This is a genomic window from Alteromonas sp. RW2A1, from assembly GCF_001886475.1.
GTDB classification, from domain to species: domain Bacteria; phylum Pseudomonadota; class Gammaproteobacteria; order Enterobacterales; family Alteromonadaceae; genus Alteromonas; species Alteromonas hispanica.
In genome coordinates this window covers 325,858-383,528 of the sequence record NZ_CP018031.1, presented here as the reverse complement: position 1 = coordinate 383,528, position 57,671 = coordinate 325,858, and the positions used below count along the sequence as shown (strand labels likewise).

The 57,671-nt window shown below is 46.5% G+C and carries 48 protein-coding genes and 2 pseudogenes (2 of these 50 only partly in view); 16 read left to right on the top strand and 34 right to left on the bottom strand.

What is annotated here, in order from left to right; translation table 11 throughout:
• The 3 genes from BM528_RS01745 to BM528_RS01735 all read right to left on the bottom strand — a co-directional run.
• On the bottom strand, positions 1–1,210 hold the 5' portion of the coding sequence (locus tag BM528_RS01745; protein WP_071978403.1) for a trehalase family glycosidase. Its footprint begins 332 nt before the window's first position; the window shows 1,210 of its 1,542 coding nt (coding positions 1–1,210); it begins with the start codon at positions 1,208–1,210; the stop codon falls past the left edge of the window.
• A complete protein-coding gene (locus BM528_RS01740; RefSeq protein WP_232230547.1) occupies positions 1,210–2,454 on the bottom strand; it encodes an MFS transporter in 1,245 nt (414 codons plus the stop codon). Before BM528_RS01740 ends, BM528_RS01745 begins: the two co-directional genes overlap by 1 nt.
• A gap of 173 nt (positions 2,455–2,627) precedes the next feature.
• The gene (locus tag BM528_RS01735) at positions 2,628–3,653 is read right to left on the bottom strand and encodes a LacI family DNA-binding transcriptional regulator (RefSeq protein WP_083595351.1); all 1,026 of its coding nucleotides are present in this window, start codon (positions 3,651–3,653) and stop codon (positions 2,628–2,630) included.
• Between the two features lie 301 nt (positions 3,654–3,954).
• On the opposite strand from BM528_RS01735, the gene BM528_RS01730 reads away from it, so the two are divergent.
• The 5 genes and pseudogenes from BM528_RS01730 (at position 3,955) to BM528_RS01710 (ending at position 13,809) form a co-directional block, all read left to right on the top strand.
• Positions 3,955–6,225, top strand: a complete 2,271-nt coding sequence (locus BM528_RS01730; RefSeq protein WP_071978401.1) for a TonB-dependent receptor — start codon at positions 3,955–3,957, stop codon at positions 6,223–6,225.
• 389 nt (positions 6,226–6,614) lie between these two features.
• Complete coding sequence (gene sbcD, locus BM528_RS01725) at positions 6,615–7,982, top strand: exonuclease subunit SbcD (protein WP_071978400.1); 1,368 nt, start codon at positions 6,615–6,617, stop codon at positions 7,980–7,982.
• A complete protein-coding gene (locus BM528_RS01720) occupies positions 7,979–11,689 on the top strand; it encodes an AAA family ATPase (RefSeq protein WP_071978399.1) in 3,711 nt (1,236 codons plus the stop codon). The genes sbcD and BM528_RS01720 overlap by 4 nt, the downstream gene beginning before the upstream one ends.
• A gap of 187 nt (positions 11,690–11,876) precedes the next feature.
• A pseudogene (locus BM528_RS01715) lies at positions 11,877–12,350 on the top strand (alpha/beta fold hydrolase); the annotation flags it as partial.
• A 709-nt stretch (positions 12,351–13,059) separates the two neighbouring features.
• Positions 13,060–13,809, top strand: a pseudogene (locus BM528_RS01710) (IS5 family transposase).
• Positions 13,810–13,919: 110 nt separating this feature from the next.
• On the opposite strand, the gene hemA reads toward BM528_RS01710, so the two are convergent.
• From hemA to katG (BM528_RS01695), 3 genes are all read right to left on the bottom strand, one after another.
• Positions 13,920–15,155, bottom strand: coding sequence for a 5-aminolevulinate synthase (gene hemA, locus BM528_RS01705; RefSeq protein WP_071978397.1), 1,236 nt, complete (start codon positions 15,153–15,155; stop codon positions 13,920–13,922).
• 36 nt (positions 15,156–15,191) lie between these two features.
• Positions 15,192–16,799, bottom strand: a complete 1,608-nt coding sequence (locus tag BM528_RS01700; RefSeq protein ID WP_071981098.1) for an IS1634 family transposase — start codon at positions 16,797–16,799, stop codon at positions 15,192–15,194.
• 351 nt (positions 16,800–17,150) lie between these two features.
• Positions 17,151–19,409: a catalase/peroxidase HPI gene (gene katG / locus BM528_RS01695; RefSeq protein WP_071978396.1), complete on the bottom strand. Its 2,259-nt coding sequence runs from the start codon at positions 19,407–19,409 to the stop codon at positions 17,151–17,153.
• A gap of 351 nt (positions 19,410–19,760) precedes the next feature.
• On the opposite strand from katG (BM528_RS01695), the gene katG (BM528_RS01690) reads away from it, so the two are divergent.
• Positions 19,761–21,992, top strand: coding sequence for a catalase/peroxidase HPI (gene katG / locus BM528_RS01690; RefSeq protein WP_071978395.1), 2,232 nt, complete (start codon positions 19,761–19,763; stop codon positions 21,990–21,992).
• A gap of 613 nt (positions 21,993–22,605) precedes the next feature.
• Here the strand turns inward: katG (BM528_RS01690) and BM528_RS01685 are convergent.
• From BM528_RS01685 to BM528_RS01675, 3 genes are all read right to left on the bottom strand, one after another.
• On the bottom strand, positions 22,606–22,830 hold the full coding sequence (locus tag BM528_RS01685) for a hypothetical protein (protein ID WP_071978394.1): 225 nt from the start codon (positions 22,828–22,830) through the stop codon (positions 22,606–22,608).
• A gap of 67 nt (positions 22,831–22,897) precedes the next feature.
• Complete coding sequence (locus tag BM528_RS01680; RefSeq protein ID WP_071978393.1) at positions 22,898–23,221, bottom strand: hypothetical protein; 324 nt, start codon at positions 23,219–23,221, stop codon at positions 22,898–22,900.
• 138 nt (positions 23,222–23,359) lie between these two features.
• Positions 23,360–23,611 carry a DNA-binding protein gene (locus tag BM528_RS01675; protein ID WP_198033589.1) on the bottom strand — a complete coding sequence of 84 codons (252 nt, stop codon included), beginning with the start codon at positions 23,609–23,611 and terminating at the stop codon, positions 23,360–23,362.
• Between the two features lie 185 nt (positions 23,612–23,796).
• On the opposite strand from BM528_RS01675, the gene BM528_RS01670 reads away from it, so the two are divergent.
• Entirely contained in the window at positions 23,797–24,726 is a 930-nt protein-coding gene (locus BM528_RS01670) for a site-specific integrase (RefSeq protein ID WP_071978391.1), read from the top strand.
• 18 nt (positions 24,727–24,744) lie between these two features.
• Here BM528_RS01670 and BM528_RS01665 read toward each other — a convergent pair whose 3' ends face one another.
• Entirely contained in the window at positions 24,745–24,972 is a 228-nt protein-coding gene (locus BM528_RS01665; RefSeq protein ID WP_071978390.1) for a helix-turn-helix domain-containing protein, read from the bottom strand.
• Positions 24,973–25,077: 105 nt separating this feature from the next.
• Here BM528_RS01665 and BM528_RS01660 point away from each other — a divergent pair, with 105 nt between their 5' ends.
• The 5 genes from BM528_RS01660 (at position 25,078) to BM528_RS01645 (ending at position 31,260) form a co-directional block, all read left to right on the top strand.
• Positions 25,078–25,584 (top strand): hypothetical protein, encoded by a 507-nt coding sequence (locus BM528_RS01660; protein WP_071978389.1) that lies wholly within the window; start codon positions 25,078–25,080, stop codon positions 25,582–25,584.
• Positions 25,581–25,784, top strand: coding sequence for a DEAD/DEAH box helicase family protein (locus BM528_RS19015; protein WP_442855895.1), 204 nt, complete (start codon positions 25,581–25,583; stop codon positions 25,782–25,784). The genes BM528_RS01660 and BM528_RS19015 overlap by 4 nt, the downstream gene beginning before the upstream one ends.
• A 202-nt stretch (positions 25,785–25,986) precedes the next feature.
• A complete protein-coding gene (locus BM528_RS01655) occupies positions 25,987–26,991 on the top strand; it encodes a DEAD/DEAH box helicase (protein ID WP_156844021.1) in 1,005 nt (334 codons plus the stop codon).
• 302 nt (positions 26,992–27,293) lie between these two features.
• The gene (locus BM528_RS01650) at positions 27,294–28,151 is read left to right on the top strand and encodes a SprT-like domain-containing protein (protein ID WP_198033588.1); all 858 of its coding nucleotides are present in this window, start codon (positions 27,294–27,296) and stop codon (positions 28,149–28,151) included.
• A gap of 46 nt (positions 28,152–28,197) precedes the next feature.
• Positions 28,198–31,260 (top strand): Tn3 family transposase, encoded by a 3,063-nt coding sequence (locus BM528_RS01645; RefSeq protein ID WP_071978387.1) that lies wholly within the window; start codon positions 28,198–28,200, stop codon positions 31,258–31,260.
• A 41-nt stretch (positions 31,261–31,301) separates the two neighbouring features.
• Here the strand turns inward: BM528_RS01645 and BM528_RS01640 are convergent, their stop codons facing one another.
• The gene (locus BM528_RS01640) at positions 31,302–32,411 is read right to left on the bottom strand and encodes a hypothetical protein (RefSeq protein WP_156844020.1); all 1,110 of its coding nucleotides are present in this window, start codon (positions 32,409–32,411) and stop codon (positions 31,302–31,304) included.
• A 772-nt stretch (positions 32,412–33,183) separates the two neighbouring features.
• Between BM528_RS01640 and BM528_RS01635 the strand changes: the two genes are divergently transcribed.
• From BM528_RS01635 to BM528_RS01620, 4 genes are all read left to right on the top strand, one after another.
• A complete protein-coding gene (locus BM528_RS01635) occupies positions 33,184–33,753 on the top strand; it encodes a YkgJ family cysteine cluster protein (protein WP_071978385.1) in 570 nt (189 codons plus the stop codon).
• Positions 33,754–34,411: 658 nt separating this feature from the next.
• Positions 34,412–34,831 carry a hypothetical protein gene (locus BM528_RS01630; protein ID WP_020745498.1) on the top strand — a complete coding sequence of 140 codons (420 nt, stop codon included), beginning with the start codon at positions 34,412–34,414 and terminating at the stop codon, positions 34,829–34,831.
• Between the two features lie 313 nt (positions 34,832–35,144).
• Positions 35,145–35,726 carry a HupE/UreJ family protein gene (locus tag BM528_RS01625; protein WP_071978384.1) on the top strand — a complete coding sequence of 194 codons (582 nt, stop codon included), beginning with the start codon at positions 35,145–35,147 and terminating at the stop codon, positions 35,724–35,726.
• 256 nt (positions 35,727–35,982) lie between these two features.
• Positions 35,983–36,381 (top strand): hypothetical protein, encoded by a 399-nt coding sequence (locus BM528_RS01620; RefSeq protein ID WP_146129513.1) that lies wholly within the window; start codon positions 35,983–35,985, stop codon positions 36,379–36,381.
• An 18-nt stretch (positions 36,382–36,399) separates the two neighbouring features.
• Here the strand turns inward: BM528_RS01620 and hypE are convergent, their stop codons facing one another.
• The 23 genes from hypE to BM528_RS01505 all read right to left on the bottom strand — a co-directional run.
• Positions 36,400–37,446 carry a hydrogenase expression/formation protein HypE gene (hypE, locus tag BM528_RS01615; protein ID WP_020745495.1) on the bottom strand — a complete coding sequence of 349 codons (1,047 nt, stop codon included), beginning with the start codon at positions 37,444–37,446 and terminating at the stop codon, positions 36,400–36,402.
• A gap of 17 nt (positions 37,447–37,463) precedes the next feature.
• Positions 37,464–38,591: a hydrogenase formation protein HypD gene (hypD, locus tag BM528_RS01610; protein WP_020745494.1), complete on the bottom strand. Its 1,128-nt coding sequence runs from the start codon at positions 38,589–38,591 to the stop codon at positions 37,464–37,466.
• Positions 38,591–39,295: a D-sedoheptulose-7-phosphate isomerase gene (locus tag BM528_RS01605; RefSeq protein ID WP_020745493.1), complete on the bottom strand. Its 705-nt coding sequence runs from the start codon at positions 39,293–39,295 to the stop codon at positions 38,591–38,593. The genes hypD and BM528_RS01605 overlap by 1 nt, the downstream gene beginning before the upstream one ends.
• Before the next feature lie 5 nt (positions 39,296–39,300).
• Positions 39,301–39,636, bottom strand: coding sequence for a HypC/HybG/HupF family hydrogenase formation chaperone (locus tag BM528_RS01600; RefSeq protein ID WP_232230546.1), 336 nt, complete (start codon positions 39,634–39,636; stop codon positions 39,301–39,303).
• Positions 39,596–41,071 carry a sigma-54-dependent transcriptional regulator gene (locus BM528_RS01595; protein ID WP_020745491.1) on the bottom strand — a complete coding sequence of 492 codons (1,476 nt, stop codon included), beginning with the start codon at positions 41,069–41,071 and terminating at the stop codon, positions 39,596–39,598. The genes BM528_RS01600 and BM528_RS01595 overlap by 41 nt, the downstream gene beginning before the upstream one ends.
• Positions 41,071–42,093, bottom strand: coding sequence for a hydrogenase nickel incorporation protein HypB (hypB, locus tag BM528_RS01590; RefSeq protein WP_071978383.1), 1,023 nt, complete (start codon positions 42,091–42,093; stop codon positions 41,071–41,073). The genes BM528_RS01595 and hypB overlap by 1 nt, the downstream gene beginning before the upstream one ends.
• A 2-nt stretch (positions 42,094–42,095) precedes the next feature.
• Complete coding sequence (hypA, locus tag BM528_RS01585) at positions 42,096–42,437, bottom strand: hydrogenase maturation nickel metallochaperone HypA (protein ID WP_020745489.1); 342 nt, start codon at positions 42,435–42,437, stop codon at positions 42,096–42,098.
• On the bottom strand, positions 42,430–43,578 hold the full coding sequence (locus BM528_RS01580) for a nickel-dependent hydrogenase large subunit (protein WP_071978382.1): 1,149 nt from the start codon (positions 43,576–43,578) through the stop codon (positions 42,430–42,432). Before BM528_RS01580 ends, hypA begins: the two co-directional genes overlap by 8 nt.
• Positions 43,575–44,147 carry a [NiFe]-hydrogenase assembly chaperone HybE gene (gene hybE / locus BM528_RS01575; RefSeq protein ID WP_071978381.1) on the bottom strand — a complete coding sequence of 191 codons (573 nt, stop codon included), beginning with the start codon at positions 44,145–44,147 and terminating at the stop codon, positions 43,575–43,577. Before hybE ends, BM528_RS01580 begins: the two co-directional genes overlap by 4 nt.
• Before the next feature lie 2 nt (positions 44,148–44,149).
• Positions 44,150–44,371, bottom strand: a complete 222-nt coding sequence (locus tag BM528_RS01570) for a rubredoxin (protein WP_071978380.1) — start codon at positions 44,369–44,371, stop codon at positions 44,150–44,152.
• 9 nt (positions 44,372–44,380) lie between these two features.
• Positions 44,381–45,244 (bottom strand): hydrogenase expression/formation protein, encoded by an 864-nt coding sequence (locus BM528_RS01565; RefSeq protein ID WP_071978379.1) that lies wholly within the window; start codon positions 45,242–45,244, stop codon positions 44,381–44,383.
• A gap of 9 nt (positions 45,245–45,253) precedes the next feature.
• The gene (locus BM528_RS01560) at positions 45,254–45,685 is read right to left on the bottom strand and encodes a hydrogenase expression/formation protein HoxO (protein WP_020745484.1); all 432 of its coding nucleotides are present in this window, start codon (positions 45,683–45,685) and stop codon (positions 45,254–45,256) included.
• Positions 45,686–45,704: 19 nt separating this feature from the next.
• Positions 45,705–46,013: a HypC/HybG/HupF family hydrogenase formation chaperone gene (locus tag BM528_RS01555; protein ID WP_020745483.1), complete on the bottom strand. Its 309-nt coding sequence runs from the start codon at positions 46,011–46,013 to the stop codon at positions 45,705–45,707.
• Positions 46,013–46,639 carry a HyaD/HybD family hydrogenase maturation endopeptidase gene (locus tag BM528_RS01550; RefSeq protein ID WP_071981095.1) on the bottom strand — a complete coding sequence of 209 codons (627 nt, stop codon included), beginning with the start codon at positions 46,637–46,639 and terminating at the stop codon, positions 46,013–46,015. The genes BM528_RS01555 and BM528_RS01550 overlap by 1 nt, the downstream gene beginning before the upstream one ends.
• A gap of 198 nt (positions 46,640–46,837) precedes the next feature.
• The gene (locus tag BM528_RS19010) at positions 46,838–47,143 is read right to left on the bottom strand and encodes a HigA family addiction module antitoxin (RefSeq protein ID WP_020745481.1); all 306 of its coding nucleotides are present in this window, start codon (positions 47,141–47,143) and stop codon (positions 46,838–46,840) included.
• Positions 47,144–47,230: 87 nt separating this feature from the next.
• The gene (gene cybH, locus BM528_RS01540; protein ID WP_071978378.1) at positions 47,231–47,989 is read right to left on the bottom strand and encodes a Ni/Fe-hydrogenase, b-type cytochrome subunit; all 759 of its coding nucleotides are present in this window, start codon (positions 47,987–47,989) and stop codon (positions 47,231–47,233) included.
• A 35-nt stretch (positions 47,990–48,024) separates the two neighbouring features.
• Positions 48,025–49,833: a nickel-dependent hydrogenase large subunit gene (locus BM528_RS01535; RefSeq protein ID WP_020745479.1), complete on the bottom strand. Its 1,809-nt coding sequence runs from the start codon at positions 49,831–49,833 to the stop codon at positions 48,025–48,027.
• Positions 49,833–50,909, bottom strand: a complete 1,077-nt coding sequence (locus BM528_RS01530; RefSeq protein ID WP_020745478.1) for a hydrogenase small subunit — start codon at positions 50,907–50,909, stop codon at positions 49,833–49,835. Before BM528_RS01530 ends, BM528_RS01535 begins: the two co-directional genes overlap by 1 nt.
• 343 nt (positions 50,910–51,252) lie before the next feature.
• Positions 51,253–53,556, bottom strand: coding sequence for a carbamoyltransferase HypF (hypF, locus tag BM528_RS01525; protein WP_071978377.1), 2,304 nt, complete (start codon positions 53,554–53,556; stop codon positions 51,253–51,255).
• Positions 53,556–55,007, bottom strand: coding sequence for a nickel-dependent hydrogenase large subunit (locus BM528_RS01520; protein ID WP_020745474.1), 1,452 nt, complete (start codon positions 55,005–55,007; stop codon positions 53,556–53,558). Before BM528_RS01520 ends, hypF begins: the two co-directional genes overlap by 1 nt.
• A gap of 32 nt (positions 55,008–55,039) precedes the next feature.
• Positions 55,040–56,035 carry a HupU protein gene (locus BM528_RS01515; protein ID WP_071978376.1) on the bottom strand — a complete coding sequence of 332 codons (996 nt, stop codon included), beginning with the start codon at positions 56,033–56,035 and terminating at the stop codon, positions 55,040–55,042.
• Positions 56,028–57,356 carry a PAS domain-containing sensor histidine kinase gene (locus BM528_RS01510; protein WP_071978375.1) on the bottom strand — a complete coding sequence of 443 codons (1,329 nt, stop codon included), beginning with the start codon at positions 57,354–57,356 and terminating at the stop codon, positions 56,028–56,030. Before BM528_RS01510 ends, BM528_RS01515 begins: the two co-directional genes overlap by 8 nt.
• Positions 57,357–57,483: 127 nt before the next feature.
• Positions 57,484–57,671: the end of a GNAT family N-acetyltransferase gene (locus BM528_RS01505; protein WP_020745470.1), read on the bottom strand. Its footprint extends 451 nt past the window's final position; the window shows 188 of its 639 coding nt (coding positions 452–639); its start codon lies beyond the right edge, outside the window; the stop codon is at positions 57,484–57,486.

The following is a 57,671-nucleotide window of genomic DNA, read 5'->3' as shown; positions in this document are numbered from 1 at the left end:
TAAGCACGCTTTGAACTACGCTTGCTTGTTCAGTACTGGCAATACCCACATACAAAGGAACGCTCATCGCAGCTGACACTACACTCGTGTTTTTCATAGAGGGAAAGTGAAAGTCAAAATATCCCTGTTTGATATCACTATACAAATAGGTATTTATCGCATCTATACGCTGTTTCGCTGCATCACTGTAAAAGGCCTGCTCTTTGCCATCTGTAACCATTGCTAGGGTTTGCTCTAATGAAACCAAAAGGGCATTCAAATCGACGGGAAGGAGCTCTGTAGTGCGAATGCTTTCTAGTTGTTGTGAATTTTCAAGCCAACGAGAACTAAAATCCCAACCCGATTCACAGGCTGCACGAATATGCTGATAAAACGTCGCACTATCGGTAGTAATATGACTAGCAGTCTCTATATCCTCTCGAAAAGACTCAGGACGAGGCGTGGCTTCAGAATCGAAATAGCGATTCAATATTGCCCCGCAGGGCATACGAACTACACGGAGCACAGCGTGCGCACTTGCACTGCCTGTAACTGTTAGGGTTTTATCTGCTCCCTTCATCCAAAACGCATATTCTTTTTTCAAACCATCAATGACATATTGCTTTTGTTCAGAGGAGAGTTGCTTTTCAAGCAGCTGATAAAATAATGCCAAAATAGGAGGCTGACTTCTCGAATAATAATAAGCACGGTTGCCATTGGGTATACAGCCAACTTCATTGAGAATATCAACGAAGTTTTCAAGCATGTTTACCGCCATTTCTGTACGCCCAGCATCTACAAGACCTTGTGCTGTGAAGAAGCTATCCCAGTAATAAATTTCACGAAAACGGCCACCTGGCACAATATAAGGTCTCGACAGTGCTATTAAACTGTCTTTGTCTTGAACATCGGGAGTGCGCGTGAGTACATCCCACATGCTCGCGATATAACTTGTAATGTCATGACTGTGCAGCTGTAAATTAGCATTTTGACCGTCGGGTAGAATGAAGTGCGTATTGACAAATTCACGCAAGTTGACCTGAGTACTATTTTCTTTTGCCTCTAGCATCGCCTGTTTATATTGCTCCAAAACAAAGCTCAGGTCCGTTTTGACTATCGCATCGGCAAAGGTTTTACTATCGGGAAAAAGCGATGCCATTTGCACGTGTTTGAACAGATCGCTTGAAAAAAATGCCAAACTGTCGCGCCAATTGTGTAAAGACGAGGTCATTATGATTGTGCACCTTGTTGGTAAATTGAAGATGATGCTTTTTTGAAGAAAAAGAGCGTTGCCATAAGAGCGGCAATGGGGACTAGCGATAAATAAAATGCGTTTTGTCCGCCAATGGCATCGAAGACAAACCCAGTGATAATAGATCCTGTTGTTCCGCCTAATGCCGAAAATACCACGATTAAACCTGTCATGGGGGCATGCTGCGCTAGCGGCAGTGTGCTCAACATTACCGAGTTAATAACTGGGTAAATTGGAGCCATCATTAAGCCAATCATGGGGATAAGAAAAGCAGCCAAGGGGGCATCACTCCAACTTGCCACATCAGTTTGTATGTCGTTGGTTTCGGCCAATGGTAAGCTAATAAGCATTACAACAGCCATGCCTGCTAAGCATATATTTAAAAAAGGATACCAATTCATTTTTCTAAGAACTGCGCCTGCAGTTAATCGCCCAACTGCCAGCGCGATTGCGAATATACTCGTTATTTGAATGCTGACTTGTGTAGGAAGGCCTATTACCTCATTGTTGAAGGTGGGTAACCACGAACCAATGCCTTGCTCAATGAGCACATAGAGAAAAATTGAAAAAATAAATACGAGTACCAGCGGCTTATAGGCAAGCTTGAGCATACTTGTGAATTCACTAGCGAGTGTTGATTCGTTTGCCAACTGCACTGGCGCAATAGGAGCGAACATTACAATCAGGAAAGTGAATGCCACCATTGTGGCGAGAAGGTAGTAGACATTCAGCCAAGCAAGTGAAGCGTCGTTATTGGGGTCAATAAAACCAGCGAATATCCAATAGCCAGATAACACGCCCAGCATAAATATGCCTTCAATAGTGTTCATTAATGATGAATGCGCTTTTGTGGACGAGGAAAGCTGTCCAATAACGGCGTACACAGATACTTTTACAAGCGCAAACGCTGTTCCTATGCACGCGAAGAGTATTTTAATAAACAAGAAATTAGCTATCGATGGCGCGAGTGAGCAAGCAACAGCCACAAGCGCAAGCCCAAACAACATGGCAAGCTTATATCCAACACGGGGAATAACGCTTGCAATCAGGAAGGACACAATAGCAATAGAAAGATCCTTAAACCCCTCCAAGGTACTAGCCTGAGGTTTACTGATATCGAAGCTATTAATTGACTGGAGAATGACGGTGCCCACACTGTTTAGCAGTATGGCAAACACATAATAGCTCACTGCAATGGCAGCAATAATCATAAAACGAGACATGTGTAAACACTCTGTTAACTTAATTAAGCTGGAGTGTAATGCGAAGAAAATAAAAATGCAAACGTTTGCAAAAGGCGGTTGCTCGAAAATAAAATGCCTCAATAAGTTCGCAGTAGACAAGCAGACTTAGGATGCCTCTTGCCGCTATAGCCTCTATTTACGTGCGCCGGCTTTTATTTAGTTGAGCGCCTTACAATGAGAGATGTTTCCACAACTTGGTTATTTACGGGCTTTCCCTCAAATTGACATAATAATTGATCAACCATGAGTTCGGCCGCTTGCTGCGTGTTCTGTCTTATTGTTGTTAGGGAAGGGTGGATAAGTTCGGCGAGTGGTATGTCATCATATCCGACAATTCCTACGTCACTAGGAATACCAACATAGCGCTCTTTCAAGGCTTTTATTGCGCCAAGCGCTACCATGTCACTTACGCAAACAATACCGTCGAAGTCTAGCCCGTTAGCTTTTATACGCTGGTTCATATACTGATAGGCGGTTTTTGATGTAATATCAATAGCGCCCACATGAGATACGCCTGGTTCAATATTGAACTCAGCGTGAGCCTTTTGATACCCCCTTAACCTCTCTCGCATTTCAGCGTGCTCTGAGTCACCGAGAAACAAAATTTGTTCTGCTCCCTGTTCTAGCAAGTATTTGGTTGCCTCATAGCCGCCTAAAAAATTGTTACCACCAACTATTGGATAGCTCGCCTTAGTTTTTGTATCTCCCCACACAACAATGGGTATACCGCTTTTGGCTGCAAGGTCGATCTTTTCGGTTGTTTTTCCCTGTCCGATAACCAAAATGCCATCTGCTCTCTGGCTACGAATGAAGTAATTTGCCCAATCATCGGAGGCCATAAATGAGTTAGAAAGAAGTAACTCATACCCTTTAGCGTTAAGTGCTTGGTTCAATTCGCCCACTAACTTGAGAAGAAACGGATCGGTTGTACTTTGTTCAGTGTTATCGATTAAGTTAAGTATGACAGCAATAACATGGGTTTTTTGAGTGCGAAGTCGGCTAGCTGCCGCATTGATACTGAAATTATGCTCGATTGCTAATGCCTGTATCCTTTCACGAGTTTCTTTTCTAATAAGCGGGTTATCTTTGAGTGCTCTTGAGGCAGTAGAGGTAGAAACCCCAGCTAATTCGGCAAGTCTAGCAAGCGTTAGTTTTGTTTCAGCTGTCAATGTAACGATTCTCTGTTGTTGGGTTTTTAGTTTGCAATGCATTTTGCATGTTTTCTATCAATAAAACAGTTTGATAGCCAAACGGTAACGCGTGTTGCGTCATGCTAAACACAATATAGCGCACTAATACGCCGAAGAAAATCAAAGTGAGATTTGATTATTAAAAAATTGCAAACGATTGCATTTTATTCTTGCAATCGTTTGCAAACAGATCTATTTTGTTATCAATTCGTGATGCAGGTAACAATTTTGAAACGTGTTACCCGCATTCAGTTAACAACGCAATATAACATTTTCGGGAGCACACACCATGAAAACGTTGTTTACAAAAGCTTCGCTAGCCAGCGCAGTTGCAGTGGCGCTGGCACAACCTGCTATCGCACAACAAGAATCAGAGCAAACTACTAAAGAACTCGCAAAAGAAAACGCTGAAGTGATTGTAGTAAGTGGTACGCCGGGCGGTGCTGGAATAAGAAAAATAGACGCGAGCTTTGCCGTTACAAATATCGACGCGAGCGATATAGAAAAATTAGCGCCTAAGTCTACCGCTGATTTGTTTAAGGCCATTCCTGGTGTTTGGGTTGAAAGTTCTGGCGGTGAGTCTGGAGCCAATGTTTTTGTGCGTGGTTTTCCAGGTGGTGGCGATGCTCCGTTCCTTACTATTGCCCTTGACGGGTCGCCTATTTATCCAGCGCCAACCCTTTCATTTTTAGAGAACTCTCAGCTTTTCCGTATCGATGAAACCATCGAAATGGTAGAAGGTTTGCGCGGTGGTCCTAACCCTGTTGTGAGTAACGGCCAACCTGGTTTAACAACTAACTTCAGAATGAAGCGCGGCGGCGAGTCTAGTGAGGCAATGGCTAAATATACGGTTTCAGACTACGGGTTAAATCGTGTTGACGTAGTTGCAAGTGGTGCACTTGCTGATGACCTCTACTATATGGTAGGTGGTTATATCAAAAGTTCTGAAGGGATCAGAGACGCTGGCTTTAACTCAGAGCAAGGCAATCAGTTTACTGTAAACATTACGAAAGTGTTCGATAAAGGTGAGCTTAATCTATATACCCGTCAAACTGACGACCGTGGTACTTGGTACTTACCTACGCCGCTTAATGTAGATGGTATTGATGCAAATTATACCCAGATAGGCCCACTTAACAGACAAGCCACCATTACCTATGGGCCAGACGATACTACCGAAGCGTTTGATTTTGGTGATGGGCGAGGCTGGGACGGTCACGTAAGTGGAGGTAGCCTAAAATTAGACCTAGGTAATGACTGGTTTCTTATCGACCGCTTTAACCTAACCAAAGGTAAAGCGAACACGTTTGGTCTTGTACCTAATGGCGCTGCGGTAACTGTCGCCGATGTAGCAGATAATGGAGAGTCGGCCATAGGAGCTGTGACCGGCACTACCTATGCTGGAGATACACCCATTCAGCAAATAGGTCGCTGGGTTGTGCTTAAAGACATTGAAGCCTTTACTAACGACTTGGCTGTGTCGAAAAGCTGGGATGATTTCGATGCATCATTTGGTATTTACAGTGCTTCAACTAAATCTGAAGACTGGTGGAGCATAGGTAACACGGCTTATCACGTATTAGTACCAGGTGGCGAATTGTTAGACGGTATTGAGTGTAATAGTGACGCTGAAGGCTGCGGATTTAACTACGACATAAATTCTGTAGGCGACGCAAGCACTATGGCGTTTTATGCAACGGGTAAATGGTACGCTACCACAGACCTAAGCATCGATTTAGGCTTGCGCCGTGAAAATCACGAAGTCAATTATTCAGTAGACGAAGGCCTCGACGGCACTATTACCAAAGCCCTTGAGTACGATGAGACGAAAACGTCTTGGACACTTGGTGCGAACTACGCTTTAAATGACAATAGTGGTGTTTTTATTCGCACTAACCGTGGGTACAAAATGCCTTACTTTGATGACTTCCGTGACAACTGGGGTGCATACACTGGCGGAAATGATCTTATCCAAGAAATTACGCAAGCAGAATTGGGTTATAAGTTCATGAATGATAGCGTCCAGTTTTTTGCTACTGCTTTTGCTAACGAAGTTGAAGGTGATACTTTTGTACGCAGACCTGGCGCACCAGCCGAAATTCTTACTAATGAAGCTTATGGTGTTGAGCTAGATGGTAGATATAGCCATGATTCTGGTTTCTCACTAAGTGTAAATGCCACCTTGCAAGAAACTGAAATTACAGCAAGCGCGACTAATGAAGGTAATGAGGCCCAGCGTCAGCCGGGTTGGCAAGTGCGAGTAACGCCAAGCTACGATTTTGACATTGGTGACATGTACGCAACAGTTTATGGAACCCTGTCAGCAGTAGACGACCGCTTTGGCAATAACGAAAATACGGTTGTGCTAGAAGGATACGAAAAAATTGATGTGGGTATGACATTAGACCCAACAGAATCACTTCGCCTTCAGCTATCGGTTGATAACTTGACCGATGAGCAGGGCATTACCGAAGGCGACCCGCGTAATCCTGATGCGCCAAATGGCCGTTTTATTATGCCGCGCAGCGTACGATTTAGTGTTTCTTACCTCTTTTTCTAAATGTTTGTAGAAAGAAGGATAGTAGATAAAAAGAAACGTGAATCATAAGTAACACAATAAAATTGAAGAGGCTGGCGCCAAATACGCCGGCCTTTTTTATTTGCACACCCCACTAATATCTCTCGTCAGTATTCATCTTGCCAGCAGAAAGCGAAAAAATGCACAGTTGGTCATAGGGCTCCATTGCCTTGCAAATTCATATGTACCATTGTTATAAAAGTAGAATATCTCTATAGTTCGAAGAAATTTTTGTTTCTGTAAATAAGTGCTTGTATTTAATAGCTTGGCAATTGGGTTTATGAGTTTTTGGTTAGTCTGTTTATAAGTACTTTGCGAGTTCAATATACGCCACTTTATTCATTCCAAACGCATTCTGGTTCCTCAATTATATGAAAATATTGCATACGTCCGACTGGCATTTAGGGCAAAGCTTTTTTACAAAAAGCCGAAAAAATGAACATGACGCATTTCTCAAATGGCTGCTCAACGAAGTTGAAAAACATGCAATAGACGCAGTTATTGTGGCGGGCGATGTGTTTGATACCGGCACACCTCCTAGCTATGCCAGAGAACTTTATCATGGGTTTATCGGTGCATTGCAGGGCACACAATGTACCTTGATAGTGCTTGGCGGAAATCATGACTCGGTTTCAGTACTTAACGAGAGTAAATCACTGCTTAAGTACCTCAATAGCCACGTTATTGCTAGCACATTTGGTAACAGCAGCGAGCAGGTTATAGCTTTGAATGATAGAGCGGGCAATGTAGGTGCAATACTGTGTGCCGTTCCGTTCATTCGCCCTAAAGATGTAGTAACAAGTGCGGCAGGACAAAGTGCGGTAGATAAACGCCATGCATTGGGTGAGGCAATAAAACAGCACTACGCAATGCTCTATCAGCAAGCCATCGAACTTCGAAATTCAATTGTCGCAGAAACGCAGCAGCTGGCCGAGACTATTCCTATTGTTGCCACGGGGCATTTAACCGCACTTGGCGTGAGTCAATCGGAAAGCGTACGCGATATTTATATTGGCACGTTAGAAGGGTTTGATGCGGGTGGTTTTCCACCGGCTGATTACATTGCCCTTGGGCATATCCATAGGCCACAAAAAGTGGCTAAAACCGAGCATATACGTTATTGCGGCTCGCCAATTCCCCTTAGCTTCGACGAACTAAATACCCAAAAGCAGGTTGTTATGGTTGAGTTTGCTGCATGTCAAACCGCTATCACACCTATACCCGTACCGCGCTTTCAAGCCATGGAAGTCATCAAGGGTGATTTACAACACATAGAAGCTGAAATTAACAGCAGCAGTGTTATTGCTGATGCCACCGAACTCTCACCCGTCTGGTTGTGCATTGAGGTAGAAACTCAAGACTATTTAACTGATTTACAGCAGCGTATTCAGAGCTTACTTGAAGGAAAAAATGCTGAAATTCTGCAGCTGAAGCGGGTGAAAAAGAGCCGGTTTAAAAGTTTAGCTGAGGGTGAAAATAGGCAATTAAGTGAGCTGTCTGTTGAAGAGGTTTTTGAAGCAAGACTGGCTTTAGAAAATATCGACGAGTGCGATGAGAATAACGAGGGTGAGGGAGATGAATCTGCAGGCACCTCTCGAAAACACCGAATGAAGCAACTATTTTCTGAGGCGTTAGAGCGAGTGCATGGCAACGATGAGGATAATATGGACACCTCTGTTGAGACTAGTGTTGATGATCGTGCTGATAATAGTGGCGCGAATAAGGAGCAAGCAAAGTGAAAATACTCACGCTGCGACTTAAAAACCTAAATGCATTAAAAGGCGAGTGGAAGATAGATTTCACTCAATCGCCCTTTGTTGATAATGGATTATTTGCCATTACTGGGCCAACGGGAGCCGGTAAAACCACGTTGCTCGATGCCATTTGTTTAGCGCTTTACCACCAAACCCCGCGCTTGGGCACTATATCTTCTACCTCTAACGACATTATGACTCGCGGTACTGCAGAGTGCCTAGCAGAGGTAGAGTTTGATATTAAAGGTAAAGCCTACCGTGCGTTTTGGAGCATGCGACGTGCGCGTGGAAAGCCTGACGGTAATTTACAAAGCGCCGATGTTGAATTGGCCGAGGCAGACACTGGCAAAGTATTAGCCACTCAGGTTCGCCCTAAAAGCGACGAAATAGAACGACTCACTGGGCTTAATTTTGCTCGTTTCACAAAGTCTATGATGTTATCTCAGGGCGACTTTGCGGCGTTTTTAAATGCCAATGAAAACGACCGAGCTGAGTTATTAGAAGAGCTTACGGGAACGGAAATATATGGCCGTATTTCTCAAGAGGTTCACGCACAGTTTTCTGAAGCTAAGCAAAAAAAGAAAGAGTATGCACTGCGGCTAGAAGGTGTAACGCTACTCAATGAGTCTGAGCACAAAGGGTTAACCGATGAACTTGAGCACACCAAAAAGCAGGTGGTTGCTTTAACCGAGGAATTAACTGCGCTACACCAGCAAAAGCAGTGGCAAGACGCACTTGAAGAAAATGGGAATGCGTTAAAAGAAGCTCAGCATTTAACAACAGCAGCTCAAAAGGCCCATGAAGAGGCAAAAGACAAGCTTGATAAGCTTACGCGCAGTGAACCTGCCGAAACATTGCGTACGCCACATCTTCGGTGTGTATCGTTTCAGCAGGATATTGCTTCTTATCAAACCCAATTAGACGAGAAGAAACAACAGCTTCCTCTAACGCAATCCAATAAAAAACAGGCGCAAAAAGCCCTTGCTAGCGAAGAGCAAGCGCTCAAAGAGGTAAAAGATAAAAGCGCACAGTTAGAACACCGGATCAGCAACGATGTATTGCCCATCGACGCAAAAATAGCGCAGGTTTCAGAGTTGCTAGCTGTGTCAAACAACAGTATTGCTGCGTTAACGGCGTCTATTAACCAGCATCAGCAGAGAAAAGCGTCTTTAGAAGAAGAGTTTGCAGAGAAGAAAAATCTGCAAAATGTGTTGAGCAGCTATCTTATAGAAAATAAATCAATAGGGGATATGGCCGAGCACATTAGTGGTTGGAGTGAGTCAGCGCAAACTATTGCTTCAGAAAAGAAGCTGCTTGGCCAGTTAGTAGCTAAACAAGAAAGCAATGCACGCCAACACGATGAGCTTTCAGTGCAGGCCAACAAGCAGGCTGATAAAATTGAAGTGCTGAATAAAGAAAATCATGTGCTGAAGGAAAACGTCGAACAATGCCAGCAAGCTTTAAATGCACTCTCGGAAAAGGGCAGTAAAGCGCAGTTAAACGATGAAGTATCGGTAAAGCTTAAGCACTGGGACAGCATGGTTCAGTGTCAGCATTTGCAAAAGCAACATGATGAACTCTCACAAAACTATAGTAAACTCGTTGCTCAAGAAGCAGAGCTTATCAGCACCAAAGAAGCGCAGCAGGCCGCACGCAAAGCTTTAGTGGCGCAGTATCAAGATACTAAGGCCCGCATAAAAGATGCAGAGCAGTTAATATCGCTGAATAACGAAGTAGCCCACTTGCGCGCCCAACTTAAAAAAGGCGAGCCTTGCCCCGTCTGCGGGGCAAGGGATCACAACGAAGACTCAGTAATTATTGACGTGCCCGAAACCGTACAAAAGCGTGATGCACTTCAGCGGCAGTTGGACAGTATTGAGCTCGATGGAGCCAAGGCGAGAGATGCATTAGCTAATACTGAGCTTGCTTTAGTGCAAACCACAAAACTAAAAGAAACTACCTCTGAGGAGTTAGAAAACGCAAAGCAAGAGTGGCAAAAGCAGCAGGGTGTAGTGAGTTCTGCAGTAGATGCTGGTTTTAGCGAAATAGCAATAGAAGACAAAGGCGCTTTTTCGGCTTTTGATGCAACCTATAAAAAGCGTATTGAATGGTTACAGCGTCAGATAAAAGCCCTAGAGCACGCAGAGAAAAATTTTGCTGACGCGCAGCATCTCTATAACCAAGCAATGGCGACGGTGTCGCAAGCGAAAAATGAGTATGAGCTCTTAAATCAGCAGCAGAATACTTTTATTACAACAGCGAATGAGCTTGGCGAAGAAATAAAACATAAGCAATCTGCGTTAGTGAAAAAAGAGCAAAAGCTAGCTGCCGCAATTACTGAGCTTGGACATGCAATTCCAGAGCAAGCTAGCCTCTCTACCTGGCTATCTGAGCAAGCAAACGCACTAAAAACATTTAAAGAAAAACAGCAAGAGTTAGAGCGGTTAACGCCAAGTGTTGATGTGTTTAAAGATGACGTTGCCACCATCGCGCGCGCCATTGAAAGTTTTCAGGAGCGGCTGAATGAAGCAAAAGAAAGCGCAAAACAACACGAAGACGCACTGGCTTTACTTAGGGCAAAAAGACAAGAGGTGTTCCCAGAGCAAGATATTGACACAGTTCGCTTAGCCATTGCCGAACAAATAGCCCAACGAGAACAACAGCTGGAAGCATTAAGGCTCAAGCAAGAAAGTGCTAATAGCGCGTTGTCCCGATTAGAGGCGGCAATGGAACAGCTCAGTGAGCAGCTAGATAAAAAGCAGCAGCAATACCAAGAGGCGGATAGCGATTTTAAGGCGTTATTAGCCAAAAGCCCTTTTGAAAACGAGGCAGCATTTACCCGTGCTCTACTTGATGAAAGTGAGCGAGAACAATTGGTGGCGCTTAAACAAACAATATCTCATCAACAGCAGCACGCAGATTTGCTGTTATCAAATGCTCAGGCACAAGCCGAAAAACTCTACGCAAACGACAATGCCGAGCAGTGGCAACATTACCTAGAGCAGTTCGGCGCGCAGCAAGTAGAAAACGATATTGCAGATAAAACAGAGCGTAAAGATGCTCTGTTATCTGCGCAAGGGCAGATAGCCCAGCAACTGAATGCCAATGAGCAGGCGCAAAGCAAACAGCGCCAGCTGCTCGATGAAATGTCGACGTTTGATGCCTATTACGACGATATTACGTATTTGCATTCCTTAATCGGCTCAGCCAGTGGTGACAAGTTTAGGCGCTTTGCTCAAGGCCTTACTTTAGATAATTTGGTTGTGCTGGCCAATCAGCAGCTTGATAAATTACATGGCCGTTATCAATTAATTCGCAAAGAAAATGAAGGTCTAGGGCTTAGCGTAGTTGATACTTGGCAAGGTGATGTATTAAGAGACACTAAAACCCTATCTGGGGGAGAGAGCTTTTTGGTGAGTTTAGCGTTGGCGCTGTCTCTATCTGATTTAGTGAGTTATAAAACCAGCATCGACTCCTTGTTCTTAGACGAGGGCTTTGGCACCTTAGATGCTGAAACCCTAGACGTCGCCTTAGATGCTCTGGATAACCTAAATGCTAGCGGAAAGATGATAGGTGTTATTAGCCATATAGAAGCTATGAAAGAGCGCATTCCTACTCAGTTGAAAGTCATCAAGCGAAACGGCGTAGGGTTAAGTGCATTGGAAAAACAGTTTTCAGCTTTTGCTACCTAAGTATAATTTTTACGATATTTAGGTTTTTTTTATCCGAAGCTCAATAAGGACGGGCTGTTCGGCTAATACTACGCTACACTCAATATTAATCAAACAGAGAAAATGTCGGTGTGAGATAAAGAAGTATTTCACTAAAACAGCGGCTACGGTAGGCCTCCTTATTTTTGGCAATATCGGCAGGATAAGTATGTACTTAGAAACAGACATTAAGAAGCGAAACAATGTGCGTGTGGTTGGCGACGGTGAGAACACACTGGTTTTAGGTCATGGTTTTGGCTGCGACCAGCGCATGTGGAACTATCTTGTTCCTTATTTTGAAAAAGACTACAAAATCGTTTTATTTGATTATGTTGGGTGTGGGCAGTCTGACCTCAGTGCATTCGATAAAGAGAGATATTCGAAGCTTAGTGGTTATGCGAAAGACGTGGAAGAAATCTTTGATGCGCTTGAGCTAAGTAACGCAATTTTTATTGGGCACTCTGTGAGCAGTACCATTGGCATGCACGTAGCCATCGAACGTCCAGACTTAATTAGTAAGCTGATTATGGTTTGTCCTTCACCATGCTTTTTAAACTTGCCGCCCGAGTACATGGGAGGGTTTGAGAAAGAAGACTTAGAAGAGCTCATCAATTTAATGGACAAAAATTATCTTGGGTGGGCTAGAGGTTGTTGATCTTTGTATGAAAAGCAGCCGGCATAGCAACGAGGTATAATTGTTTCGCCAAAAATAATTAACCGTAATGTTGCTATGCCAAGAAACGCATCACAAGGTGCCGGCTGGCATAGTAACTGCGGTTAGCGTTGCTAAACTCGATCTTAGTCAGGCGGTCAAGAACGGTCTAAAATGATCGGTTACGCTAAAACGGTTGGTGGGATCCCTATTTCAAGTACGGTACCTGTTTCGTTTTCTTTGATATTTGAAAGTAACTAGTCTGAATCATGTATGCATCTAATAATTAAGCCTAATACAGCGACGTACTAGGCTTAATTAACTTTCCGTCTTAGCTGTCAAATAAAGACAGCGCCCCCAATCAGCTGTTAAAAGCGAATAAATTGATCACTCAAGAAAAAGTTACCTTAGACTTGAATATCTCAGGTAAAACCAAATCTATTGAGGATACTGCAAACAACGCCAATATTGGTGACCAGTCAAGGTGTTGGAAATCTCATCAATGTCATGATGTTAAATTGGGGGGAAAGGTCAGATCCCTATTTCAAGTTCGGTACCTGTATCGTTTTCTTTGATATGTGATACTAATTAGTCTAAATCAAGTATACATCTAGAGCGTGTTGATCTTTGTGGTATGAAAAGTAACCAGCAATAGGGTCGGTTATAATGATTTCGCCAAAAAACAATCCAACTAACCCTAATACCGAGACTTATGCTAACAGATGATAGCTGGAAACTGCTATCCATAATCATGTATTTAACAGGTCGGATTTACAATAAACCTGAACACCGAATGACACTTGAAGGTATTTTGTACCGGATGCAAACGGGCATTCCGTGGCGTGATTTATCCAGAGAGTTTGGCGAATGGAGCGCGGTATTCAGACGTTTTAATTTATAGTCTAAGAAAGGTGTGCTGACTGAGGTTGTCCAGTTTTTATCCCGCCTCAGTGACCCCAATGGTTGTTTATTGATGTAAGGCTCATCAGGACGGAACTAACGTCATTGCTCAAGCACAACAAGCTATTGGGACAAGTCGTGGAGGTAAATCAACGAAGATACATTTAGCCGTTGATAGCGGCGGTTTACCTGTCTACTTCGAGTTGTCCGGAGGACAGGCCCATGATGTCAGTCATGGCAAATCTCTGGTCGAGTCATCACCTTACTCTGAAGTGATGGTTGCCGACAAAGGCTATGACAGTCAAGCTTTACGAGAATTAGTGAGTCGCCGAAATGCCAAGCACGTATTCCCAAGAAAAGGGAACAGTAAAACAGGTAATGAAGATATTGATTGGGCGATGTATCGCTACCGTCATTTAGTCGAGAATGCATTTTTGAAATTAAGAAGTATCGTGCCGTAGCGACTCGATACGACATATTAGCCAGAAATTATCACAGTGTGGTGGCACTGGCATTTGCACTTATGTGGTTACCGATATGGGTCGATTAGAATATGTACAGCAAAGATCAACACGCTCTAATAATCAAGCCTAATACATCGACGTATTAGGCTTAATTACCTTTCTATTTTAGCTGCAAAATCCATTTAATGCCCCATGGTCAAACAGCATAAGCTAGCCTTAATGATTGAAGCTTCTCATATAGATTTATTTGAACCAAAGCTTTTACAAAGGCATCGATGTCATCTTTAGTATGCACCGCAGATACCGTCAATCTCATTCTCTCAGTTCCTTTTGGTACCGTTGGATAGTTGATAGGTTGGACATAAATATTATGTTCTTTGAGAAGCTGGTCTGTCAGTGTTTTACAAACAAAAGGGTCGCCTATCATTAAAGGCACTATGTGAGTATTTCCTTCACCATACTCAAATCCTGCATCCTTCAGCTTAGTTTTAAAATATTTCACATTGCTGTGTAAGGTTTCCCGTTCTATTGAAGACGTTTTCAAATGTTCAACGGCTGCTAGCGATGCGGCTAAAACTGAAGGCGGTAGACTTGTGGTAAAAATGAAACTTGAGGCCATACTGCGGATAGCATCAATTAGAATGCGATCACCCGTAATAAATCCCCCCATCGAACCGTAGCCTTTACCGAATGTGCCTTCAATAATATCTATCTTATCGAGCAACCCCATTTTATCGAGTATTCCTCCACCTCTAGGTCCATACAGACCTACAGCATGTACTTCATCAATGTACGTCAGTGCATTATACTTTTCCGCTAACTCAATTATTTCCTTAATAGGACCTATATCTGCATCCATCGAGTACACAGATTCAAACGCTATTATTTTAGGGCTGCTGGGATCTACTTGCTTTAGTAGGTATTCGAGATGTTCTACATCATTATGCTTAAAAATTACCTTTCGATTGCCACTTGCAGAAATTCCATGGATCATTGATGCATGGTTTGCTTGGTCTGAAAAAATGATACTGTCAGGGATAAGTTTTCCCAGACTGCTCAATGCGCCTTCATTTGCGACGTAACCTGAAGAAAATACCAAACCCGCTTCTTTGTTGTGTAGATCTGCAACTGATTGTTCAAGTGCCGTATGGTAAAATGTTGTTCCGGAAATATTTCTAGTTCCACCAACACCAACACCACATTTCCCTATGGCTTCGTGAGCAGCTTGCATTACCTTTGGGTGCTGCCCCATACCTAAATAATCATTGCCACACCAAATCTTTACAGTTTTTTCGCGCCCTTCTGGATCTTTGTAGAGGGCATTAGGGAATTGTCCAGCAATTCGTTGTAATTGTGAGAAGTATCGGTATCTACCTTCACTCTTAATACTTCTGATATATCTGTTGAAGTATTCTTCATATTCCTTATTCATAAATCACCTCTATACTCCCGACATTTCGCACCAAATTTAGGAATAAATTTGCCTGTAACGTTCGCCTAGCACCGCCAGTATGGTGTGTTGCCGCTCTTGCAGGTTAACAATGACGGGCGGTGCGTCGCCTACGCGCAGTTCATGCAAGCCGCTAAAGCACAGGAATACCCAACGCGCTGTCGGAGACTGTGTTGGTTTACGTTTCATGTCGGGTATGCTGACGTTGTGGGCCTTCAGTCCTTGGCGAATGCGATGCTCTAGCGCAGCGTATATCATCAGGCTACAGGTCATGACCATGAGTAAGGCCTCTATCCGCTCAGGCTTTTTAAGAAACAACGCTGACGTTAGGAATTCAGGACTCTTTAGAAACCGGAAACCGCGCTCGACCCGTTGTTGCGATTTGTATAAATCGAGCGTGCGCTGCATATCAATGTCGTTATCATTCGTCGCGAGGATAAAGACGCCACTACGCAGATGACGCTCTTCCGCTTGTGTCAGGCAACTGACAGCGTGACCTTGCCATTGATATTCTATGTGCGAGGGCATTTGGTCTGCACTGGGACGACCTCGACCGACATACACAGGACAGGCCTCGCAGGTCATGCTTTCCAAGCGCAGTAACGTCAATGATGACATAAACTCCTCTAGTGCTTGCTTGGCATCCTGCTCACAGGCAAAGCGTTTCTTGCAGAATTTTTGAAAGCGTTTCAACTCTGCCATGCTGTCTTTCGTCAAGTGTTTCTCTACCGTGTGTTGTTCGCGGTGCGTCGCCTGCTCGCTTTTCAGTAACAACCAACGTTGTGGCACGCCAGCATAGGTGGAGCGCACCCATCTTCCCGAATACCCGTTATCTAATGCGGTCAGCGCCTGTGTATGAAGCCCTTGCACATGAGCTTTCGCCTCACTCAGTGTCAGTGGCACCCGCGTGATAAACCGTTGCCCCTCACGGTGCAAATCGCGCAGCGTATCACTGGCGTACAACGCCGCATCTGCCACCAGATAGCGATTATCGTGCGCTTCCTTAAGACTTTTTAAATGCAGCCGGGCCATTTCAGCAAAGGCCTTTTGGTCATTGGCGTTGCCGTTGAGGGCCTGCATAAACAGTGGAATACCCGCCTGATTTTCACACAGCAATTCCAACACCACTTGATTGAGCTCAGGGCGATGATCGCGGCTATACCCTTTCACCAGCTTAAGGACACTACTCTCATCCCCTGAATCACGTGCATAGTCACCATCCACATGGAAACTGGTGATATCCAAGTGCATGGACTCCACCTTAAGCCCAAGTTTCTTCACGACACGTGCCGCAAGAATTTCATACAACACCGACACATCGGTGGCATAGAGCGCATCCAAGCAACGTCCTAAGGCATCATCATTGAGATGTTCGGGCAATACACCTTCACCAATCAACCGCTCTGTCGGCTTGTCCGCAAAAAAGTCAGGGAACATGTGCAGTGTGCGGCTATGGAAACCTAACCCGTTGATAATCATCGCGACTAAAGCCTGCCCATGGGTGACATGATGGTCGTTCGATTTAGGAATGATGGCATCAATGCAGGCTTGGATTTGCAGCTCTTGGCACATGCCTGCGACTAAACCCAAGTGGTCGAGATTCTTGATGGCGTAGGTGGTGGTCATAAGTCTCTGCTCAAAAAGCAGTAATAGATCAAAACCACCGATCGCTGTCAAGCCTCCTTAAATACTATTTTTGGTGCGGAATGACGGATACTCGTCTGTTAACTTTCTGGCCAAAGAAAAAATAAAGGCAACCAAATTATTGATAAGGTTAAAGTGCCTTTGATGCACTGATAGCAAAACCAATACCAAAAGAGCTTTTCTTTGTTTCCTTTTAAATAGCTGCCAAGTTTCTTTAGGTTAAATTTATCCACCATTTAAAACTCCGAAACCGAATAAACTGACACTTACTGTTATAAAAAGAGGCAGGAAAACCTACCTCTTTAGTTGGGTTTTACTCACATAACAAAGTGACTATTTTAAATCGAAACGGTCCGATTGCATGACTTTTACCCATGCGCTGACAAAATCATCAACAAACCGTTGTTTTGAAGTATTGAAGGCATAGACTTCCGCTACTGCACGAAGTTCTGAGTTCGAACCGAAGATTAAATCAACCGGTGTTGCCGTATATTTGACATTGCCAGTTTTGCGATCAACACCTTCATACAGGCCTTCAGATGTGCCTTTACGCCATTGCGTAGACATATCTAATAAGTTCACGAAGAAGTCGTTATTCAGTGTACCTGGTTTATTAGTGAGTACACCATGATCACTGCCGTCAGAATTTGTACCCAATGCACGCATACCGCCAATAAGTACTGTCATTTCAGGTACTGTTAACGCCAGTTGATCGGCTTTATCAACCAAAGCCTGAGTGGGCGACTTGTAGTAGCCATCAGTGTAGAAGTTTCTAAACGCGTCAGCTTCAGGCTTTAACAAACCAAATGAATTAATATCAGTTTGAGCCTGCGTAGCGTCACCGCGACCCGGTACAAATGGTACAGTGATTTTAAAGCCAGCATCTGCTGCAGCTTTTTCAATTGCTGCTGCACCGCCTAAGACAATCAAGTCTGCCAACGAGATTTTCTTACGAGAGCCATCAAAATCCTTCTTGATTCCCTTCAAAACGTCGAGTGTTTTCTTGAGTTGTCTCGGGTTGTTAACCGCCCAATCTTTCTGCGGAGCCAATGCTATCCGCGCACCGTTGGCACCACCACGCATATCTGAATCTCGATAAGAAGAAGCAGATGCCCACGCTGTACCAACTAATTCATCTACACTTAACCCTGACTTTAAGATTTCCTTCTTAAGTTTCTTGATATCACGCGCTGAAACTAGCTTATAATCAGGCACATCAATAGGATCTTGCCAAATCAGTTCCTCTTTCGGAAAACCATCGCCCAAATAATTTGCACGAGGTCCCATGTCTCTGTGCGTTAACTTGTACCATGCCTTAGCAAAAGCAAGTCGATATTCTTCAGGATCCGCTAAAAACCTTTCTGCAATTTTGCGATAAGCTGGATCTTCTTTAAAAGCTAGATCGGCTGTGTTCATCACAGGTGGATTAAACTTGCCTTTGATATGCGCATCTGGCACTACTTTATGCATAGATTCATCGGTCGGGATCCATTGCTTTGCTCCAGCAGGACTCGTAGTTAACTCCCAATCAAAGTTTAAAAGATTGGATAAATACAAACTAGTCCATCTGGTTGGAGCCTGCGTCCACGCACCTTCCAAACCACTCGTTACAGTATCTTCTGAATGCCCTTTACCGCATTTATTTTTCCACCCAAATCCTTGTTCTTCAATTGGTGCTGCGCCCGGTTCAACACCTACACAATCTTTTGGTTTATGTGCACCGTGCATCTTTCCAAATGTATGCCCGCCAGCGACAAGAGCAAGTGTTTCTTCATCATTCATGGCCATCCGCGCAAATGATTCACGGATGTTAACTGCAGACGCCAATGGATCAGGCACACCGCCCGGTCCTTCGGGATTTACGTATATTAGGCCCATGTGAACAGCAGCAAGCGGCTTTTTGAGCTTTCCGTCTTTACCTCTACGATCGCTTGCCAGCATCTCTACCTCTGGACCCCAATACACCATATCAGGCTCCCAGTCGTCATCGCGGCCGGCAGCAAATCCATAGGTTTGAAAGCCCATATTTTCTAATGCTACGTTACCGGCTAATACAATTAAGTCGCCCCATGAAATGGCTTCGCCGTATTTCTGTTTGATTGGCCACAACAAACGGCGTGCCTTGTCGAGGTTACCGTTATCTGGCCAGCTGTTAAGCGGGTCAAATCTCTGCTGGCCACCGCCTGCACCACCGCGGCCGTCAAGTGTCCGATAAGTACCAGCAGCGTGCCATGTCATGCGTATAAAGAATGGGCCATAGTTACCCCAATCGGCAGGCCACCAATCTTGTGAATCGGTAAGCACCAAATCGATATCTTTTTTTAACGCGTCCATGTCCAGTGCCTTAAATGCTTCGCGATAGTCAAAGTTTTCACCAAGTGGATTTGAGCGAGAATCGTGATCTCTGAGAGATGATAGGTCAAGTTGGTCTGGCCACCAGAATAAGTTTGTCTTTGCTTGCCCCGCCGTTACTGTTCCAGTGCCTACAGTGCCGCCGGCTTTAGTCATTTCACTGCTAATAACAGGCGCACTCATTCCTACCAAAAGAACACTAGCAAGAGCAGAAACTTTAAATTGTCTCAATTTTTTCATGTCTGTTTCCTCAATACATACTATTGATCATAAATACCGATCGTTTTCATCGGATTATTCGTTTAATTTTCATTAATCGTAAAATTCGAACTATATATACGGTTTATTCGTCTATAGAGCATTTTCGTTAGCTGATGAACAAAATTCATCCATATGACGAATGATAGACTATCAATCATGTTTCTAAAGCTATAATTGGGAAAATCAAACGATTTGATTGATATTTTCTATTACAAAAATACATATTAATACATTTTACTAGTAGTGAATGGAGTGGGCTCAAGACCAAAGTCAATGGTAGTACGGTTTTTCTAGCCCTTGTTTTTAGATAACAGTTAAGGTGAACATATAATGAGTAATGACAAACAACAACACGGTGGTGGCTGCCCGGTTACTGGAGCCGGGGCAAAACATGCGGCCGGATCTGGAAGGCGAAATCGTGACTGGTGGCCTCAAATGCTGAATGTAGGTGTACTTCGGCAACATTCAGAATTAGCTAATCCCATGGGAGCTCATTTCAATTATGCTGAAGCGTTTAAGTCGCTTGATTTAAAAGCTGTAAAAAGGGACCTAACAGAATTAATGACAGACAGTCAGGAATGGTGGCCAGCAGACTACGGACACTATGGACCATTCTTTATACGCATGGCATGGCATGTTGCCGGTACGTACAGAAACGCAGATGGACGTGGAGGGGCATCACAAGGGTTACAGCGCTTCGCTCCAACCAATAGTTGGCCAGATAACGCTAACCTCGATAAAGCACGTCGTTTACTATGGCCAATCAAACAGAAATATGGCAATAAAATTTCATGGGCTGACTTATTCATTCTTTGTGGAAATGTTGCCCATGAGTCGATGGGGTTCCAGACTTATGGTTTTGGCGGTGGCCGAGAGGACGTTTGGGAACCAGCTGAGGATATTTATTGGGGAGAAGAAGCCGAATGGTTAGGAAATGAGGCTCGATATAATGGTTCAAGGGAAGAGAACGGTGCAAATTCACTAGAAAGACCTTTAGCCGCGGTACATATGGGACTTATCTATGTGAATCCAGAAGGGCCAAACGGTAATCCAGATCCTTTAGAATCTGCTAAGGATATCAGAGAAACATTTGCTCGAATGGCCATGAATGACGAAGAAACTGTGGCTTTGATTGCTGGAGGGCACACATTTGGTAAAGCGCATGGCGCAGCGCCAGACAGTCATGTCGGAGTAGAGCCGAATGCGTCTTCTATTGAACAACAAGGATTCGGTTGGAAAAGTAGTTATGGAAAAGGTAGTGGTGCAGATACTATCACTAGTGGCTTAGAAGGTGCGTGGACACCAAACCCGACAAAATGGGATAACGGTTATTTCGACATGTTATTCAAGTATGATTGGGTACTTGATAAAAGCCCAGCGGGGGCTCACCAATGGAAACCTGTCGAGCAATTACCAGAAGACCAAGTGCCATCAGTTGAGTCAGACGGACCCAACTCTAAATTGATGATGCTTACTACCGATCTAGCCTTAATCAAAGATCCTGATTATCGAAAAATCTCAGAAAAATTCCATCAAAACCCGCAACTGTTTGCAGATGCTTATGCGAAGGCATGGTACAAGTTGACACACCGAGATATGGGGCCTTTGATTCGTCATTTGGGTGAGGAAGTCCCTAGCGAGTCTCTGATATGGCAAGATCCGTTATCCTATTCTTTCGCTACGGAACTATCTAACGATTGTATTTCTTTGTTAAAAACACAGATACTCGCATCAGGACATTCTATTGGTGAATTAGTCCATGTAGCTTGGGCATCAGCCTCGTCTTATCGTGACTCAGACAAACGAGGGGGAGCTAACGGAGCTCGCATAAGACTTAGCCCACAAAAGGATTGGGAGGCTAATAATCCAGAATTGTTGGCAAATGTTTTATCGACACTCAAAACTATCCAGCAAAATTTCTCTGGAATAATCTCGCTTGCGGATTTGATTGTATTAGCAGGTAGTGCAGCTGTCGAAGAAGCAGCAAAAAATGCAGGCGTTAATGTGTCAGTGCCGTTTGTGTCAGGTCGAGTCGATGCAACACAGGAACAAACTGATGTAGAAACGTTTGATGTTCTTGAGCCTGAGACCGATGGATTTAGAAACTATGCTAAGACCACTTATACTGTACCGACAGAATCTCTTCTCGTCGACAAAGCGCAATTGTTAACACTTACAGCGCCGGAAATGACAGTGCTGGTAGGAGGTCTACGGGTCTTGGGTGCCAACTTTGACGGTAGCTCTTTAGGCGTTTTAACAAATAGAATGGGTGACTTAACTAATGACTTTTTTGTTAATTTACTGGATATTTCTACCAAGTGGGAGCCGCAAGACGATTCAAACCAAACATTTACAGGGGTCGATAGAGCAACAGGAGAACCGCTCTGGACAGCATCTAGGGTAGACTTAATTTTCGGTCACAACCATGAACTTCGTGCACTTGCTGAAGTTTATGCAACAAAAGATGCGAAAGAAAAGTTTGTTAACGACTTTATTGCAGCATGGACCAAAGTGATGCAATTAGATAGATTCGACTTGGATCCAGCGAATCATAATCGTTGAGTGTAACAATAAGATAGAGCGCCATATAGGCGCTCTGCATTACCAATTTTCATTCAGCTTGATGAATTATGAGGCTCAAATCAAATAAGAATACGCGTCTTCTCTTCCCTTACTATTGCTAGTTGGTACTGTATTGCCTTTTTTACCCTACGAACGTGTTGTGACCAAACATAGCTGACTTGTTGTCTATACCTTCAGATTTGTATCGGCCTTGGAATATGCGTTAAACGCGTCAAGGGTTGACGTGGCAATGTCTTTTAGTGTTTGGTTTGTCTGACTAGATTAGTCACGTTCGTCAAAAAGCATGTCCCAAGTGAGATGAGATCCCCATATTCTGGCTTAAAAGTTAAACACGACGTGAGCAATGAAAATATGGCGCCCCCCCTAACAGTAGTGTCAAAGCTTTTAACTTGAGTAACAAAGTAGCTTATCTATGTCGGGGTTTTGTCTACTGGCGAAAATCACCTGTATGAAGCTAGTACCTTGTTATAACAGGACATCAATCCTCTAATGCCTTCTTTGAAAAAGTGGGTAATCGCGGTTGAGGATTTTACTCTTTTGGTTGGATTTGAAGCCCAGAGCACAAGTGTGTATGTGAGAGAGGTATCTCGTTTTACTTTTTCGCAGGTGTCGATTCACTCTTTAGCCAGTTATCAATGAGGCATTGCTGCTGTGTCAGTTGCCCCAGAAGCATTTGATTATCTTGTTCAAGGGCTTTGCTTGCTGCTAGCGCTGAATCGCGCTGATTACAAACGGCCTCAACCTCCCCATGCTGGTATGCGAGTTCTCTAGTGTACTCTTCACATTTTACTTGAAGTACGTGGAATTGTTTTTCCACATCAGAAAGCTGAGACGCTAATGTTGTGTTGCGATCATGTTCATTTTTTAGCTACGATAGCGTGGCTTTAAGAACGGCGTTGAGGGCAACACACTCTGATTGATTGCGTGGTTGTGAAATTATCTTGCAATTGTGTAGCCCGTAACTTGGCCTCCCGTAGCGACTGCTGCAAAGTCGCCAGATCATTATCAAACCGGGCGGGATCCTCTTGCCGCTGCTGTTTTAGCGATCCACGGATATGGTTCAGCGCGTCGTGAGCATCTTTGTGTTTGGCTTCCAGACTGGCATTATGCGAAGACAATAATGTGATCTCTTCATCGCAACTAGCGATGTCTTTCTCAAACTGTATGGCACTTCCATCAGCCTCCCTTTGTGCAACTTTCAATTTCATATTATCAGCCTCGATTGAGTTCAGACACACTTGTTGGTCAGTGTTGTCTTGCTCAAGGTGTGCGATGGTTTATTTAAACACTTGTCGCTGTGTATTCTACTGCGTGCTCGCGTCATCAAACTGGGTTTGTAATGCATCTCACGCCTCATTTGCCTCGTTTTTTAAACGTAGTACAACAGCGGCAATCAGGCGCCTAATCAGCAATTGAGGACACTTCGCCTGCTTTGTATCATCTTGCTCCAACGCTTTTAAATGCTTAAGGAGAGTACTTTTTGAGCCGGTATTGCCGAGCTCAAAGCGTATTGGATCAATAGACACTGAGTCACCGCGTGCCATGAGGGCCTCACGGGCCTGTTTTACCGCCTCAAGGGTAACGCCAGCTCTTGCCATTGCATTCATACTGTATTATGAAATATGTATTTTACATACTGTATGAGCAGTCATGCATTGTCATTCAAGTGATTTAATTAAATTGTATAATCACTAATTATTGTATGTTAAAGCACCCTACCCCTTGATTTACTTATCTAGCGATACATACTAGGAAGACTACCGTTTAAAACGCGCTAAAATCCATGAGTACCGGCAACAACGATTTACCTGTACAACTCTATACGATTGACGACTATATTCACGCCGCCACGCGTGACAATACACGCAAGACCTACCAGAGCGCTGTGGAGCATTTTGAAGTGGCTTTTAGCGGGAAATTACCGACCACGCCAGACACGGTTTGTCGTTATCTTTCACACTTCGCGTCGTCTTTAAGTTTCAACACGCTCAAAACACGTCTGGCCGCCCTCGCTCAATGGCATCAAGCCCAAGGCTTTGTCGACCCAACCAAATCGCCACAGGTTAAAAAATTACTCAAAGGCATACGGGTGCTACACCCGGCTCCTGTCAAAAAAGCGAGGCCATTGGATATCTCTGAATTACGTCAGTTAGACACCCATTTGTTAACTGAGATCGACAGCGACGATATAACTGTTCGCCTGCGTGCTTTGCGGGACCGAGCCCTCATTTGGGTTGGTTTTTGGCAAGGGTTTCGCAGTGATGAATTGTCTAGGCTACGTATTGAACACATTGAAAATTCTTCAGCGCAAGTGCTAACACTCTACTTGCCACAAAGTAAAGGAGATAGGCACCTTATGGGTAAGCATTATGTGCTCCCGCAACTACAGGCATTATGCCCGGCAAATGCCCTCAAAGATTGGCTTACCATGTTGCCGCCAGATCAAGGCGCAGTCTTTCCCTCAATAAATCGTTGGGGGCACCTTGGTACCGATGCGATTCACCCTGGAAGTATCGGGAAGATCCTCCAAACGCGTATTGATAGAGCGGGCATAGATAATGCTATGAGTTTCAGTAGCCATTCACTGCGCCTTGGGTTTGCGTTTTGGGCCGCATCACAACACTGGAGCGTGTCTGAGCTCATGCAATACGTGGGCTGGAAAGATCCACACACCGCCATGGCGTATCTCGAGTCTGTACGACCAAAGTTTTAATACTCTATCTGGCGTTTTCTACTCTTTTGCGTATTGTGTCGATGGCAAGAGGTCTTTAGGTGTCACACCAATTGCGATAGCGATTTGATACAGTAGCTCAACCGTAATATTCGCCTCACCCCGCTCAATGCGTCCCATGTAACTTCTGTCAAGTTTGGCTTTTAACGCCAAGGCTTCTTGCGATAACCCCGCAGACTTGCGTGCGAGGCGAATTTGTTTTCCTAACGCGGATAATAACGATGACATATTGCTGCCTGTTCAAAAGACAGTAATATCCCTACTTGCGGCTTAATAAACCACGGACTATAATCCGCATTTTTAAAATTCCCTTTGCAGTATAAAGGGTAGTTAATGCGTCAGTTTTCCCCCAACCCTGATCTTCTTCAGGCTATTAGTTCGTTTGGAAAGTCTCCTTTTCGTGTAACGATATTAAGAGACCGTTACATCGAATTGTACCCAACTAACAAAAATAAGAATGATGTTCGTCGCTGGATCTATAGTTACATGCGGACCTTTGTTAAACATGAGTTCTTGATGGATGTCACTCAAAAGCAGGATAAGGCAGCGCATTATCAGGCGACCGAAATGCTGCACGATACTGTTAAACCCAAATCTAAGGAAAATAATCACGTCCGATACGTTGAGTTTTTCAATCATACTGAGTTCCAAAAACGACTCAGTGCAAGACAGCACGATATTCTTATCAGCTTAGGGGCAACCGAAGAGCTCGAAAGCTTAAAGACTGAATTTCCGGAGTTAGCACCACGTATTGACCAACAATTGGATGCATTTAAAGATCAAAACGTACGCACCTTAGGAAAAATTAAAGCCCTTGAAGCCTTACTAGTGCAACCGTGATAGATCTGCGACTCTGGCAACAAACTTGCCACGACCTAGCTATTGCGCACTATACAAATGGCTATCGCCAATTCGGCTGTTTAGCAACACCGGGGGCCGGTAAAACCATCTTTGCAGCAACTACAATAAAGCGTCTTTTTGATTTGGAGATGATTGATTATGTGTTGTGTGTCGCTCCCTCATTAACCGTCAAGGGTTAAAAAGTACGTTTGAAAAGGTACTGTCTCTCCCGTTGGATGGTCAGTTTAATGCAGTGGGTGTTTGTATGACTTACCAAAGTCTAGCGAGTCTACCCCGTGCGCTTCTCAATCGACTTCGTAGCTATCGACTCGCTATCGTCTTGGACGAAATCACTACGGTGGCCAGGATAAATCTGAGGCAACGGCTTGGGCAGATCCCCTTTTGGCGATGACCTATCAAAATGATCAAGCTTATACCTTGTCGTTATCCGGAACCCCCTGGCGTTCCGATCGTTTACCTGTCACCACGCTGCGCTACGATGCATTGTTATCACCACAGATGCATTACTGTTATGGATTAAAAGAAGCAATAGCCGATGACGTCTGCCGCGCGCCGATAGTGTCGGTCATCGATAACGAACACTGGACAGTCACCACAGAGCAAGACGGCACCACTCATCATGACTCTTTAGCATCCTTGTTATCCCATGATGGTCTTCGTTATGAAATGGTGCTGGAAAATCCATTGTTTGTTGATCATATGCTGAGTCTTTCAGTCAACGAGTTGAATAGAAGGCGGAGGCGTTATGCCGATGCTGGCGGTTTGGTTATCGTATCTTCTATTGCGCATGCAAAATATATTCAAGCTGAACTACAGAAAATGACGAATGAAATGGTTTGTATCATCACGAGCGAGGATCTCGGCTGCCAGGGCAAACTCAAACGTTACCGTGAAAGTCGCCAAAAATGGTTGGTTACGGTCGGTATGGTCACAGAGGGCACCGATATCCCCCGTTTGCAGGTATGTTGTCATTTAAGTCGAATATGTACGGAGCTGCATTTTAGGCAAGTGCTTGGTCGGGTGCTTCGACGTCGCGGGAATTGCGATGCTAATACGGCCGTACTATTTATTCCTGCTCAACCTGATCTTGTAACCTTTGCCAATCGCCTGCAATGTGAAGTGCCAGATGCCGTAGTGATTGAACGGCCAAAATTGACGACGACACAAACAATGGGCGTCTCACTGTCCTCAACACTCCCTCTTCCACCTTTTGAGCAAGCGTCTAACAGAGTTTCCGATGGCGGCAATGTCGATGACAGAGTCAGCGTGATCTATTCAACCGTGCTACAAACACAGTTTCTCTCTTCCACAAATACCGTGTCATCAAGTGTAGTGAGTGTAAGTGCCTATGGAAAATACAAAGAAGAGGTTTTGCGTTACATCTAATTCACCGTCTCATTTGCATCGACTACTTTAAATTCTCTATATAGAGCTTGTGTAGTAGCACTACCTATTAACGTCCCCCAGTTCAACAAGGGCTTCCCTACCACCGTTCATTTCTGCTTGATTGCGTGCTAGTATGTAATTTTTTGGAAGATAGTATGATATAGTCCTATGATTTTGAGTAGGACTTGATCTAGAAACCTTAAAGGTCAGACCAGAACACTTAACTGTAACTCATTGAATATTCGATATAAATTGAATTTGTGCAAAGAATATTTTGGATCGTACGAACCAAAACGAAGCGAATGGAACCAATAGCGATGGCGTCAAACAAACCGACTGAAAAAACGTATGGACAGCTGCAATATGCCTATGACTTTTTCAATAAAAAACTGTTCGATGCCCGTTTGCCAGAGGTCGTTTTTACTTACCACAGACAAAATCGCGTCATGGGTTATGCCTCATTTCAGCGATGGGAGCAAGGTAACAACATCTATGTCGATGAAATTGCCATAAACCCTGAATACTTTACAAAATACCCGTTAATTGAAATATGTCAAACGCTTGTACATGAGATGACGCATATTTGGCAGGGACATTTTGGTAAGCCTGGGCGACGCGGATACCATAACCAACAGTGGGCAAACAAAATGCAGGAGGTTGGTTTGATGCCTTCTTCAACAGGAAAACCAGGGGGCGCAGTAACAGGTGAAGCAATGATGGATTATGTCTTGCTCGATGGGCCATTCATGCGTGTGTGCAAAGCCTTAGTGAAGCAAGGGTTTTCTTTTCCGTTGCTTGACCGCTTTCCTGTGTTTAGAGTGGACGCGCCAATCACGGTGTATGATGACAAGGACAATCCCGTGATACTCGATCAACATTACAAATTGAAAGATCTTCCGTCTGCACCCATGGCTGCATACAAAGACGATCTTTCAGTTGTCGCCATCCAGCCACATGACGCTAGTGAAACAAACATATCAGTAATAAATAGCGAACAGATAGTGAGTGGCGCAACAGACACCGTCACCACCACGCGTCCGAAACGTCATTCAGGTCGGGTCAAGTATATGTGTAAAGGCTGTTCCATCGTATTTTGGGCGAAACCGGGATTAAATGTTGGCTGTTTGGACTGTAACTTAAAATTACAGGAAGAGGACTGAATTTTTATCTACGCTTAGGGTTTTGGAATAGGAAGCAAACCCTGTCATGCACAATGCAACACTCTTTACGCAAGCGCATCACGACACGCCGCCGGTGTTTAATGCAGTCGATCGCAGATACCATCTCCAGCTTGATGAATCCTTCATACAAGGCCCGTTAAAAGACATACGAAAGAACAGTAACCGCGTGTTCTTGTGTTTGGCGTATCGTTATTTTTGTATGTCGAACCAATTTTTTGACATCGCTATCGACGACGATATTCGTTTTATCGCGCAACAGCTAGGCATCGCGAATCCACCACATTGGGAGGACTATCAAGCCGACACAAAAAAACGTCACAAGCACATCATTCTGGAATACATGGGTGTGAAGCCATTTGTCGATGATGACGCGCAGCAACTGGTTCTAGACAAACTCATTCACTTTGCGCAATGCCAACTTCCCTTTAAACAAGCGTTTAAAACCTTGGTGGTTTTTCTTCGAGAAAAACACATCGAAATACCAGACTTTCGGACCCTTGAGACGAAAATCAAAAAAACTTATCAAGAGGTTGTCGATAAGCGAATTGAGACTGTTGAGAATTCATTGGATGCGGATACCAAACGCGAATTGGATAAACTTTTCGATAAATCACCCGGTGGTGTACACGGCCAATATCAACTGACGTTACTCAAAACCTTTTCACAAAAGCTCAGGCCACGAGAAATTGCACGAAATGTTGAGAGTTTTAAACAGCTCCACACACTCTTTTCCCTGATTGAACCTGCTTTGAAAGCACTGCATTTACCCACGACGGCCATCAAGTATTACGCGAAAACTGTACAAAAAACGCAAGTATTCCAGATTGAACGGCGCACAGAAGCTGATCGTTATTTACATTTGGTGAGCTTTATCGCGGATCGTTTCTTTACGTTGCAGGACATCTTGGCCGAGACCTTAAGGCAATCTGTCACCACCGCCTACAACGCCGCTGAGAAACAAGCTAGAGAACATTTTTACAAAGCAAGACAAACTCAGCACGCGCACGCTCAAAGCCTAGTGGCATGCACCACTGATCTGTATAAAGCCGTGCAACAAATCGAAAGTATACTCAACGAAGCGACCTTAAGTGCTGAGCAAAAATTGGCCAAAGTCAGCGAGGCAGTGCAAAAGACGAAGCCCAACCACGTTAAAACAGCAAAGACCATTGAAGATGTAAATACCGATTTAGACTCTCTTAGTGGTGATGCCTTGTTTTATCATTTTTTAGAAGAGGGCTCGCGAAAGCTTCAGCTACGATGCAATGCATTATTAAACTGTTTGAAGTTCAGTGATGACAGTGTTGATAAATCCCTTTTGAGTGTCATCAAGCATTTCCAAGAAACTGAAGGGAAAGTCGACGCCTCATTTGAAGTCGATTTTCTGTCGGTAAAAGATCGCAGACATATCGATAAGAAAGAGACATTTAGAAAACAGCTCTACAAGGTCGTACTATTCAAGTATATGTCGGACGCCATTTTTGGCGATGGCTTGTCTCTGCCCTACTCTTATGAATGTCGCTCTCTAGATGACTACCTTATTCCACAACAGGTGCTGAACGACAATTATGACTCTCTTCTTATCCAGGCTGATGCACTTCACCTAAAAGATAAAGCGATTGTTCTGGAAGAAGTGTTAGCAAAACTGGATGTTAGCTATCAACAGACAAATGAACATGTTATGGCAGAAGCCAATGACTATGTAAAAGGCGATGGGTTAGGAGGATTTCGCCTCGCACACAATAAAATGAACGCAGTTCAGCTTCAGGAAATGGTGGAAGCAGATGTTGACCTATTTCCACAAGCACTCCGTGTGACCTTACCGGAATTGTTGAGTACCGTGCATACCTGTACGGGATTCTTAAATGAACTCCAACCACACAGCCAGCGCTACAATAAAAAGCGTCCACACAATCGCGAGTTGGTCGCAGGCCTCATTGGTAAAGGGTTGCATTTCACTGAGCATAAATTTGCCAAAATCATGCGTCAGACCAATACATCGACTGTAGCAACCGTGCAAAAGAGCTTCCTGTCTAATGAAAACTGTATACTGGCCAGTAACGCTATTATGCATTTCATTGACAAAATGCCATTGGCCGATCTTTTCTTGGTCAACGGTGAGCCAATCACGTCAAGCGATGGCGTGAAGTATACCAATTCAAAAGGATCGCTGAACGCCCGAAACTCGTTTCGCTACGGCGGCAAAGAGCAAGTGGTCAATGCGTACCTCGCTAACGATTGTCGAAACTTGTTCACCCATGCAAACGTGATAGGCGGTGCAGAGAGGGAAGCCCCCTACATGATTGATTGTTTTCAGAATCAAGAAGTGGTGAAATCGAAAATGCACGTTACCGATACACATGGCTACACAGAAATGGTATTTGGTGCGACCGATTTACTCAGTATTACCTTTGCGCCCAGAATAAAAAATATTCATCGTCTTCAACGCTACGCCCCTAAAGGAAAGAAAAAGTCATATGCCCACAAAGAGTACCCCATTCTGCCAAACAAAAACATCGCGCCGGAACACATACTTGCAGGTTGGGGTGAGCTTATTCGCATGGTCGTATCTATCAAGCTGGGTTACACCACAGCGTCGCAGCTTTTCAAACGCTTAAACTCCTACACCAGCGATAGAAACCCGCTGAAAAAGGCTTTAACGGCATACGGGCAAATCATGAAGACGCAGTATATTCTGGATTATATAGACAACCTGGAATTGCGACAGGTCATTCACAAACAGCTCAACAAAGGAGAAAGTGGAAACCGATTGGACAGAGCACTGGCCATCGGCGCATCAGGTTTAGACTATGTAGAAAAAGAAGAACAAACAGCCGTTGAAAACTGTAAAAGAGTGATCAAGAACGCCATTATTTGTTGGAACTACATGTATTTGACTCAGCGACTCATAAACACTGAGGATACAGCGCAACGAAGGGCTTTAATCGAAAAGATCAAAACATCCTCAGCTAATGCATGGGACCACATAGTGATCCATGGTGAAATCGATTTTTCAGATTCTCAATTGGAAGATTCTCAGCATTTTGCATTTGAGCGTATGCATGATATCGATATTTTATTGTCCTCGTAAGGCAGGAAAATAACCATAACGAAATGGCAGACGTTGGTTCATTAGGAAACTTTCAAAATACGCTGTAATTCGATGGATTTGTCATATGTAATACTGACTAGTTTGCCTTTCCAATGTGCTTGGCAGTCAGTGATGACATCCATCGTTTTATCAAATAGACGATTGTCTTTGAGTCCCCTACTCTCAAGCCTTGTATATTCTTCATCGGCTGGGATTAAATCTTTAAAAAACGTCTCAATATGCTGGGCCATCGTCATCTTCATCGTCGCAGGATTGGCGTCTTCACGACAGCAGTGACGCAGAAATGCAATTAAAAAATCCGAATGTTGCTTGGCTATACCCGTTAGCGACTCAAAATCTTGGATACTACACACAAAAATATTGTTATAGGGAAATGGTTCACCAAATTTTACAGTGAGCGACTTGATTTCATTGGGTGCAATATCCTGAGCGATATCTATACCGCGCTTGAGCAAAAATTCACCCTGCGTCACGATAAGGCCAAAGCGTTCTTTCTCCAAAGCAGAGATTTGACTCGACGCGCCGTCCAATAAAAAAGCGCATTCCACAATCTGTTTGATTCCCTTAATGATGGAATCTTTTAACTGGCGCTTTATCAGATAGGGATTTGCAGTGCACAACGTTTCAGCACGAGGCACAACGCCTTTTGCCTCAACGAATACACATCCATCGTCGCCTGTCACAAGAAAGTCGGTCACTTTGCCTGAGATCCCTGCAACTTTGTATATAGCTTCAACGTCAGTTTCTCTAAAATAAGAAATATCTGGGCGTGACAGACAAACGTTAACGTAATGCTCAAACGCAAGACCAAAACGCTTGCGAAAGCCTGATGTATTTTTGCGCACAAAATGATTGAGTGCAGCCTCAGCGATACCTCGCCCAAGCAAGGTTACATCTGCACAGTACAAATAACCCTCGGTAATCAGAATGGGTTTATGCAAAAGGCGCGTCTCAGCAATTGTCACGGTATCGGTGACTTCTCTGGGGAAAGTGTTGCTAAGGAAGTCTTGTAGTTGCGTTGGTGTGCCAGCAATAATTCGAATACTTTTAGCTATCGTCTCCAAGCTATAATATGGATGGAGGTGTTTGACGATTTGAATATAGTTCAGCCGTCGGTTTTCTGCTCTCATACCAAAATATACATAAGACATAATTACAAAAAAAATCAGTCAGTTTTATGCCTGTTGCTTGTTTAAATTCGCTGTCGAATGGGCTTTTATTGTCAGGATGGAAAATCTCGAATTGATTGATCAATGCGCGTAACCAATATTCATTCCGGTGTTGGATCCAGAATTGATTATTGATAAGCGGTCGCATAAATAAAATGAGCGAGCCTGAATTATTTCCCGCTGCAGTTTTGCCATTTAACTCGAACAAACGGTTCACAAACCAATACACATCCTTTTTACTGGCAACCCGCGTTGATTTGTGGGGAGTCACTTCAAAAAGCTACTCAACCACAAGGAAGCTCAAAAAAGGCAATCTTTGAAAGCGTTCTACACTGTGTTCGGGATGCTCAGACAAAAACCGGTCAAGTTCAATGAGCACTGAAGTTCTATCAAAATAGCGCAGGCGACGTTTTACTTTTAAAAGTTCTTTTTCTACTGACATTATGTGTTAACGGGTTTGGATGAATGTGGTTGCAAAACGATAAATGGTGCGTTCTTGGATACAGCTAGTAAATCAATCGGTCTTTTCAAATGATTTAATTTTATTCCGCAACAATTGAACTATGATGTCACTGGGACTTGTTTCTGAAATATGTACTGCCTTGATCATATTCATTAGTTGTGTGTATTTTGAGATCTTGTGATTCTAATACATTGCTGTATAAAATCACAGTGAATCAAATGTACCTTATATCAAATCAACACAACCCATCGATTAAACAAGGCATAGAAGATGCAAATCCTAGAAAAAAAGTATGATGCAGCCAATCAAGTCGCAACATCCAATTTCAAAAAACTTTCAGATTCTATGCCTGTTGAGTTGGACCGAAAAGAAGCAAAAATAGCAACTCGATTGACCAAAGCTAATATGCCGGTGATGAAAAAGCTCAATAGGCTTTATGAGTTGATGGATGACTTATCTAAACATGTTCAGATGTTTACGCCGTGTGCTAAAGGCTGCAACTACTGTTGTACCTATCCTGTCACTCTGTCAGACATTGAAATTCAGAAGATTGAAAACGTTACTGGGGTAAATAGAAAAGCAATAATAGTAAAACAAGAGCGTGAAAAGTTTACGCCATGTCCGTTTCTTAAAAGCGGTGCATGTTCTATCTATGATGCACGACCTTTTGTTTGTAGAAGGCACGTTACCATGACTGAAACCAACGAATGGTGTAAGCCTGAGAATGCTTTTGAATATTCCTTTCCACTACTCTCCTTTACCGAAATAAATAAGTCTTATGATTTGATTAGGGTTGAGAGTGGTAATCCTTCATTAGTGGATATTAGAGATGTGTTTTGACATTTTGAAAAAGGTAACTTGCAGTAAAGAATCACGGATGGTAACAATTTTCATTCGCTATGCGTGAATTTGGTGTTTTGTTTAGGAAAAGCCTATATAAGCTGTACATCCTGCTACAGCATTCTCCATCCCGGAGTTGTCCTTTTAGGCCTTCCCGACCGGTCCTTTATCCTTAAACAGAGTTCCTTACCCTGTCTTACTCATCCTGAGCAATCCCAAGTTCGTCCGTGTGTCTTCCTGACTCGTCGTGTTTCCTTGTGACACGTTCATAGTACGCTTATAACTAAAGAACGCTAATCCACTGTCGGATATTTTTGCGTCAACTTTGCCGGCCAAAGCTGACAAAAATAAATTTAATTCATATTTTTCATTACGTTAAAAATGAAGCGACGTTTTTAGCACAGACAAGCATCCACCATATCTCACAGCTTTGTAAGATATTTCGTACAAGAAGAAAGGGAAATCGTCTTATCCTTTTGGCTAAGTTCCAAACATCGAAAATTTGCGTACTCAAAGAAACAGTCGGGGAGCTTTATAATCTGGGATTAAAAGATTGCATAGTCTGTCTGCAATTCGGTATAAGTATAGCTAAGTGTTGCAGTAGCGCCAGAGCAGGCCACTATTAACCCGCAGCCATGTATGAAAACGGACTTTATAAATGACCTCAGCCCATCCCCTCAATAAAGCAAAATTAGTGCATGGTATCCTGGCCGCTTTAAGTGTGGGCTTAATACTCTGGGTAGTGAGACAAGAAGTCAATCTGTTGCTGATGCTTGGTGTTTTTAACCTGGTTTGGATAGTGCAGTGGTACAAAACCATGCCCGACGCCACGGTAAAGGATCCGGTAAAGTATGTAACGTTTAACAACGGTCATATTCAGTTTGGCTCAACCTCAATTACGCTCCACAAAGTGACACGGGTGGCGTTAGAAACCACAAGGGAACATTGCTATTTTTCCCTCCCCTATAATCCAACAACACCGGGAAATCCGCCGGGCTTTGTTTTTCCCGCCAGCAAAGCAGTGGAGTTTAAACGCTATCTTCAGACAGAACTTGGTGATATTCATTTTATCCATTAGTGAGCTGCACCGTTAATAGATAAGTAATAACAGTCCTTTACGCTGCGCACAGGAAGTTGCCAATTGCCTGCTAACTGGCAAGCAAGTTACCAGTCACCCTGCTTTCGCTCGTTCGACACAAAAACAACAAAACAATTTAACTTCATAGACTTACGATAGTTTAATCGGTAAATTTTAGTTTGGCACCCGTTTTGCTAAATGTTGTTAATTAAAGAAATGCTAAAGCAGTAGCCATTACAATAAAGTTGTTGTTAAACATCTATACAGGCAACAACACATTAATAACTGTTCGATTTCGCAGTAAGGTAAAAACATGACACGTACACAAAAAATATCCAGCGGCCTTCTACTCACACTTGCTACCACCGCACCGGCCTTTGCGCATACCGGTCACGAGACGGTTCAGAATGCTTTTTTGGCTGGTTTGTCGCACCCCCTGATGGGTATTGATCACCTTATTGCCATGGTAGCAATGGGCTACTGGGCGTCAGGTTTTGCAGGTAAACAATGCAAGGCCATGCTTGCCGCATTTTTTGCATTATTGATTGGTGGTTTTTCATTAGGCTTAGCAGGTTTCAGCTTTTCGTTTATGGAAACGGGCATCGTCCTGACATCTGTAATCACCGGCTTACTTATTGCCACTCGTAAGAACGTAACTCAGGGCCTGGCGGTTAGCCTGGCTGCCTGTTTTGCAATGTTTCACGGTTTTGCCCATGGTCTCGAGACCGCCGGCTCCGTCCCTTATCTGTTTGCTTCAGGTTTCCTCGTTACCAGCGCCACACTGGTAGCGGCGGGCTTTGCTGTGTCGAAACTGGTCTCGCGTAGCATCCCTACTGCAAACAGAGTTATTGGGCTGGTAATTGCAATGATGGGAGTATCGTTGTTTTCAATTTAGGTGACCCACACCAACTATTGAATGCCATGGGCGGGAGCCGATCTTAGGGTCGGCTCCTTTTTTGCGTTATTAACACCGATGGCTTCATATAATGTTGCGCTAACACATTATAAGCCAGCACAACCTTCACTAACTCAATTGCATATTACCGGAATGTTACCGTAAGCTATTAAGATTAAATAATATGTAAGGCATTCAGGGATGAGTGAGTCAGCTTTTTACTGTAAGCCCTTTCAAACCGTCTTGCGGTGCTGATATGAAAACAGAAAAAGAAATTCTCGCTGAATTTACAGCCCTTGTTTTTGAAAAGGGACAGCCATCAGCCATGGATATTTTTACCAAACAGAATCTGTTAAAAGGATCTTTAACTTCTGTAAGGCTGGCAGCTAACGACGCATTAGAACTGTCTGCTTTAATGCGCCAGGATGAACAGAACAAGTTGAATCTTAAAATGAAGGAGAGCGGTTTACCTTCTCTCACTACGATGCATAATAAGGCATTCAGAAACTTTCTTAAGATTGCCAATCGGGGCATCATCAAAAAAGAACAAGAGTACCAGCTGGTGCGCTCTGTATCAGAAACAACTATTTTAAGTTTGGAACAACAGTCCATTGCTTATAAATTGTTGGAGAGCTACGAACAAACGCACAGCTAACAAAAAATTATGTAAGCGCTAGCAGATCCGCGGCAGTTGCTCACCCACCAGCATATCCAGAATGCGCTCTCCGCCAAAGTGAGTTTTCACCAGCACGCGGTTATAGTTCGATTCAATGACTTCACCAATAATAGCTGAATCTTTACCGGCCGGGTGATTACGCATCGCCTCAAGCACCGCCTCAGCTTTATCGGCCGGGACTGCCGCAACGAGTTTACCTTCATTAGCAAAATACAGTGCATCGAGCCCCAGGATCTCGCAGACACCGCGCACGGTATCTCTTACCGGGATATGTTCTTCCTGCAAACGAATACTGACGGCGGATGACTCAGCGAATTCACATAAAACCGTAGCCACACCGCCCCGGGAGGCATCACGAATAGCGTGCACATCCGGACACGCTTTCAACATGGTTTGGACTAACTCATTTAACGCCTGGCAGTCGGTTTCCAGCGTCACATCGAGCGCCAGATCACCGCGGGCATTAAGTATTGCCGCGCCATGATCGCCTATCAGGCCATTAACAATAATTTTGTCGCCTACCCGGCAGTTAGACGCTGAAATATCAACGCCTTCAGGGATCACCCCTATGCCACTGGTATTGATAAAAATTTTATCGCCTTTGCCTTTCGGTACCACTTTGGTGTCGCCGGTGACGATGGTCACTCCGGCCTTATCAGCGGCGGCTTTCATTGACGCAACCACACGCCGCAGGAGCTCAACATCGAGCCCTTCTTCTAAAATCATACCGCAAGACAAATACTTTGGGATCGCGCCAGACACAGCAATATCATTTACCGTCCCGTTCACCGCCAGCGAGCCAATATCGCCGCCCGGAAATTCTACAGGGTCTACCACGTAAGAATCGGTGGTAAACGCCAATTGTGCGCCACTTTGCATTAGTTCAGCCAATTCAAACCGAGCCTGATCTTCCAGTTGCTCCAGGTCGGGATTAGCGAAGGTCCCCACAAATACATCTTCAATCAGATCGCGCATGGCCTTGCCGCCTGCGCCATGAGCCATGGTGATGGTTTTGGCCCGCAGGGTCCGTTTAGGTTTATTCATACTGCTTACTCGGTTAGTTAAACGGCTTGTTTTACGTCGATTTTGCCATAGCTGTAGTAGGCGGAACAGGCGCCCTCAGTCGATACCATCAACGCGCCAATAGGTGTTTCGGGGTTGCACTGCTCGCCAAACAATTTGCACTCCCAGGGCTTGAGAACCCCCTTGAGCACTTCGCCACACTGGCAGGCTTTAGGATCGGCCACGTGGGCAGGCTCTACGGCAAATAAGCGTTCAGCATCAAATCGGGCGTATTTTTCACGAATGCGCACCCCTGAATGGTCGATTGACCCCAGGCCCCGCCACTCAAAAAATTCGCGCAGCTCGAACACTTCACCAACGGCTTTCAGGGCGTTATTGTTACCCTGCTCGGGAACAATTCGTTTGTACTGATTTTCCACCAGCGCCTTGCCATCACGGATTTGCTCTACCACCATCAGCATGGACTGCAGAATATCCAGCGGCTCAAAACCGGCAATCACCAGCGGGCGTTTATAATGACTGGCAATAAAATCATAAGGCGCTTTACCAATCACCATCGATACATGACCGGGCCCTAAAAAGCCATCGATAACCATATCTGGTGAATCCAGAATCGCCTTGATGGTAGGAATGATGGTGATGTGGTTGCAGAACAGCGAGAAGTTTGTGATGCCTTCCCTATCCGCCTGTAGTAGCGTTAATGCCGTACTCGGCATAGTGGTTTCGAAACCCAACCCAAAAAACACCACGTTTTTATGCGGATTTTTACGGGCAATATCCAGTGCATCCATGGGGGAATAAACCATACGTACATCACAGCCATCAGAATTGGCCTGTTGCAGGCTTTTTTTCGAGCCTGGCACACGCATGGCATCACCAAAAGTGGTAAATATCACATCAGGTTGTTCAGCAATGGCAACGCAGTCGTCTACTCTTCCCATCGGCAGCACACAAACCGGGCAGCCAGGCCCATGTACCATTTCAATCTTATCGGGTAACAATTCTTCCAGTCCGTAGCGAAAAATAGAGTGCGTATGGCCTCCGCATACTTCCATTATTTGTAACGGGCGTTGGGCGGTGGTGGGGATTTCCTCTACCACGGCATGGATGCGTTCAAGCACTCGCCGGGCCATTTGAGGATCGCGAAACTCATCGACAAACTTCATTATTTCTTCTCCTGAGACAACCGGTTGTCAGCCAGCAGGCTGTGCACCAGATCCCATAAAATGTGATAGCAGGCCAGGTGACATTCCTGAATGCGGTGAATACTGTCGCTGGGTACGGTAATACAATCATCGGTGAGTTGTTGTCGTTGCAGCTCTCCACCGGTTCGGCCGGTAAAGGCAATCACGCTCAGATCCATGGCCCGGGCTTTTTTGCAGGCTTCGATTAAGTTGGCTGAGTTGCCACTGGTGGAGAACACCACCAGCGTATCACCGGGGCTGGCCAGCGCGGATAACTGCCGGGTGATGACATGTTCGGTACCCACATCATTACTCACTGCCGTCATCATCGCGGTATCCTGAGATAAGTTGATAGCTGGCAGCGCTTTGCGACCGGTAGTAACCGGGTGCATAAACTCTACAGCCAGATGCGCGGCATCACAGGAAGAACCGCCATTGCCTGCGGTTAACAATTTTCCCTGTTGTGCATAACTGTCCGCAATGCGTTTTGCAGCAGCCAGCAAGGTCTTGCTGTGGCGCTCAAAAAAAGCCTGCTTCACGGCGATACTGTCACGCGCTTTAGCCTGAACAGAGGCAACCAGGGCACTATCTAACTCGTCGTTATCATTAGGGTTAACAGCCGGAGCCTGGCCGGTAAAGGGGTACAATGCCGACAGAACTGACTGGTTATCGGTAGGCTCGCTCATCACCGTTATCCCTGCGCACCCTGCTGCATGGCGTCGAGTTCTTCCTGTAACTCACCAATCTCAGCAAGAATCTCCAGCGTTCGCCGGGCTTCTTCCTCATCGATAATGCTCATGGCAAAGCCCACATGCACCAGCGCCCAGCTACCCACTAAAGTTTGCAGGTTACCATCAGCAGGCACCACACAACTTAAGTTAGCTTCGCGTTTTACACCGGAAACCTGAACAATGCCGGTTTGCATGGCCTCATCGCTGATCGCGACAATCTGGCCGGGGATCCCTAAACACATACTGATATTCCCCTTAATGCTGTTTACTGGTTTCTGAGTCGCCGGATTTCTCAAGCTCGTAGCGTTCCAGCTTGGAACGCAATCCTACCCGCGATAAACCCAGTTCCAGTGACGCGCTGCTTTTATTCCAGCGATGGCGGATCAACGTCTCGCGCAGAATGCGTTTTTCCAGCAGCTCAACCTTTTCTTTTAGCGTGCCTTCAAGGCCAGCAAACATATCAATGTCTTCATCCTCTCCGCCAGGCGCCGCTCTTAAGACCCGCGGATTGAGCAGGTCTGCAGTTAGCCATTCGCCTTCACACATTACCAGCATGCGGCGTACCTCATTTTGTAATTCACGCACGTTACCCGGCCAGCTGTACCGTTTCATACAGGCGATGGCTTCTTCACTAAAACCTTTTACCGGCTTGTCGAATTGATGCATGGCGGTTTGTAAAAAGCTGTTTGCCAGTACCGGAATATCTATCGTACGGCGAGACAATGCCGGCAGCTCCAGGGTGACTTCGGCTAAACGAAAATACAGATCCTGCCTAAACCGGCCGGCGCGCACTTCTTCTTCGAGGTCTCGGTTGGTTGAAGCCACTACCCGCACATTGACCTTGCGGCGCTGTTGCTCGCCGAGGCGGCGAATTTCACGCTCTTGCAGAACCCGCAACAATTTAACCTGAAATGCCGGGCTGATCTCACCAATCTCATCCAGAAAAATAGTGCCGCCATCAGCCTGTTCAAACAGACCCACATGGTCGGTAATCGCGCCGGTAAACGATCCTTTTTTGTGGCCAAACAATTCAGATGCCAACAGTTCATCGGGCATGGCACCGCAGTTTTCTACCACAAACGGCCGGTCTGAACGCAAGCTGTTGTAATGCAGCGCCCTGGCAAAGAGTTCCTTACCCGCACCAGATGGGCCGGTGATCAGCACCGAGACATCATAAGGCGCAATTTTGCTGACCTGGTCACAGATTTTATTCAGCGGGCTTTGCGCATGGCGTTTTATCTCTTCAAGCTGAAAGCTATTACGCAGATGGGCTTTTTTCTCACTAACCTGCTGCTCGGCCTGCTCTTCGGTAAGACGCATCTCCATATTCAGCAGTGCATTCTCACTTTGTAAGGCGCACATCCGGCACGCACTGCGGATAATCATTAGCAGACTTTCCGGGTGCCAGGGTTTGGTGATGTACTGCAAAATACCTGCTTCGTTGAGGCCTTTGATAATGTCTTCTGAGTCGGTATAGCCAGACAAAATAAGCCGGGCGACCTGAGGCCAGCGATCCCGCACTTCGGTTAGCAATTCCACACCGGTACGATCCGGCATGCGCTGATCGCACAGGATCACCTGCACGTCATGGCTTCTCAGTAATTCCAGCGCCAGGTCGGCGCTATTGGCAGTTAATACGTCAAACTCTTCATCCAGAGTTCGCTCAAGAGTTTCAAGCGAACGGACTTCATCATCAACGCATAACAGAATAGGACGTTGAGATGTGGTCATTATAAGATTGCCTTAAACTGCTCTACCTGTTGTTGCAAAAGATAAATACGCGATTCAATGATGGCTGCCCGTTTGGTGTTGATCCAATCAAGCCACTCCTGCATGCCCTCGCCGCTTTTGGCTGACAGCTGAATAATACGGATTTCCGGATTGACCCGTTTGGCGTACTCAATGCATTTCTCGACATCAAAATCCAGATACGGCAGCAGGTCAGTTTTATTCAGGATCATCAATTCTGAAGCATGGAACATATCCGGATACTTCAGCGGTTTGTCTTCGCCTTCGGTGACCGAAAGAATCGACACTTTTGCCGCCTCGCCCAAATCAAACGAGGCCGGGCAAACCAGGTTACCGACATTCTCGATAAACAGCACGCCGCCGGTCATCCCGGAAAAGTTCTCCATGGCATGACCGACCATGTGCGCATCGAGGTGGCAACCTTTGCCGGTATTGATCTGAATAGCCTGAACGCCGGTTTCGCGGATGCGGTCTGCGTCATTGGCCGTTTGCTGATCGCCTTCAATTACGCCTACGGTGTAACGGTCTTTAATGCGGTTAATGGTTTCAGTCAGTAAGGTGGTTTTACCTGATCCCGGGCTGGAAACCAGATTGAGCACAAACAACGACTGTTGTTCAAAGCGTACCCGGTTTTGCGCGGCGTACTGGTTATTTTTACCCAGAATATCCTGCTCAATTTGCACCATTCGGCTTTGACTAAGGCCTGCCACATGGGCATGAGCAGGGCCTTTGCCGAAGTGAATGTTATCGCCATCACTTTCAATGCCGCTGTGGTCATGCTGGTCTTCATGACTGTGAGCGTGTGAATGGTCGTGACTATGTCCACCATGATGGTCGCCATGATGGTGATGATGATCATGGTCGTGATGATGATGCCCGTGGGCATGTGAATGATCATGACTATGCCCATGAATATGAGTGTGATCATGGCTATGCCCGTGGGCGTGTCCCTCATGCCCTTCTATTTTAACTTCACCTTCTGAACAACCGCAAACCGTACACATGTTTATGCCACCTCTAGTTCTTTTATTCTCATTTCTTCACCCTGCGTTATCTGTAAGTGATAACTGCCACAAACAGGGCAACTGTCATAGCGTTGCGTGACCGGGACGGTATCCAGACACTGCAAACAGAAGGCTTTTCCCGGCATTTTTATAATGTGCAGGCTGGCGCCTTCGGCCAGACTTCCTCTTATTACTGCATCGAAACAAAACGTTAGTGCGTCGGCTTCGATAGTGGCGAGCGGGCCAATCTCGACCCACACCGCTTTGACTTTTTCAAACGACTGGCTCACGGCCTGTTCTTCTAATACCTGCAGGATCCCTTCTGCAATAGACATCTCATGCATGGACTAACTCCAACTGCCACGACACACAAGGGTCGAGAAGTTTTATCAGGGTTTCCGCCACCGGGGTTACCTGATCCCAGGGTAAATATAGCCCTTCCAGCATGGTTTTGAGACTCCCCTGGGGATGAAAATTCCACTCAGTGGGGGCAATAATCTGGTATTTAGCTACGTGATTACGGTTATCCAGTTCAACTTTATGTAGCAGTGAACCTCTGGCCGTTTCGACTACAGAGCAGCCGCGCACGCCTGTACCCTCAGCCTGACTATACTGATGCTGGCGGACTATTGATCTGAGCCTCATTGGCGCTGTGGTTATTTCACGGTAAAGCGAGCGCAGGCGACTTTCAATTAAAAATCCCCTGGCTTCAATATTTTGTCGAGCCCAACGGCCAGTCTCGGCCGGTGCTCCGTTAACGGTTGGCTGATGACAAAATTGTTCCGCTTCCGCAGCCTTTAACGATGTCAACACTACCGTCAGCTGTTGCGACTCAGTTAAGTTTAACGTTTTTGCGGCCAGTCCTAACGGGTATTTACCGCAGGCTTTCAACAACTGACATACCTGGGTTGATAATCCCATCGTTGCTAACGAGGATCCTGCCTGGTTGGCCGGTAATAATGGCTTAATAACCTCTTCCAGTTGCCGGGCCAATTGCTCTAGCGCCGGCTGACAACCCGCCTCACCGGATGTTGCCGAAGACAGGGTTAAACTCCAGTCAAGTTGCTTACGGCACTGATTAAACCAGTCCACCACATTACTCATTCTGGATTTATGTTGCGGCGCCCAGTTGGTCACCCAGCTAAACACTTGCTCCCGTAAAGACTCTGCAAATAATAGCGTATCCCGGGCTTGTTTGATGACTAACGTTTCGCTAATGCCAGCGGCGCTCTCTACGGCTCTGAGCGCGGCGATTAACTGCCCCATCCCGCAAATATAAAAGAGCGATGGCATCATCGCCAATACCCGATCAACCGGTTTTTCCCTGAACAGGCGGGTAACGGCAAACGGGCGGGTATTGTTTATCTCAACGGCTTTGATATGGTCACGGTTATAACAAATGGTTACTTGTATGCCGCCGGTAAGCGGATTAGTCGCTGTGTTATGCGCTTTACTTCCGGCAGCCAGTTCTGCAGCAATATTCATGGTCTGCTGTCCTCCCGCCGGGCGAAGTTGCCGGTTAAGAATGCCCGGCGACTCACCTGTGGCGTCTCATCATCGGCCACTTGCTGTGCACTCCCTGCATCACAGTCTTGTGCATCAAGCTCAGCGGCCTGGCGCATTTCGCTATGAACCGTATAGCTTTGATGTCGTTCTGAAGGCGCAACGTTTTCGGCATCAAACAACGCTGCCAACACTTCCTGCGCGGTTTCCATCGCTATGCTCTGTGATGAAAACTCAAACATCGGTGAAAACACCGAGCAGGTGGCAAAATCGCCACATTCTCCGGCATAAGCACGGATAAACTCGTATTGGCCGGAGGGCAATTTCTGACGAAATTTAGCACCAACCTGCTGAACGTTATGATGAGACGCCTCGCCCGGGAGCAACACAATATTCATACACCAGGGCGTAACGATAATGCCCAGCCAATTGTCTTCCCATGACAAAAATTCGGTCGCATCCACTGCGAGCTTATTATTGTATACCGGCAGGCCTGCCATTTTGCGGGCTACCGATTCATAGAAAGCGACAACTGCTGTACCGTTTGACACTGTTAGTCCTCTATCACCATAAACTGATCGCGGTCACCATCACATTCCGGACACCGCCAATGGTCAGGCAGGTCGACAAACGCCGTGCCTGGTGGAATTTGCCAGACCTCATCACCTTCCGCCGGGTCGTAAACATACCAGCATATCTTGCATTCCAGTCTGGCCTGCTTATCTATCCGGCTGGCGTCGCCTAAATAACTGCCTTCAAAACCCTGAAAACTCATTCTGCCTTCCTATACCAGTGCATCGCGAATTTCAGACAGACGGACCGCTGAATCGGCCAGATCCTCGGGGGCGGCGCAAGCCACTGCGGGTATTGCCACAATTTCCAGAGTGTCCAGGATTAGTTGGTCGGTACTGTTGTAATACTGCACTCGCCACAGGCCATCCACCTGAGTCGACGTGATCCGGCAGTTGCCGTATCCGCGGGACAAAATGGTGACACTGCCGGTACCGGTAGTTTCGGTCAGACTGTAGTGGTCTTCAGGCGAAAAAGGTAACAACGACAGGTTTATTACATGCGAAGCCATCCCTGGGTCGCGCTGGTAGTCAACTGAGGTATCCGCAATTTCTATCAATACTGAAGGCGCATTCAGTAGTCCTTCTGGCAGGCTGGCGATTCGGGCGGGTAAATCCACCTTAGTGGCAAATGCCTGGTCTTTCACACATTCGGGGATCTCTGCCACCTCAATAGCTTCTGCAGTCACGTTACCCTGCTCGTCAAAGGTACGTAAACGCCAGATACCGGCCATTACCGTTTCCTGAATTCTGACCGGCTTATCGCCATCGATCAGAACGCTCACCTCGCCTTCACCGAGGATTTGATTAAGCAGGTTTAAGTCTGCCTCTGGTAGCTCAGTAAGCGTCATAATGCTGCTCTGACCGTTTTCGTTGATCTGGCCAAGCATAAGCTGGATATCGGCGAGGATACTCATGGCCTGAGGGCAACGTTCCAGCTCACTTTCTTCCGGAAACGATGGCATATCATAGGTGTTCATTTCCGATGGCATCTTCATGTAATCAAGCACCATGTCGCCTTCTGACTGGCTGCCCGGCCCGATTGGGACATTGACGATGTTTATACTGTTATCACGCATGTTGTTCCCCTATTGTCCGCAACTTTTACTCACCGGATTAAACACTACCGGAATACCGATACCCGGATCAGGGCGGGGCTCCAGCGTCAGAATTCGATTGATTTCGTGTACGTAGTCATCCCAGTTTTGCACTTTGGTAATGGCGTCGAGATACTGGCCATGCTTAAGAAACACCAGTGCCGGCCACGCCATAAAGTTATAACGGCCGCGACAGGCGGTTTGAATATCTTCAGATACCACCGCCGGGGTAAGCTGAGGAAACTGTTTGATCAGCTCTGGCAGGATCACAGCTACATCCAGGCTTTCCGGAAAGCGTTTAGGATCTTCGGTTAAAAACAGTACACTAATTGGTGTCTGCTCTATGAAACCTTCAAAATTATCGTCATCGAGTAAAGGGTAACCTAACTCGTCGATAAGACGATTGATCAGCGGTGAGTTCATAGTGTTCTCTTATCTTGTGTTATTTTAAAAGCGGTTTTAAATGGTCTGGTAGCTCAGGCTCGCGCTCGACCAGATCTTTAAAGCAATCGTCGAGATCAACACTTTGCCCGCACATCACCCGTTCTATAGCGCTGACGGCCTCTTCCACCTGTTGTGCCCGCGCTTCAGTGAGCACTTCCCGGGCAGCGTCTAAAAAGACTAACAACCAATCACCTGGTACTACATCGCCCACCAGCGATATATCAATCCAGCGCTGCTCTGCGCCACGCTGACAGTAAGCCTTGTGGCTGTCGGTGTGAATTACCTGAAACGGCACGCCAATACACATTACTTGGTACTTTCCCCTACAGCACTGCCTATGACACGGCTATCACCGGTACGGCAGGCTGCCTGCTCATCCGGGCGGCCCTGCTCATACTCACTCAGGTTTAACTGACCCGGCGCCAGTGCCTGCGACGTCCCCGCGCTTCGTTGCGCAGAAATACCAAACTGCGTCAGGTAGGCCAGCGCAATGTCGATAGCGGGTTGCACCTGCGCCTTTACTTCTTCGCGCAAACTGCCGCCAAAATCTTCCAGCTCAACCGGCTGACACCCCACCAGCAACAAATCTGCCGGGTAATGACCGGTAAACTCGGCCATGGCTAACACTTCCTGAAAACCGGTCTGATGCAGACTCATCTGTTTAGCGCCCATAAATTTAGGCACTTCGTCGTTATAGATGGTTTTTAAGGTGCCTGGTGCAAGGCCGTAATCAATAGCGTCGAACACCACCAGCACATCGGCTTCCTGAACATGCTGTACCAGATAAATGCCCTGGGTACCGCCATCCATGATCTTTACGTTTTCGCCAAACTCGTAATTCTGGTTGAGCGCCTCAACACAGCGAACACCAAACCCCTCATCGGCCCATAACACATTGCCAATGCCCAAAATAAGTATTTGCTTTTCATTCAATCGACTTTGCACGGTGTAAAACTCAAACTCTCTGGCGCTTGCGCTAATTACATTTTATTTACATACATCAAGTTGCATGCCAACTTAGTAAAAAATCAGGAATCACCGTATGGCGGGGTGTCACGGGGGGCGTTACAAGTAACCACAATAATATAAAGGATATAGATATAACAACACTATTCACCAATTGGAAAGTTACTAACCACCCTCTTTAACAAATCGGCGGCTGGCATCGTACAGCTCCCAAAGCTGTTGTTTTTCCAACCAAAACATCGGCGTAGTCTGAAAGTGTCGGGCCAGTCTGATAGCGGTATCGGCAGAGATCGCACGTTGGCCTTTGATAATTTCGTGTACACGTCGGCGGGATATGCCTAACAGTCGCGCCAGCTCAGACTGGCTGATATGCAGCGGTTTAAGATAACAACGCTCAAGAAATATACCGGGATGTTCAGGCTTGCGACTACTCAGGCAGTGGCTGCGAACATTGAGATTGAAGGCTGTCATCCGGTTGCTCAGAATAGTCATTAAAATGGGTTAAAGAAAAAGGGACGCAGGCGGGGTCAACAATTGCCTGCATCCCTCTGAGGAGCCTCAATCCGGCTTATCGTCCTTAAACATCCGCCAGCCGCTGATCATGGTGGAGATCAGACTTTGACGTGACATGATGTCTTCACGAATTGCCACATAGACATGGATCATAATAAAAGTGATCAGATACCACATGCCCAGGCGATGCCAGGTATGCACATCCTGACTCTGGCCAAACAGCGGGATCACCCAGCCAAACAACGTATCCTGCCAGCTTCCCTGCCCGGCACCTTCACTGTAAAGCGCAAAGCCTGTGAAGATCATAAAGATCATGCCGAGGATGAAGAAAAAGAACATGCCCAGTTGTGCCAGCGGGTTGTGACCGATGTACTTCTTGGGCGTCTTTTCCATAAACAGGTACCAGCGTACCTCGTGCCATACCTCTTTCCACCAGGCTTTCACAAAAAACTTGGGGAAGAACAGTTCACGGGAATGATGGTTCCCTACCAGTGCCCAGTACAACCGGCCGATAAAGCCCACGGTTACCACGTAAGCCGCGGCAAAGTGGGCAAAGCGAATGTAACCCATCAGGAAATTATCGCTGGCTTCCCCCGGTAAAGTGGGTAAAGGCTGACCGATAAAATACCCCGTCACGCACAGCGTGATGATGGAAAACACGGTTATCCAGTGCCATAAGCGCACTGGCGCCTCATAAACATAGACCGCGGTTTGACGGCGGGTGATAACCTTCTCATCACCACTGTGATGGTTATCCGTAAGCTGACTTCTCTCAACAGCTTTGCTTTTCACTGACGTAGACATAATTGAGTCTCCAGAGAGAGCAACAGAGTGCTCTCTTAACGAATTTTCACTTTAGTCAGTTCCTGACCGTCTTCACTCATTACGTGTGTGGAACAGGCCAGACACGGGTCAAAGCTGTGTAAAGTTCGCAGGATTTCAACCGGCTCATCAGGGCGCTCCATGGGCGTATTAAGCAATGACGCTTCAAACGCACCGATATTGCCTTCTGAATCACGTGGAGAACCATTCCAGGTAGTCGGTACCACTGCCTGATAGTTTTCAATTTTACCGTCTTTAATCTTAATCCAGTGACCCAGTGCACCGCGCGGCGCCTCGTTGGTGCCCACACCCTTGGCTTCTTTCGGCCAGGTTTTTGGATCCCATTTTTCCACATTGGCGGTAGAGGTATCACCGTTTTTAATGTTATTGACCAACTGATGCCAGTCATCCAGCATAGAGTCGACACACAGCTCAGAATCCAGTGCTCGCGCCAGGGTTCGGCCCAGCGTTGAAGGCAGGAACTGTTTTAAACCGAGGTCCATACCAGTGGCCTGGTTAAACGCCGACAGTGAGCGGTCAACTTGTTCCTGAACGTACTCTTTGCCAGAAGCATAAGCCACGATGTAGCGAGACAGCGGGCCCACTTCCATGGCATGACCTTTCCAGCGCGGTGATTTAATCCAGCTGTACTTAGCGCTTTCATCAAGCTCTTTAATATTTGTTTTGGTGCCTTTAAAGTTTGGCCCCAGTTCAAATTTCGCTTCTGTTTCACCGTCCCAGGGGTGCAGGCCTTTAGCGCCGTTAGCATACTGATACCAGCTGTGGTCCACGAACTCCTGAATTTCATCCGGATTACGCACATCCACCGGGTGTATCTCATCCCAGTTGCCATTGATAATCGCGCCAGCCGGAATGAGGTCGGTGGATTTATCGCCCGGTACCACTGTGTGCGTACCATAACTCAGCACGTTAGAAGCAGCCAGACCGCCGCCGTACAGCCAGTCTTTATAAAGCGTTGCAATAGCAATCACGTCCGGAATATAAACGTTCTTAATGAAGGCTTCGGCCTCGCGAATACGCTCCAGCACAAAGTTCAGGCTGGTCATATTGACTGGCGCGCCGGATGAGCCGGTACCGTCGAGATTAATCGCACATGGCACACCGCCAACCATAAAGTTAGGGTGTGGGTTCTTACCGCCGAAGATAGTGTGGATCTTAACGATCTCTTTTTGCATATCCAGCGCTTCAAGGTAGTGCGCCACCGCCATCAAATCCGCTTCAGGCGGCAGTTTATAAGCCGGGTTACTCCAGTAACCATTAGCAAATAACCCTAACTGGCCGCTTTCGATAAACTTCTTAATGCGGGTTTGCACGTCGCGGAAATAACCCGGACTGGACAGTGGATGTGACGACGATATTTTCTGCTGTAGGGCAGAGGTAGCTTTCGGATCGGCTTTCAGCGCATTAACCGGGTTCACCCAGTCCAGCGCATGTAGGTGATAAAAGTGCACCACATGATCGTGGATATTCAGGGTCTTATCCATCAGATGCCGAATAAGGTGCGCATTTAACGGAATATCAATGCCCAGCGCATCTTCTACCGCACGCACACTGGTGAGTGCGTGACAACCGGTACACACTCCACAAATACGTTCAACGAATGCCCAGGCATCACGCGGGTCACGGCCTTTTAAAATGACTTCCAGACCTCGCCACATGGTGCCGGTGGATACCGCATTGCGGATAATGTTGTTGTCGTCAACGTTAACCTCGCAGCGCATGTGACCTTCAATACGTGTCACCGGGTCCACCACAATACGGCGGCCAGAACTGTCGAGTAATTTAGAATTTAACGGCGTGTTCATTATTCTTGTTCTCCCTTATGCTGCGCGCGTTTCACCGCACTAACGGCAGCATGGGCAGCAATCGCTGCACCTACACCACCAGCAACGGCAGTGCCTACTTCATCAGCGTTCGATTCGATACCGAACTGGTTAATGTCAGTCAGACGGTCATAGAAGGAACCTTTGTCCCAGAAGCCATCTTCGGAACAGCCGATACAACCGTGGCCGGCCTGAATTGGGAAGGACGTGCCTTCGTTCCAGCGTACGGTTGAACAGGCGTTATAAGTTGTTGGCCCTTTACAACCCACTTTGTAAAGGCAGTAGCCTTTTCGCGCGCCCTCGTCATCCCACTGTTCAACAAACTGACCGGCGTCAAAGTGCGGCCGGCGATAACATTTGTCGTGGATACGCTGGCTGTAAAACATCTTCGGACGTCCCTGACGGTCCAGTTCCGGTACCTTGCCGAAAGTCAGCATATAGGTAATTACGCCGGTCATTACCTCTGCAATGGGCGGACAACCCGGCACTTTAATGATGGGCTTATCTTTTATCACTTTATGAATAGGCACCGCCTGAGTGGGGTTTGGACGAGCGGCCTGAACGCAGCCCCATGAGGCGCATGAACCCCAGGCAATAATGGCCGCCGCGTCTTTGGCGGCATGCTTAAGCTGGTCAAGGAATGGCTTACCACCAACGATACAGAACATGCCGTCTTCATTCAGCGGCGGATTACCTTCTACAGCCAGGATGTACTTACCCTTATACTTCTGCATGGTCTCTTCAAGAATCGCTTCGGCCTGATGGCCTGCTGACGCCATTAACGTATCGTCGTAATCCAGTGAGATCATCGACAGTACAACGTCTTTCACCAAGGGGTGTGCAGAGCGAATAAAGGATTCAGAACAACAGGTACATTCCAGTCCGTGCAGCCACAGCACGGGGGTACGCTCCTTGGTCTCCATGGCATTGGCAATACGCGGTGCAAACGCAGGGCCCAGGCCTAATGCAGCAGCAGTCAGGCTACAATACTTCAGAAAACTGCGACGGGTAATCCCCTGTCGCCGCATGACTTCGTAAAAGGTCTCTAATTGGGACATTCGGTCCTCCGGCAGTGATACCGCTGAAGTTACACTTACCTCAAATTTGCACGGCCAATCGGTCTTGGTTTTTGTTCTGATGTAAGTTGCGTTCAGCTATTATTTTTCTAATAACACAGCGTGGTGTTTTGTTAGTACGCACAAATCAGAATGCAAACAACAGACCAACCACAAAAACCATTTATTTTCATAAAGTTAGAATAAATCGAGAGAGAGTTACCTGAAGTCTACTTACCACTAGAAGAGGAAAGCGGAAAGTCTGTTTACACTGTGTTAACGGTGTTTCCAGACAGTAATTAATGAGGGGATGGCAGAGCAGAAGCTATGCCGGATAAAGCTGATTTTATTGATTTTTTGCCAGAGCAACCAGGGCCTGACCAAAGGCTATCCCGCCGTCATTCGCCGGCAATTGCTGATGCGTAAGGACTTTAAAGCCACTTGACTGCAAGGTATCCTGCAGCGCCTCACTAAGCAGCAGATTTTGCATCACACCACCGGATAACACTACGGTAGTAAAGTCGTAAGCCGCTTTTAACTTTAGCGTCATCTCACTAAGCGCAATCACCAGCCCTTTATGAAAAGCCATTGCCATTGCAGCTTTGCTCCGTCCCTGGCGTAAATCCGTTATAATCTGCTGCCACATCGCCTGAGGCACTACTTGATTATCAGTAATCCTGAGATGATAAGGTTCAACATCTTCCTGGCAGGTCTGAGCCAGCGATTCCAGCCGGATTGCAGCCTGCCCTTCGTAGGTGATTTGTGCCGGGGCGCAGCCAAGCGCCGTCGCAACGGCGTCAAACAGCCGGCCTGCAGAGCTACTCAGCGGGCAGTTTAACTGCATTGTCAGCATTTTTTCGAAGCTGTTGCACATGGGGTCTGCAAACTGTGGGCAAATATCGGTCATTTCTGCCAGTTGCCCGGCAGTGAAGCATTGTCGGAGCTGAGCATACAGCGACCGCCAGGGTGACTTGATCGCCTGAGCGCCACCAATTAAGGGGACCGGCGCTAGTGAGGCTATCCGTTTCATGGCAGCATAACCACCATATAAAAACTCGCCGCCCCACAGGGTCTCATCGGTGCCGAAACCGGTGCCATCCAGGCATATTCCGAGTACTGCATCGCCGGCCAGCGGATACTGATTGTCGCCCAGACAAGCGCCAATGTGCGCATGGTGATGTTGTACCCGGGTAAGGTGATTGCCCTGCTCTTCCAAGCTTACACCATGTTTTGTGGACAGATACTCCGGATGCATATCACAGACGTAATGTTCAGCAGCGTTTTCGTACAGCTCGCGATAAAGCTGCAAGGTGTGCAAATATTCATCGAACGTACTGGCATCGTGCAGATCGCCAAGATGTTGGCTAATCACCGCCCGGCCATCCTTAATCAGACACAGGGTATTCTTTAACTGGCCGCCCAAAGCGATAAGCGTCTGCCCGGCAGAGAAACCTGATGGTAACGGTAAGCTGGCAGGCGCATACCCGCGCGCGCGGCGCAGTATTTGTGTACCGTATTTACCCGCCACCACCACCGAATCATCCAGGCGGTTGTGGATTGGCCGATTGTGCAACAGCAACACATCGGCAATGTTATTTAACTGAGAGCGAGCCGCATCATTGGTGATCGCCTGGGGTTCCCCGGAACGATTGCCACTGGTCATTATCAGTGGAAAGTCTACCTCTGCCAGGAGCAGATGATGTACCGGCGAATAGGGTAACATCACACCGATTTTCGTATTGTCAGGGGCAACCGATGGCGCAATTTTATATTGCTCCGGGTTTTCCTGCCGGGACAACAGCACAACCGGCGCAGCAGGATGCGTTAACAGCGCCTCATCCTGCTCGTTAACTCTGGCAAACTGCCTGATTGCCTCAATATTCGAGGCCATTAATGCCAGCGCTTTATGGGGGCGCTGTTTTCGTTCACGTAATCGTTTCACTGCCTGTTCATTAGTGGCGTCACACGCTAAGTGAACCCCGCCAATCCCCTTTATCGCTACGATTTGACCATCCCGTAATGCCTCACCGAGGGCCTGAAACGGCGTCTCACTGGCGACTGGCTCACCACCGGGTGTTTCCAGCCAGCAATGAGGGCCGCAATCAGGGCAGGCATTTGGCTGGGCATGAAAGCGGCGATCGGCCGGGTTGTCATATTCCTGCTGACAAGCCGCACAAAGGGTAAATTCCACCATGGTGGTGGAGGCACGGTCGTAGGGAATTTGCCGGATAATACTCAGCCGCGGGCCGCAGTTGGTACAATTGATAAACGGATAATGATAACGGCGATCACCAGGCTGGAACAGCTCTGAAAGGCAATCCGGGCAGGTAGCGGCATCCGGTGCACAGCCGGTAGTAACGATCCCCGACTGAGATACGTCTATTGCAAAGGATGAAAATACAGGTAAATCCAACGCCTCTTGATGCATTGCATCAATCCGGGCCAGTGGCGGTAACTGCTGCAACATCAGCTCAGCAAACTCACCAGCCTGCGCCGCACTGCAATTAAGCTCAACTATAACGCCACCGGTATCGTTGAAAACCCGCCCGGTGAGCTTTAACTCTGTTGCCAGACGCCAGATAAACGGGCGAAAACCCACGCCCTGAACAATCCCGTTAACGCGTAAGCGCATTCCTTTGCTGTGTGGCATTAATGCACCGTGCAGGCCATACAGGGATCGAAAGAGCGGACAATATGTTGTACCGACACCGGTGTTTTCTCACCGTTCATTACCGGCGCGCCAACGACCGCCTGCTCCAGCGCACCGGGCTGTTCGTGTTGATCCCGGGGCGAAAAATTCCAGCTGGTCGGGGCGATGATCTGATAGTTACTGATCTTACCGTTTTTCACTTCCAGCCAGTGACCTAAGGCGCCCCGAGCTGCTTCAACCAGGCCAACGCCGGAGGTCTCGGCGGGCATTTCACCGTGATGACAAAAGGGCGCGGTAGGATCAATTTGCTTAACCCACTCTTCCATTTGCCCTACCACAATGGCCACTTCAAGCAGTCTGGCCACCACCCGGCTTAACACATTGCCACCATGGCGGCTTATCATGTCTCGCATCAGCGGGTGACCGTTAACTACCTGTCGCGCCAATGGCCCGACTTCCACCACCTCGTGACCTAAGCGGGGCGCCTTACACCAACTGTATCCCGCCTCGTTATCCAGCGTTGGCTGGGTAATTCCCTGCGCCGGCGGATGCGGATGGTCGGTGTCACTCATCCAGCTATGGGAGTGATCTTCGACTATTCGGGCGATATCCAACGGACTTGTCTGGCCATCTCTGTAGCTGCCAGCAGCCCACATCGGCTCATCAAGAGCACCATAAGCGCCGAAGCTGAGAAAATGATCCGTTGCCCTGCCAAGCTGGTGTAATTGTTGTACTTCAGCCACATGCAAAAAACGGCGGAAGTCAGAGCTGTGCCAGGGCTTTTGCTGATACCACTGCCATAATTCGGCTTCGCTTTTAAGCTGACTAATGGTGGTCAGACTATCGCCAAATAAAGTACTTTCGAGAAAACGCTTAAACCCGGCAACGATGGCCAGTAAACGCATGCGCTCTTTGGGCTCAATCGCTTTGGCTACCCCACCCGGCTGTAAACTCAGGGTGTGTGGCCACTTGCCGGCCATCAGCCCCATCAGGTGCAGAAAATCGGCCCGAGCTGGCAACATCTGCGTTGAGGCAGAGCCTGCAGTGGCTTTAAACCGCCCCTGAATATCACCAAACCAGCTAGCGCCAGCGTATGTGTCGCGGGCAAAATCGGGCATAAAAAACAGATAAAAATGCGTGATCAGATCGGTAATGTTTTCACTTGCCAGCACTAAGTTGGTACACAGCTCGCCGTTTTTCGGCATACTCAGTCCCATGGCATCAGCTAACGCCCGGGCACTGGCCACCGACTGGGTAACCGAGCAAATACCACAGATCCGCGGCGTATAAACTAGCGCATCCATGGGTTTGTGGCCCAGTAAAATTCGTTCAAACCCACGATACAGCGGCGAGTTTACTTCAGCTCGCTGCACTTTATCTTCGCCGGTTTCCAGGGTGATTTCCAGGTCCCCTTCCACGCGATTAAAGGGGCCTGCGACAATTCGGCTCATACTGCTACTCTCTGACTGCACATACTGATGGTTCAGCCTTTGCGTTTATGAATGGTGGGCGGATAAATTAGCTGCTCGGCAATGGCATTCTTTTTTAACCGTTCAGGCGTGGCCGCTTTAGACAATTGCGCCAGGGCAACAAACCATGCTTTGGGCATATCGGTTGGCAGGCCAACCGGGATCCCGGCAATTTTGGGCGTTTGGCAAAAACTGTGGCCCGGTTCTTCAAATTCGGGGGCGGTGCAATTAATACACGGGTAGCCACCGTTGGTACAGGAGCCCTGGCCATTCCAGGGCCGGCTGTTACAGTCAGCATGCGCCTGGGTGCCTTTACACCCCATATTTTCCATCATGCAACCGCGATCGCCCATATCCACCGCACTGGCTTTATATTCATAGAATTCGTTGCGGGAGCAACCATGATGCACCAGGTGATCGGCGTACATACGCGGACGACCAAACTTATCGAGTTGCTCATCATTGTGCTCACCCAGCGCTATGCTCATCAGGGTTTCGGTAACCCAGTCAGGGTGCACCGGACAACCGGCGATATTAACCACCTGATCGCCACTTTGCGACGTAAAATCCTTACCCAGCAGACCGCCCGCCATTTCGCCATCAAATTGCAGGCCCGTGGCATCAGTATCATTGGCACCAGCTGCCGTAATACCTCCGTAGGCCGCGCAGCTACCAACGGCAACAGTGTAGCGGGCAATATCCGCCAGCGCTTTTACCCACTCAATCATAGGTTTGCCGGTACCGCCCAATATGTGAAACTTACCGGTGCCCATGGGGCCGGTCATCATAGAGCCTTCGATACAAAGAATATCCAGAATAATGTCACCGGCCAGGATCCCCTCGAGCATGGCAATACACTCATCACCGGTGGCTTCGCTTAATGATGGATGCCAGAGCAGATTGATGCCCGCATTTTCAAACAGGGTCAGGACATCGGGGGATTCGGCATTGAGTAACGACATGGAACAGCCGCCGCAACCACCGGATTGCAGCCATAACAGATTAAGCATCAGCGGACTCCCGGTTAGGTAAAAACAGGCTAGCGATTGCACCGCCATCGATATGATTGTCGATGGATAATTCGCCATTATGTTGCGAAACGATACCATAACTAATTGATAAACCTAAGCCTGTTCCCATTCCAACTGGTTTGGTTGTATAAAAAGGCTCAAAAATTTGCGGCGCATCGTCGGCGCTGATCCCAGATCCGGTATCCCTTATGGTCAATAACACGCCATCATTATCTGCACTGGCATTGATGGTTAATCTGCGCGTCTCGGAAGCAGCCATGGCATCTACCGCGTTTTCGATCAGGTTGACCACGACCTGATGGATCTGCCCGGCATGGCCATAAGCTTCCAGTGGTCGGGGAATGTTGTCTACCACCTCAACCGCAAAATCACTTTCTTTCATTATCCAGTGTAAAGCGGTATGCACCGCGTGACTGAGGTCGAAAGACGCTTTCTCCGACACCTGCGCAGACGAGAACTGACGTAAATCATTGACGATTTCTTTTACTCTGTCTGCGCCTTCCATGGTGCCATCCACCAGCGAATTGAGATCTTTGATGGCCTTTTCCAGACGCATGTTTTCACGCATCTCGCGCAGCGCGTCACGGCTTTCACCGCTGGCTACCGCATCAAAGTAAGTGCTGAGTTTATCGGTGTAACGACGTAACACGTGCATGTTGCCATACACAAAGCTGATGGGATTGTTCAGCTCGTGGGCTACACCTGCCACCAGACGACCCAGAGAAGCCATTTTTTCTGACTGAATAAGTCGTTGCTGGGCGAGCTGTAATTCAGCATGGGCAATATTAAGCTCTTTATAGGCTCTTTGCAGCTCACCAAGAGGGCGTCCTACCAGCACCATGCCCACAGACTTACCGCGGTGATTTAAGCGCGCCGTACAATTTACCGATAACGGTACACTGCCCGACTTGCCCTGTAATTCCAGCTCGTAGTCGCGCACAGACTGAGCACGCAGGCGTTCGTAAAAGCCCTGTACCTTGTCGTGCAACTCCGGGGCGATAAAGGTTAAAATAGAACGACCAATCAGAGCCGATTCAGACTCCCCCACCAGCTCGGTTAATGCCCGGTTTACGCCTTCAATGATACCGTCGTTATCACACACGACGAGCACATCGTTCATAGCACTTTGAATACTGTCAGAAAAGCTTTTGGCCTCTTCCAGCTCAACGTTTTTTTCTTCGACTTCGACCTGTGACTGCACCAGATCCGCATAGGCTTCATCCATTTTCTGGATGACACTTACCCAGGCATCTTCATTCTGAATGGCTTGTACCGGATTGAAGTCTAAAGAGTCTGACATATCTGCAGCGTGTAATTATCTATACAGGCACTATACCTGACGGGATTCGGCCCGCAAGGCTGACAAGGCATTTTCTCGTTAAAAGCAGGGCGGATTGCTCGCCCTGCACGGTATTCCCGGCGAACGATTAAGGCCTTGGACGGAACATAACCTGCCCGGTTTTATTAGCAATTTCCACCTGCGCGACTTTTTGATAAAAGCCGTCAGAAAAGAACGTTTCATATTTAGGTACTGTCACAAATACGCCCACCCCTTCTGAATCACGATGCTCAAGTAAGACACTGTCGATAGCCCGCATCAGCAGATGACCAAGAC

Coding starts and splice junctions, on each gene's coding strand:
- BM528_RS01740 (WP_232230547.1), bottom strand. CDS start 2,454: ATGTCTCGTTTTATGATTATTGCTGCCATTGCAGTGAGCTATTATGTG.
- BM528_RS01730 (WP_071978401.1), top strand. CDS start 3,955: ATGAAAACGTTGTTTACAAAAGCTTCGCTAGCCAGCGCAGTTGCAGTG.
- sbcD (WP_071978400.1), top strand. CDS start 6,615: ATGAAAATATTGCATACGTCCGACTGGCATTTAGGGCAAAGCTTTTTT.
- hemA (WP_071978397.1), bottom strand. CDS start 15,155: ATGAATAAGGAATATGAAGAATACTTCAACAGATATATCAGAAGTATT.
- BM528_RS01700 (WP_071981098.1), bottom strand. CDS start 16,799: ATGACCACCACCTACGCCATCAAGAATCTCGACCACTTGGGTTTAGTC.
- katG (WP_071978396.1), bottom strand. CDS start 19,409: ATGAAAAAATTGAGACAATTTAAAGTTTCTGCTCTTGCTAGTGTTCTT.
- katG (WP_071978395.1), top strand. CDS start 19,761: ATGAGTAATGACAAACAACAACACGGTGGTGGCTGCCCGGTTACTGGA.
- BM528_RS01680 (WP_071978393.1), bottom strand. CDS start 23,221: ATGAAATTGAAAGTTGCACAAAGGGAGGCTGATGGAAGTGCCATACAG.
- BM528_RS01675 (WP_198033589.1), bottom strand. CDS start 23,611: ATGGCAAGAGCTGGCGTTACCCTTGAGGCGGTAAAACAGGCCCGTGAG.
- BM528_RS01670 (WP_071978391.1), top strand. CDS start 23,797: ATGAGTACCGGCAACAACGATTTACCTGTACAACTCTATACGATTGAC.
- BM528_RS01665 (WP_071978390.1), bottom strand. CDS start 24,972: ATGTCATCGTTATTATCCGCGTTAGGAAAACAAATTCGCCTCGCACGC.
- BM528_RS01660 (WP_071978389.1), top strand. CDS start 25,078: ATGCGTCAGTTTTCCCCCAACCCTGATCTTCTTCAGGCTATTAGTTCG.
- BM528_RS01650 (WP_198033588.1), top strand. CDS start 27,294: ATGGAACCAATAGCGATGGCGTCAAACAAACCGACTGAAAAAACGTAT.
- BM528_RS01645 (WP_071978387.1), top strand. CDS start 28,198: ATGCACAATGCAACACTCTTTACGCAAGCGCATCACGACACGCCGCCG.
- BM528_RS01640 (WP_156844020.1), bottom strand. CDS start 32,411: ATGAGAGCAGAAAACCGACGGCTGAACTATATTCAAATCGTCAAACAC.
- BM528_RS01635 (WP_071978385.1), top strand. CDS start 33,184: ATGCAAATCCTAGAAAAAAAGTATGATGCAGCCAATCAAGTCGCAACA.
- BM528_RS01630 (WP_020745498.1), top strand. CDS start 34,412: ATGACCTCAGCCCATCCCCTCAATAAAGCAAAATTAGTGCATGGTATC.
- BM528_RS01625 (WP_071978384.1), top strand. CDS start 35,145: ATGACACGTACACAAAAAATATCCAGCGGCCTTCTACTCACACTTGCT.
- BM528_RS01620 (WP_146129513.1), top strand. CDS start 35,983: ATGAAAACAGAAAAAGAAATTCTCGCTGAATTTACAGCCCTTGTTTTT.
- hypE (WP_020745495.1), bottom strand. CDS start 37,446: ATGAATAAACCTAAACGGACCCTGCGGGCCAAAACCATCACCATGGCT.
- hypD (WP_020745494.1), bottom strand. CDS start 38,591: ATGAAGTTTGTCGATGAGTTTCGCGATCCTCAAATGGCCCGGCGAGTG.
- BM528_RS01605 (WP_020745493.1), bottom strand. CDS start 39,295: ATGAGCGAGCCTACCGATAACCAGTCAGTTCTGTCGGCATTGTACCCC.
- BM528_RS01595 (WP_020745491.1), bottom strand. CDS start 41,071: ATGACCACATCTCAACGTCCTATTCTGTTATGCGTTGATGATGAAGTC.
- hypB (WP_071978383.1), bottom strand. CDS start 42,093: ATGTGTACGGTTTGCGGTTGTTCAGAAGGTGAAGTTAAAATAGAAGGG.
- hypA (WP_020745489.1), bottom strand. CDS start 42,437: ATGCATGAGATGTCTATTGCAGAAGGGATCCTGCAGGTATTAGAAGAA.
- BM528_RS01580 (WP_071978382.1), bottom strand. CDS start 43,578: ATGAATATTGCTGCAGAACTGGCTGCCGGAAGTAAAGCGCATAACACA.
- BM528_RS01570 (WP_071978380.1), bottom strand. CDS start 44,371: ATGAGTTTTCAGGGTTTTGAAGGCAGTTATTTAGGCGACGCCAGCCGG.
- BM528_RS01565 (WP_071978379.1), bottom strand. CDS start 45,244: ATGCGTGATAACAGTATAAACATCGTCAATGTCCCAATCGGGCCGGGC.
- BM528_RS01560 (WP_020745484.1), bottom strand. CDS start 45,685: ATGAACTCACCGCTGATCAATCGTCTTATCGACGAGTTAGGTTACCCT.
- BM528_RS01555 (WP_020745483.1), bottom strand. CDS start 46,013: ATGTGTATTGGCGTGCCGTTTCAGGTAATTCACACCGACAGCCACAAG.
- BM528_RS19010 (WP_020745481.1), bottom strand. CDS start 47,143: ATGACAGCCTTCAATCTCAATGTTCGCAGCCACTGCCTGAGTAGTCGC.
- cybH (WP_071978378.1), bottom strand. CDS start 47,989: ATGTCTACGTCAGTGAAAAGCAAAGCTGTTGAGAGAAGTCAGCTTACG.
- BM528_RS01535 (WP_020745479.1), bottom strand. CDS start 49,833: ATGAACACGCCGTTAAATTCTAAATTACTCGACAGTTCTGGCCGCCGT.
- BM528_RS01530 (WP_020745478.1), bottom strand. CDS start 50,909: ATGTCCCAATTAGAGACCTTTTACGAAGTCATGCGGCGACAGGGGATT.
- hypF (WP_071978377.1), bottom strand. CDS start 53,556: ATGCCACACAGCAAAGGAATGCGCTTACGCGTTAACGGGATTGTTCAG.
- BM528_RS01520 (WP_020745474.1), bottom strand. CDS start 55,007: ATGAGCCGAATTGTCGCAGGCCCCTTTAATCGCGTGGAAGGGGACCTG.
- BM528_RS01515 (WP_071978376.1), bottom strand. CDS start 56,035: ATGCTTAATCTGTTATGGCTGCAATCCGGTGGTTGCGGCGGCTGTTCC.
- BM528_RS01510 (WP_071978375.1), bottom strand. CDS start 57,356: ATGTCAGACTCTTTAGACTTCAATCCGGTACAAGCCATTCAGAATGAA.